Here is a 57,671-nt window from a genome sequence, read left to right as displayed (position 1 = left end):
GAACAGTGGATATTGACTTAAATAATGAACCACTTGGTAAGGACCAAGATGGTAATGATGTATTTATGAAAGATATTTGGCCTACTAAAGAAGAAATTGTAGAAGTTGTTTCTAAAACTGTTACACCTGAGTTGTTTAGAAAAGAATATGAGCATGTATTTGATGATAATAAACGTTGGAATGATATTAAAACGAGTAATGAACCATTATATACTTGGGATAATGATTCAACATATATTCAAAACCCGCCATTTTTCGAAAATTTATCAACGGAACTTGATACAGTTAAACCTTTATCAGGATTACGTATTGTTGGTAAGTTTGGCGATTCAGTTACAACAGACCATATTTCTCCAGCAGGTGCGATTGGTAAGGATACACCAGCCGGGAAATATTTACTAGAAAATGGCGTACAGCCACGTGACTTTAACTCATATGGTTCTCGTCGAGGAAATCATGAAGTAATGATGCGTGGAACATTCGCCAATATTCGAATTCGTAACCAGATTGCTCCTGGTACTGAAGGTGGTTTTTCTACGTACTGGCCAACTGGAGAAGTAAGTTCAATTTATGATACTTGCATGCGCTATAAAGAAGATAATACGGATCTAGTAGTACTTGCAGGTAAAGATTATGGAATGGGCTCTTCACGTGACTGGGCAGCAAAAGGTACAACTTTGTTAGGCATTAAAACGGTTATTGCAGAAAGCTTTGAGCGGATTCACCGTTCGAATCTTGCATTGATGGGTGTTCTTCCATTACAATTCAAAAAAGGCGAAAATGCCGATGTGCTTGGATTGACTGGCAAAGAAGTATTAAATGTACACATTGATGAAACGATCAAACCTCGTGATATCGTAAAAGTTACTGCAACTGACGAAGATGGTAATAAAAAAGAGTTCGAAGTACTAGTTCGTTTCGACTCAGATGTAGAAATCGACTATTATCGTAATGGCGGAATTTTGCCAATGGTTTTACGTGGAAAGCTTGTCGATTAATTAAAAGGGACACTTTGCTGCATATTGCAGTAAAGTGTTTTTTTATAGAAAAGCAAAAGTATCCGTTTAGCAACATACAAACTGAGCCCGCTAGTTGCGAGTGCCTCGCAGTTGCCACAGAACATATCATATTTAGTCGAGAAAAGAGATAAAGGGAAAACTGTGAAGCCTAAGAGAAAAGCCGAGGATGACTTATCGAAGGAAGAATGAAACATGAAGTAAGCCGGTAGTTGCCTGCTGAATTAGGCAATATTCCACATGCAATTGGATTCACATATTAAACATTAAAAAGTTAGAAAATTTGGTTTAATTGTATAAGTTTATGCCAATACTATAAGTAGGACAATAATAAGGAGGAATACTGATGAGAAGACCTGGAAAAAAATCATTTACTGATTTAGTTCAAGAAAATAGACAAGCACTTTTAAATGATGCAGAAGCACTGGAAAAAATTGAAGACAAACTTGAAGAAAAGCGCACACGTAATGCCTAATATTTTTTCATAAATCCCTCTTTCCGGGTAATAATGTTATAGAAGGAGGGATGAAAAGTGAGTAATCCGAAAAAAAGCCAACAAAACTTTACTCCAGACCATCTTGGGGAGAAGGAATATGCCTCAAAAAGCAATAAAGGGAAACAAATGGCCAATAAAACAGACAATGAACCGATCGTGATCCAGACAAAAGGTGAATAACTACAACATAGACTACCATCAGAGAGGATGACGAAAATGGAACATAATAAACCAAAACCAGATGATCGTAGCGATAATGTAGAAAAGCTACAGGAAATGGTGCAAAATACAATAGAAAATATGGAAGAGGCTGAAGAGACGATTCAATTCTCAGATGGCGAAGATATACAGCAAGTCAAGGCTAAGAATAAAAGACGTCAAGCTAGTATTGAGAGTATGCAAGCAGAAATGAAAGATGAAGCAGAAGCGGAAAATAATAAATATCAATAATAAAGAGTCGGCTGAAGCCGACTTTTTGTTTTTTACTAAGCAATAAAGGGTAAATTGTAGTTCAAGGTCTTTTCCTTTCTGAAGACAACCAATAAATGTTAAGATGAAGATAATTTAGAGAGATAAGGCGGCAGAACAATGTTAATTACTGAAGCTAAAATAGAAGTACGGTATGCGGAAACAGATCAAATGGGAATTGTCTACCATGCAAATTATTTAGTGTGGATGGAAATTGGCCGAACGAAGCTAATTGAAGAACTGGGTTTTAATTATGCTGAAATGGAAAAGGATGGCATACTAGCCCCAGTGATTGATGTGCATGTTACATATAATTATCCAGCAAAATACGGTGATACTATAACGATAAAAACTTGGATAGAAAATTACGATGGATTAAGGGTTACATATGGCTATGAAGTCTTTACTGGCGAAGGCAAGTTGGCTGTCAATGGCTATACAAAACATGTCTGCGTGAAAAAAGACAGTTTCCGTCCTGTATCACTTAGAAAAACACATCCTAGATGGCATGAAGCGTATGAAAAAGCTAAAAAAATAATAACACAATCAAACGAAAAGGATTAGTCAGATGGCTTTTGGAATATCACGAAAAGAATTAACAGAATGGAAGAATGCGATTGATCAAGGGGGAATTTCCTTTTTAACCCATTACTGGATTGATGAACGTTTTCCAGGTGTAAACACAGTAACAAAAGTAGGCTGCAAAGATCAGCAAAAGCTTATAGCATGGGGACAAAAACATGGATTAAAACGTGAATGGATTCATGATCGTCAAGATGGTTACTCCCATTTCGATTTACTTGGAGAAAAACAAGTAGAAATCCTAACTAAAGAAGGTCTGATTAAGCAATTGGAGTCTTTATCTTCTCTAAAAACACAACCTAGATAGAAAAACAAAGGAGCTGTGAGAAAATGAATATCACATTAACAGATAAAGCTTTAGAATGGTTTAAGGATGAAATGTTGTTGAAAAAAGGTGATTTTGTTCGTTTTTATGTACGGTATGGAGGCTCTAGTCCAATCCAAGAAGGGTTTTCCTTAGGAGTCAATAAGGAAGAGCCAATGGAGGTGGGTGTAAGTCACGAGCAGGATGGAGTCATTTATTTTGTTGAGGAAAGAGATACATGGTATTTCGATAAATATGATCTGTTCGTAGATTATGATGAAAAGACAGATGGCCCATCATATGAATATAAATAATATAAACAAAAACGAGTAAATCCTTTTTTAAAGTTATCCATAAACCTAGTGTTCCATCGTTTTTCTAACAAATATAAAGGCTGGGCCGTAATTATTCGGCCCAGCCTAATTGATTATTTTGGTACATGAAAGAATTCATTTATTTCTTGATAACTATGAGTAGTCAATCCTTTATTATTTGCTTCATCCAATGGATACACACGGTAATTTTTATTATTAGTACTTGATGTAAAAGTTGGGTGAAGCTTTGCTTCCTGAATGGTAGTTGTTGTGTCGCCACCATTCAGTTCCTTCTTTATCTTGATCTCTATCATCCCGCCAATATCTTTATAGTCCCTTATTTGCCCAGATAAAAAATTACCTAGGGAGTAAATGACTAATCCCTGTTTTCCGTCAGGCTTTTCAATCCATTCCATCGGTTGCAACACATGAGGATGATGTCCCAATATGATATCGGCTCCTCCCTGTATAAACTCTGATGCTAGCTCTTTTTGGATATCATTTGGTTGTCGTATATATTCATCTCCCCAGTGTAATGCCAATACAATTAGGTCGGATTTTGATTTCGCTTTTTCCATATCAGCGTGGACTTGCTTTGGATCGAGTACACTAACAAGATAGTCCTTTCCTTCGGGAATGTTTATCCCGTTAAAATGAGTCGCGTACGCAAGAACGGCTATTCGGATACCGTTTACAGTAACGATACGTATATTGGCTTTATCATCTGGGCTTTTAAATGTTCCAGTGTAAGGTAGATTTTTCTTTTCATAATAATCAATCGCACTTAGAATGGCACGCTCTCCTCTATCAAGAGAATGATTGTTGGCGGTCGTCACCATATCGACGCCAGCTTTCATTAAAGCATCAATGATTTCCTGTGGGCTATTAAATGAGGGATACGTGGATATCCCGATTTCAGTTCCTCCAGGGATAGATTCTTGATTTGCAATAAGAAAATCAGGTTTTTGAAGTAATGACTGAACGGGCAAAAGAGCTGGAGTAAAATCATAACCAGTATCTGTCTTTGCATCTTCATACACAGTATCATGAATTAAAATATCGCCAATTCCAGCAATGGTTGCTTCCGAATAAAAACTTTTCGTCACAACATTCAGTAATTTGTTTTGGTGTATAGAAATTGAACTTTGTGATTGGGGAATTTGTTTCTTTTGAAAAAATAATATAGCTGCAATGGAAGCCAACAGAATAACGGTAACAACTATTCCATAATGTAATTTAGACAATTTCATAAGTACTCATTCTTTTCTGTTAAATATTTTTAAACTTTGTATTTATAAATTGGAATGCGACGGACTAACACCCCCCATCTAGTTCTCCGCCTAAGGAAATAAGGTGGGGGGTTAGTCAACTTGATGTGCCGTTTATATGATTAAATCCAATGCACTTTGGGTTCAGTTTTATTTCTAATTCGCTGTATATTAGCTCGGTGTCGGTAGATAACGAAAAAGGCTAAAGCCGATACAACAGCTATTAACGGCCAATCACCAAATATGAGACTATAAATAAAAGCAGAAATTCCTGCGATGATCGACGATAATGATACATATTTAGATAATTTTAGACTAATAAAGAATACACCGATAACTACTAAAAACAAAACAGGTGCAAAGCCAAGCAAAATGCCAGCAGACGTTGCTACTGCTTTTCCACCCCTAAAGCCAGCGAAAATAGGGAACATATGACCTATCACTGCAAATATACCGACTAGTAGAGGGTGAAGCTCATGTATATCAAAGCCGAATAGGAATGGTAGACATGTGGCTAAAGTTCCTTTCAGTATGTCCGCGAGAGTAACAGCTATTCCAGCTTTCATACCTAATGTTCTAAAAGTATTCGTAGCGCCAAGATTGCCACTTCCATGTTCTCTAATATCTTTTCCGTAAAATAACTTGCCAACAATTAACCCAGATGGTATTGACCCCAATAAATAAGCTAATATAAATATAAGTGCATATAACATATCTTTAACTCCTTTGCGTGAATCCTGTTCATTGATTGTACCATGAAGATTCTGTAAAAGAAAAAATATTTTTATCTAAGTTTCAAAATAATAATTACCATTAGTTGCAACAAACTTCATCCTGTTTTACGATAGGGAGACAAAGGAAGTCTATAGGAGGTAGTTTTTTTATGTCGATTGTCAATCCGGACCGTAAAGAAATTGGTCAAATATTAAAAAAAGCAAAGAGAATTGCTGTTGTCGGTTTAAGTAATAACCCGGATCGTACTTCTTATTCCGTTTCAGAAGCGATGAAAAATGTCGGTTACGAGATCATACCTGTTAATCCACAAGTATCTGAAGTATTTGGAGTAAAGGCTGTAGCATCATTGAAAGATATAGAAGGCCATATTGATATCGTGAATGTATTTAGACGTTCTGAATTTTTACCCGAAATTGCCAAGGAATTTGCAGAAATTAATGCCGATGTATTTTGGGCACAACTTGGAGTGGAAAATGAGGAAGCTTACGAATTTTTAAAAGAAAAAGGCTACACCGTCATTATGGATCGCTGTATCAAAGTGGAACATGCTTTAACAAAATAACAAAAAAGGCAAGCGCTACGCTGCGTTTGCTTTTTTTTGCCCATTATTTATTCTAGAGAGTAATAGAAAAATGTCGATTTGCCAAAACTAGCGTCTGAGATATAAAATAGATAATACATGTATAATATACTTATGATATAATCATACGAACGAACGTTTGTTTGCCGGGGCGCTATGCCTCTTGTTGAAAGGGGAATATGAGTGACAGAAAATAAAATAGAATTTGAGTATAATGATGAATCCATCCAAATTTTAGAAGGATTAGACGCGGTTAGAAAACGACCAGGGATGTATATTGGTTCAACAGATTCAAGAGGTCTACATCACCTTGTTTATGAAATTGTCGATAATTCCGTTGATGAAGCGCTAGCTGGACATGGCGATGAAATTATAATTAGCATTCACAAAGATAATAGTATAAGTGTAGAAGATAGTGGAAGAGGTATGCCTACAGGAATGCATGCATCTGGAAAACCAACTACTGAAGTTATTTTGACTGTTTTACATGCTGGTGGAAAGTTTGGCCAAGGTGGCTATAAAACGAGCGGTGGATTACATGGTGTTGGTGCTTCGGTTGTTAATGCATTATCGGAATGGTTAACAGTTACCGTTAAAAAAAATGGTTTTATTTATGAGCAAAAGTTTCATAACGGCGGGAAACCGAAAACAACACTTGAAAAGATCGGCAAGACAAAGCAAACAGGTACAAAAATTCATTTTAAACCAGACCCTACCATTTTTAGTGCATTAGTTTATAATTATGATTCCTTAAGTGAGCGTTTACGGGAATCTGCTTTTCTGTTAAAAGGATTAAAAATTGAATTGAATGATCTACGAAATGATGTGCAAGAAGTTTTTTGCTATGAAAATGGTATTGAAGCATTCGTAGAATATTTAAACGGGGAAAAAGATGTGTTACACCCTGTAGCCTCATTGGAAGGAAAAACGAATGAAATTGAGGTTGAATTTGCTTTCCAATTTAATGATGGTTATTCGGAAAATATGCTTTCTTTTGTTAATAATGTGCGCACGAAAGATGGCGGTACGCATGAGATAGGCGCCAGAACAGCGATGACTAGAATCTTTAATGAACATGCACGCAGAACTGGATTATTAAAAGAAAAGGATAAAAACCTTGAAGGTTCAGATATAAGAGAGGGACTTGCCGCAATTGTATCCGTAAGAATTCCTGAAAAAATGCTTCAATTTGAAGGGCAAACGAAAGGAAAGCTAGGGACAAGTGAAGCCCGTTCAGCTGTTGACACTGTAGTATCAGAGCATTTGGCATATTTTTTAGCTGAAAACCATGCTGTCAGCACATTGCTTGTAAAAAAAGCGGTTAAGGCATCGCAAGCTCGAGAAGCAGCCCGGAAAGCTCGAGAAGCAGCAAGAAGTGGGAAAAACCGAAGGAAGTCAGATGCACTTTTGTCTGGGAAACTGACACCTGCACAATCAAGAAATCCAGAAAAAAATGAATTGTATTTAGTGGAAGGTGATTCAGCGGGAGGATCAGCAAAACAAGGACGCGATCGCCGTTTTCAAGCTGTCCTGCCACTAAGAGGTAAGGTCATCAATACGGAAAAGGCAAAGCTTCAAGATATTTTCAAAAACGAAGAAATCAATACAATTATTCACACGATAGGTGCAGGAGTTGGAACTGATTTTTCCATTGAAGATATAAATTATGACAAGATTGTCATTATGACTGATGCGGATACGGATGGAGCTCACATTCAAGTTCTATTACTTACCTTCTTTTACCGCTATATGAAGCCATTACTTGAAGCAGGTAAAATATTCATTGCTTTGCCACCCCTGTATAAAGTGAGTAAGGGAAGTGGAAAAAAAGAAGTGATTGAATATGCTTGGACAGATGATGAATTAGATGGTGTGACAAAAAAAGTTGGTAAAGGCTACATGCTCCAACGTTATAAAGGTCTTGGTGAGATGAATGCAGATCAGCTATGGGAAACAACGATGAATCCTGAGACAAGAACGCTTATTCGAGTATTAATTGATGATTCTGCACGAGCGGAAAAAAGGGTAACTACATTAATGGGTGATAAAGTAGAACCACGAAGAAAATGGATTGAAGGCAATGTTCAATTTGGTATGGAAGAGGATCAAAGTATATTAGAGAATGAACATTTGATCACCGAGGGGAGGAAATAAGTTCTTATGAGCGAACAAGAAATTTTTCAAGATTTACCGCTTGAAGATGTCATTAGTGATCGCTTTGGTCGCTATAGTAAATATATTATTCAAGAACGTGCTTTACCAGATGCGAGAGACGGTTTAAAGCCTGTTCAACGTAGGATTTTATTTGCGATGCATACAGAAGGTAATACGGCTGAAAAAGGATTTAGAAAATCAGCAAAAACCGTCGGAAATGTAATCGGAAATTATCATCCTCATGGTGATACATCGGTCTATGATGCGATGGTAAGAATGAGTCAGTCGTGGAAAGGACGAAAAATGCTCGTTGAAATGCATGGTAATAACGGGAGTGTAGATGGAGATCCCCCAGCGGCGATGAGATATACAGAAGCGAGACTATCGCAAGTCGCTTCTGAATTATTACGTGATATTGAAAAAAATACTGTTGACTTCATTCCAAATTTTGATGACACCTCATCTGAACCTACAGTCCTACCTGCAAGATTTCCCAACTTACTTGTAAATGGATCGACAGGTATATCAGCCGGTTATGCTACCGATATACCTCCTCACCAAATTGGCGAAGTAATTGATGCAGTAATGATGCGAATTGACCATCCTAATTGTACGGTGGATAAAATTATGACTGTCATAAAAGGACCTGATTTTCCTACGGGCGGAATCATACAGGGAGTAGACGGTATTAAAAAAGCGTATGAAACAGGTAAAGGAAGAATGGTAGTCAGGGGTAAGACTGAAATAGAGACAATGCGCGGCGGTCGACAGCAAATTGTTATTACGGAAATACCATATGACGTAAATAAAGCAAATCTTGTAAAGCGAATAGATGAATTTAGATTAGACCGTAAGCTGGAAAGTATCGCTGAAGTAAGAGATGAAACAGATAGAACAGGAATGCGTATCGTTGTTGAATTAAAGAAAGAAGCCGATACAGAAAGCATTCTTAACTATTTATTTAAAAATAGTGATTTACAAGTAACCTATAATTTCAATATGGTGGCCATTGAAAATAAAAGACCGAAGCTAATGGGATTAATGGATCTTCTTGATGCATACATCGCTCATCAAAAAGAAATTGTTACGAATCGCTCACGCTATGATTTGGAAAAAGCGATAGAAAGACAGCATATCGTTGAAGGTTTAATGAAAGCTCTCTCTATCTTGGATGAAGTCATTGCGACTATACGTGCTTCGAAAGATAAACGTAATGCAAAAGATAATCTAATCCAAGCATTTCAATTTACAGAAGCGCAAGCAGAAGCAATTGTATCTTTACAGCTTTATCGATTAACGAATACAGATATTACTGCTTTGCAAGCAGAGGCAGATGAACTTGCTCAAACAATTGCTACTTTGACAGCTATTTTAGAAAGCGAAAGCAAATTATTCGGTCTCATCAAAAAAGAATTAAAGGTAGTAAAGAAAAAGTATAATGATGAACGTCGTACAATCATTGAAGATAAAATCTCAGAGATTAAGATCAATCTTGAAGTAATGATCCCAAGTGAAGATGTGATTGTAACAGTTACGAAAGAAGGCTATATTAAGCGGACAAGTATAAGATCGTTCTCAGCCTCAAATGGACAGGATTTAGCAATGAAAGAATCGGATCAATTGCTACTTCAAACAGAAATAAATACAACGAATACCCTCCTGTTATTCACGAATAAAGGGAACTTCTTGTATTTCCCTGTACATGAGCTCCCTGAAATTCGCTGGAAGGATTTAGGTCAGCATATTGCTAGTTTACTTCCTATTGCTAGTGATGAAGAAGTGATTAAAGCCCTCCCGATTACTGATTTCGAACAAAATGCTAATCTGTTATTTATTACGAAACAAGGTATGATCAAAAAAACCGAACTTTCATTATATAAAGTGCAACGCTACTCGCGTCCACTTGTCGCAGTTAATTTACGAAAAAATGATACATTAGTCGACGTACACTTGACAGATGGAAACCTAGATATATTTCTTGCAACACATACAGGATATGGTTTATGGTTTCCGGAAGAAGAAATTGGTCTTGTCGGCGTAAGAGCAGCAGGTGTAAAAGGAATCAATTTAAAAGATGATGACTATGTTGTGAACGGGGAAGTCTTTGCGTCTAGCGAAAATGCAGCTATTTTTATTGCCACGCAACGTGGAGCAGTCAAAAAAATGAAAATGTCCGAGTTCGAAAAAGGAACTCGCAATAAACGTGGTGTTGTCATGCTTAGAGAGTTAAAGAAAAATCCACATAGAGTGATCGGGATGAAAGTGATTGATAATGAAGTGAATTTTACAATAGTGACGACAAAAGGAAAGGAAGAACAAATTTCTCCTAGCTCCTTTAGATTTACTGATCGCTATTCAAATGGATCATTTGTTTTTGATGAAACGGTCAGTGGTGAAGCAGTACTGTTAAGAAGAAATGTAGAGTAGATTAAAATAGAGATATTCACAGCTTTTTATACGAAAGCCCTTGTTTTTAAAAAGGGCTTTCTTTTTTTTGAAAAAATTATAAATATACTGTTGAATTTATTTTTATTCAACGTATAATAGAAAACATCACATATTTCACCTTAATTATGCAACATTACGTATTTAAATGTATTTTTTCGAAAAACTGATTAATAAAAAACAGGAGTGAATGTAATGAAAGCAGGAGTTGTTGGTGCAACAGGTTATGGTGGAGCTGAACTGCTTCGGATTTTGCATACACATCCATATATTAAGGTTACGTCCATATATAGTTCTAGCAAAAATGGAGAAAACATCACGGAACATTATCCACATCTACAAACGAATTTTCCACTTAAGTTGGAAGAAATCAATCCTAGTAAAATGGCACAACAAACGGATATTGTATTTTTAGCAGTTCCAACTGGTATTGCATCTACCCTAGCTCCACAACTTTTGGAAGCTGGTTGTACTGTGGTCGATTTATCAGGAGATTTCCGCCTTGAGAAGTCTGATGAATATGAAAATTGGTACAAGAAAAAAGCAGCGCCAAAAGAGTGGGTGGATCAAGCGGTATATTGTATTCCCGAATTAAACCGCAAAGTCTTAAAGGATACTAAATTTATTTCTAATCCCGGCTGTTATCCCACTGCTTCATTACTCGGGCTTGCTCCCCTAGCAAAAGCACAGCTAATAAAAGAGGATTCTATCATTATTGATGCGAAATCTGGTGTTTCTGGTGCAGGGCAAGCTGCTAATTTTGATACCATCTATAATGAATTAAATGAAAATTTAAAGATTTATAAAGTGAATCAACATCAACATATACCTGAAATAGAGCAAATGCTACAACAATGGGGCTTTACTTCACCTATTACATTCCACACACATCTTGTTCCAATGACAAGGGGGATTATGGCAACAATTTATGTATCCTTAAACGAAACATTGTCAGAAGATCAATTATTCCAGTTATATCGCGAGTTTTATGAAAATGAAGCTTTTGTAAGATTGAGAGATCCAGGAAAATTTCCAGCAACAAAAGAAGTAGCCGGGTCTAACTATTGCGACATTGGATTAAGTATCGATAAACGAACGGGTAGGGTCACAATTGTTTCCGTGATCGATAATTTGATGAAGGGTGCAGCAGGCCAAGCGATTCAAAATGCTAATATATTGTTAGGGTTTGAAGAAACTACTGGATTATCATTTAGTCCTATATATCCTTAATTTTAAAGGAGTGAAAAATATGCAATTGGAATATAAACAAAAGTTAATAAAAAATAAAGAAGGTAGCATCATTTCACCAATTGGCTTTACTGCAGCAGGCATTCATACAAAGGTGAAGCGTAAACGTAAAGACTTAGGTGTCATACTTTGTGACGTACCTGCTGAAGCAGCAGCAGTATACACGCTAAATCAAATTATTGCAGCTCCCTTAACAGTCACGAAAGAGAGTATTTCCTCGGAAGGGAAAATCCAAGCAGTGGTGATTAATAGCGGTAATGCGAATGCTTGTACAGGTAGTCAAGGAATGCTTGATGCATACACAATGAGAGATACGGTCGCAAAGCATTTTTCGATTAAAAATAATTATGTTGCAGTGGCATCTACAGGTATTATTGGTGAAAATATGCCAATGGATAAAATTACTCCTGGCATATCCCAACTTGTCCCAGAAAAAAGTTCGGAAGCAGCATTGTCTTTTAACGAATCCATTTTGACGACTGACACAATGATGAAATCCACTTGTTATGAAGTAGAAATAGATGGTGTTACAGTGACGATGGCCGGTTCTGCTAAAGGATCAGGAATGATTGCACCAAATATGGCTACAATGCTAGGGTTTGTGACAACAGATGCCAATATTGCAAATGAATATTTGCGAACCGCATTAAAAGAAATCACAGATGAAACGTTCAATCGTATTACAGTCGACGGCGATACATCAACAAACGATATGGTACTAGTAATGGCTAGCGGGATGGCTGGAAATGATTCACTTACTCCAGAGCATCATGAATGGGAAAACTTTATCCACTTATTAAAGCAAGTGTGTGAAGATTTAGCTGTCATGATTGCGAGAGACGGAGAAGGTGCAACAAAGCTAATTGAAGTACAAGTAACTGGCGCTTATACAGATGAGGAAGCAGGGATGGTTGCTAAATCAGTTGTAGGTTCCGATCTTGTTAAAACGATGGTCTTCGGATCTGATCCTAACTGGGGCAGAGTGATGATGGCTGTTGGTAAAAGTGGAGTAAAGCTCGACCCAAATAAAATCGATATAGCTTTGGGAGCTCATACATTATTATTACACAGCGAGCCTACTAATTATGTAGAAACAGAACTAACTAAGTATTTAAATAATGATAAAGTTATTATTAATATACATTTAAACTGTGGTTCCGGTACAGGAAAAGCTTGGGGTTGCGATTTGACGTATGATTATGTGCGAATAAATGCTAGTTACAGAACATAACGGAATATATGGAGAAAGGGGGATAAAATAATGGGTAAAATCATCGTTATTAAATGTGGCGGGAGTATGATTGATTCCCTAACAGATGAGTTCTATGAAAGTATTAAAAACTTACAAGCACTTGGGTATCAACCTGTTATTGTTCATGGCGGTGGGCCAGCTATTAATTCCATGCTCGATAAAATGAATATAAAATCCGAATTTGTGAACGGTCTGCGAAAAACAACAGATGAAGTGATGAATGTAGTAGAAATGGTTCTTTCAGGATCTATCTCAAATAAGCTTGTCCGTCATTTACAAATGCAAGGGATCGCATCGATTGGAATTAATGGCGCGGACAGTGGTCTCCTGTATGCTGAGGCGAAAGACCTGAGTAATTTAGGTTTTGTAGGGGAGATAAAAACGATTAATAAAGATGTGATTCACAAATTAATAACAATTGGCTTAGTACCTGTCATATCGCCGATTGCTTCTGGAATAGATGGTGTGGATTGCTATAATATCAATGCAGATACAGCTGCTGGTGAAATTGCGGTCGCATTAGATGCACAAAAGCTATTGTTTGTAACAGATGTTCCAGGGGTATTAAAAAATGGAAATATGATTAAAGATGTAACAAATAAAGAAATCTTAGCTTTAATAGATGAAGGAACGATTTCAGGTGGAATGATACCGAAAGTCATGGCTGCTATCCATGGATTGGAAGGTGGAATGACTGAAGCGGTAATCGTGAGCGGAAAAAAGCCACTCATAGAAGGTACTGATATGGTAGGCACCATTATTCGAAAAGAAGTGGAGGTCAGCGAAACTCATGAGCAAATTATTTGAAAACTATGCAAGATGGGATATCGAAATAATCTCTGGAAATGGTACGAAAGTGTATGACTCGGAAGAGAAGGAATACCTAGATTTCACATCTGGAATAGGAGTATGTAATGTTGGCCATTGTAATCCGAGTGTTGTAGCAGCTACAGAAACACAATTAAAGCAACTTTGGCATACATCCAATTTATTTACACATTCTTTACAAGAAAAAGTAGCTGAAAAGCTTGTTCAATCTTCTATGGGAGCAGCTGTATTCTTTTGTAATAGTGGAGCAGAAGCGAATGAAGCAGCGATAAAACTTGCCCGTAAATATACAGGAAAGTCCAAAATAATTACGTTCAACAAATCCTTTCACGGAAGAACATTTGGAACGATGGCAGCCACTGGCCAGGATAAAATTAAAGCAGGTTTTGGTCCGATGCTTGAATCGTTTATCCATTTGCCATTTAATGATTTGCAAGCATTAGAAAAAGAACTCGATCATGAAACAGCTGCAGTCATGCTGGAAGTCATCCAGGGTGAAGGTGGAGTAAACCCTGCAAATGAAGACTTTTTACAAGGGATAGAAAAGCTTTGTAAGGAAAAAGGTGCTTTATTGATTATTGATGAGGTACAAACAGGAATAGGGCGTACAGGTAAAGCATTTGGATATCAGCATTATAATATTTCACCTGATATCATCACTTCAGCTAAAGGATTAGGGAATGGATTTCCGACAGCTGCTATGATTGGTACAGAAAAAGTTAAATCTGCTTTTAATCCTGGAAGTCACGGATCTACTTTTGGTGGAAACCCATTAGCCATGTCTGCGGCAAATGCAACATTGGATATTATAATGAATGCTGATTTTCTAGCTGAAGTAGAGGAAAAAGGGAATTATCTTTCTGAGAAGCTTGATGATATGTTTGCTAAGGTCCCGGAATTTAAAGGCACCCGACATAAAGGTTTAATGATTGGATGCGAATTCAGTAAAGAAGTAAGTGATATAGTAACTCAATTAAGACAAAATGGCCTATTAGTAATAACTGCTGGACCAAATGTCATTAGATTACTCCCTCCATTAACAGTAACGTACGAAGAAATAAATGAAGCACTAGAAATTTTGGCTAATACTTTAATAGAACAAAAACAATTAGTATAATATATTTTTTTGTATTCAGTGTATAAAAATGCACGAGTGAAAATAAAAATACGTAGATAGGAGATGAAAGATAATGCAAGGTTCCTTAAAACTCGCAACTGGAGAAATATTTAACGGCGATTGGTACGGAGAAATCAATAAGAGTTATGGAGAGGTTATTCACTATACTGGAATGGGTAATTTTCTTGAATTCTTAACAGACCCTGCTGTTAAGGGGAAAATTGTCCTCTCTACGTATCCAGGGATACTAAACAGTAGTACGGATACAAATAAATTTGAAAGTGATCACATTCAAGCGGTTGGAGTAATCACTCAACAAACATTACCGCTAAATAATATAGATAATCATACGATTGCGGGATTATGCATGCAACAGAACATACCAGTATTAACGAATACGGATACGCGAGCCATCATGAAACGATTGCGTGCGGGGGGCGAAATGCCAGCTAAGATGGTAGCAAACGAACAGCTAAAAGTTGTTGATCCCACTCCATCTACACCAATTGCTGTAAACACAAATAAAAAGATGAATCAGTCAGGTAGTAAGCATATGGTGATCATCGATTTTGGAGTGAAAAAGTCGTTAATAAACTGGTTAATAGCGGAGAATTACAAATTAACGATTGTTGCCCCAGAGATGCCTGCTAATGAGATAGTGGCATTGGACCCGGACGGCGTTATTTTTTCTGGAGGTCCTGGTAATCCGGAAGTATGGAAACAAAATCATTCAGAGTATCGAAAAATAGCGGAAAAATACCCAACGATCGGATTCGGATTAGGTCATCAAATACTTGCTAGTACGTTTGGTGCCACAGTTGAAAAGTTAGCTCGTGGTCATAGAAGTTTTAAACAACCAATTATTCATACAGCAACCAATCAAGTATTTTTATCCGTGCAAAATCATGGTTATGCAGTGGATGAACAAAGCCTAAAAGATACTGGTTTTTCTATATCATTCAAATCCATACAAGATGGGACCGTGGATGGCCTTGTTCATGACCAATACCAAATTGTCACTTATCAATTTCATCCCAATGGGAAAAATGTGAAACTTGAAACAATGATGCTCCATTCTTTCTTTCATCAACTGGATCAGCAAAAAGGAGTTAAGTTATATGCCTAAGCGAAAAGACATAAATAAAGTTTTAGTAATAGGTTCCGGCCCTATTGTAATCGGGCAAGCAGCGGAATTTGACTATGCAGGTACACAAGCTTGTATGGCACTTAAAGAAGAGGGCTGCAAAGTAATTTTATTAAATAATAATCCAGCAACCATTATGACAGATGAACAATTTGCTGATACTGTCTATTTTGAACCACTAACAACAGAAAGCGTAACGGAAATAATTAAAAAAGAGCGTCCAGATGGGATTCTTGGTACAGTTGGTGGTCAAACAGGGCTTAATTTAACGGTTGAATTATATCAGCTTGGCGTTCTAGATAAATATGATGTAACAGTGTTAGGGACGACACCTGAGTCGATTATTCAAGGGGAAGATAGGGAAGCGTTTAGGTCATTAATGCATGAACTTGGTGAACCTGTACCTGACAGTGAAATCATCCACACGGTTGAAGAAGCAGTTACATTTGCAAAAACAACAGGTTATCCGGTTATTGTTCGACCCGCATACACACTTGGAGGTGGAGGCGGAGGCATCGTATCCACAGAAGAAGCATTAATTTCAGTTGTAAAAAAGGGGCTTGATGCCAGCCCAATTACACAATGTTTAATTGAGAAGAGCATTGCTGGGTTTAAAGAATTAGAATTCGAAATGATGAGAGATGAGAATGATACATGTATTACTATTTGCAACATGGAAAATTTTGATCCTGTCGGTGTACATACAGGTGATTCAATCGTCATAGCACCTCAGCAAACATTAAATGATAAAGAATATGAAGCCTTATACACATCTGCGGTAAAAATTATTCGAGCTTTAAAAATAATCGGTGGCTGTAATATTCAATTTGCCCAAGACCCTCATAGCTCTCAATATTACTTAATTGAAGTGAATCCAAGATTAAGTCGTTCATCTGCACTTGCTTCGAAAGCAGCTGGTTATCCAATTGCAAAAATTGCTGCTAAACTGAGCATGGGATATTTACTGCATGAATTAATCAATCCAGTTACTGGTACAACGTTTGCAAGCTTTGAGCCTGTTATGGATTACACTGTAGTAAAAATGCCACGCTGGCCATTTGATAAGTTTCCACAAGCAGATCGCAAGCTGAGCACGCAAATGAAAGCGACAGGTGAGATAATGGCAATTGAAAGCCATCTACCTGCAGCATTTCAGAAAGCGATTAGATCATTGGAAATGCAAACGATTGGTTTGGAATGGAAAGGCATCTCCACCTATGATGAAGCGCAACTGTGGGAATCATTAAGCTTACCTGATGATATGCGTTTCTTTGCGATATTAGAGTTAATGAGAAGAGGTACATCCTCCGAAAAAATCCACGAAACAACAAAAATAAATATGTTTTTCCTAGCATGCTTAGCGGATTTAATTGAATGTGAGAATCTGGCAAAGCAGGAAAAGATCGAAACAGTGAGTCCGGAATTCCTTACTCAGCTTAAAATAAAAGGCTTTTCTGACGAATGGTTAGCAAAGATCTGGAATGCTGAATTAATCCAAGTTCGAAATAAACGGAAAGAGCATAATATTATACCTGTATACAATATGGTAGATTCATGTGCTGGAGAGTTTCCAGCTGAAACTCCGTATTTTTATTCCACTTGGAAAGGCGAAGGGGATACGGTTAAACAAAATAAAAAGAAAAGAATCGCGATCATTGGTTCGGGTCCAGTTCGAATTGGGCAAGGAATTGAGTTTGATTTTTGTACTGTTCAAGGGGTACTTGCTTTGAAAAAAGCGGGCTACGAAACGATTTTAATCAATAATAATCCTGGAACGGTAAGTACCGACTTTCAAATTGCTGATAAACTATACTTTGAACCATTGCGAGCGGAAGATGTGCTGAATGTGTTGGAACATGAAAACCCAGATGGTGTCATTGTTCAGTTTGGCGGACAAACGGCGATTAATCTAGCAAAAGATTTAGAAGATCATGGTGTGCCATTATTAGGGATTACCCAAGATCAAATTGATATAGTAGAAGATCGTGAGCGATTTTATGCACTTCTCCAAGAGCTTAACATCCCGCATATTCCTGGTGTGACAGCAGAAAACGAACAAGATTTATTTGAGAAAATGAATGATATTGGTTTTCCGCTTTTACTTAGACCTTCGTATGTAATCGGTGGGCAAGGCATGATCGTCATTCATGATGAAAATGAATTGCGAGCAAGCTTGCAGCAAATCGAATTTCCAGTATTAGTTGATGCCTATTACAGAGGTACAGAAATGGAGATTGATGTGCTTTCAGATGGAGAAGAAATAAGCATTCCGGGATATTTCGAACATATTGAAAAAGCTGGTGTTCATTCTGGAGATAGTATGGCTATTACTCCACCGATTTCGATTTCAGATAAGTTTATGAAAGACGCGCATGTATACTCAGAGAAAATTGCTAGAAAGCTAGCTTTTAAAGGAATCTTTAATGTGCAGTTTGTCATTTACAATGAACAGGTATATGTATTAGAGGTAAATCCTAGGGCATCTCGAACAGTACCTATTATCAGTAAGATTACTGGGAATAATTTAATTGATGAATGTGTCAAAATATTAACTGGTGCTATACTAACTACACAGCAACAAGCGAAACAAACATATTATGCAGTGAAAAATCCTGTTTTTTCAACCGGTAAATTAGACGGCGTGGATCCCGTGCTCACTCCTGAAATGAAATCGACTGGAGAATTAATCGCATTTGGTTCTAATGTGGTTGAGGCTTTAAGTAAAGCAGTTAAGTGGAATAGTCAATCTAATTTCAATGAAAAGCTTCATATTTATCTAGACGCTGAGGAAAAAGAATTATCACAATTAATCGGTCTTCTTGATTCATATGGTGCAACAGTTACAACGAATCTTGATGATCATTCATTTTCACAATGGATCAAGGAAAACAGAGGTTCCATCATTGTAAGCTTATCCCAATCAAAAGCAGCGGAAGAAAAGAGAATGGCAGCATCAGCCGGCCAATTCATTGTTATCACAGAAATAGAGACATTAGAAAAGTATTTAGCTGCATGTAGCCAACAGATAGTTGGTCCAAAATCACTTCAAGAGTGGCAAGAAGAATCAATAGGAAAGGAAAAGGTGATCTAATGACAACGATCAAAGAAAGTTTGAAAGGTAAACATTTATTAACTCTAATGGATCTTACAACTGATGAGGTAATGGATATTTTGGACCTAGCAATAGATTTGAAAGAAAAGCAAAAGAAAGGCGAATCCCACCATATATTAAAAGGTAAGACACTCGGGATGATCTTCGAAAAATCATCTACAAGAACGCGCGTTTCCTTCGAGGTTGGTATGTATCAATTGGGAGGTCATGCACTTTTTCTCAGTCGTGATGACATTCAAATCGGGAGAGGAGAAACTGTAGAAGACACGGCAAAGGTATTATCTCGCTATGTAGATGGTATTATGATTCGTGCCTATAGTCACGAATCTGTTGAGGAATTAGCAGCTAATTCCTCCGTTCCTGTTATTAACGGATTAACGGATGATTATCATCCTTGTCAGGCTCTTGCTGATTTAATGACCTTGTATGAAGAAAAAGGCACACTTTCCGGGAAAAAACTTGCTTATGTTGGTGATGGCAATAATGTTGCCCATTCACTTATTCTTGCTTGTGCTAAAACAGGAGTAAACTGTTCAGTCGCTACACCAAAAGGTTATGAACCTAAGGCAGTTATTGTTGAAAAAGCGAAGGAGATCGCCAAAGAAACGGGGGCGACCATTGAAGTTACGCATCATGCACAAGAGGCAGTTGCTAATGCTGATGCAGTCTATACAGATGTTTGGACGAGTATGGGCTGGGAAGAGGAAGAAGCGGTAAGATTGGAAGCATTTCAACCATATCAGGTGAACAGTGAGCTTTTGAGCCATGCAGATCAAGAAGCAATATTTCTTCATTGTCTCCCTGCAAAACGTGGCGAAGAGGTAACTGCCGAGGTCATAGATGGTCCACAATCATTCGTATTCGAGGAAGCAGAAAATCGTCTTCATGTGCAAAAAGCAATCATGGTCGCATTAATGCAAGAATAACAAGCAGTAAGGTTCACCATATGTAGGCATTTTCCATATAGTACAGTAAACAACATAAAGGAGGACCTGCAAAATGGAAAAGCTGCGATCCTACTTAATTACTGTGAAATTAATGCCACCTGTAACGGAATATGGACCTGTTGATGGAAGAAAATATACATTGTCAAACATGGAAACAGATGAGTCTCGTATATTGATAATCGATACAAAATATGCCATGAACGTAGGAAATGTACGAAGCGAAGATATTCTTACTGCTGAATGGAGACCAAAACTCGGAGAATATATGCTAACTGGAAAAGTATATATAAGCGGTAGTGAGCATGATGAAATGGTCGCATTAAATCGCTATAATGTTTTGAATGATAATCTTCCTGAAATGATTCAAAACATTATTAAAGGTGATTTAGCGCTCTACAAGCATGTTCCTTGGTTACTAGATGCACCAATCTATATACAGTATGATTCTCATATTCCGCGTTATAATGTTTTGAAACATTGTGGTACACCGAGGCGTTATTTAATTTAAATCATATCGAAAAAGCCCAGCATGCTTTATCAAGGTGCTGGGTTATTTGGTGTGTATAGTGAAGTAAGCTTAGTGACAAGCTTACTGCTTTAGGCCGCCAAGAAGACTTTGACTTGGAAGACAAAAAACATTTGAATTTATGCAATAGATAAAGATGAAAATAAAATCCCATTAAAGAAAATTACACTTGAATTAACAACAAACACGGTATACTCCTTTGAAATTACTGGTGATTCGATAAGGGAAGCTGATCTTAAAAGAATTGATTAATACAACCCAACAAACGGGTGCAAAGTAAAAAAGATTCTCACCTTCGAACGAAAGTGGGAATCTTTTTTACTTTAATTATTATTATTTCGAATTTCTTGTTGGATTTTACGAAGTGCTTTTTTCGATCCTCGCTCTATATCATGATTTAGTTTTCTAGTATTATAATCAATGAATAAAGTGTCTAAGTCATAGCCCTTTGGATATAACTCTTCAGCTTTTAACTCTAGTACCAAGCGTTTTTCGTTTACTTCAATAAATTGATTTTGATAATACACAGTAACGTTATAATAGTTGTCCTTTTCTTTATACACTATTCCAAAGTCATCGTGGTCAAGCAGTTTTACGCGGTCTCCTTTTTGATAGTCGATATTATTTTTAACTTTATCAACCGCTGTTTTTGGTCTTAGGATTTTGCTTTCATTTAACCGTTCTAAGCGATATTCTTTATTTTCCATATAATCTTCTGCTCTTTTTAAAACATTTTCCGGTACATTCATTTTTCTAGAGATCCATAAAGCATTACTGTCCCCAGACTGCCCGATGAGAAGTTTAAATAATGGTTCTAATGTTTCTTGATTAAATTGCATAGCAGCGTTCATAAAGTCACTATGCATTTCGGAAAAACGTTTTATTTCTCCATAATGCGTTGTTGCAACGGTAATACATCCTTTAAGATAAAACTCTTCTAAGAGGGAGATTGCTAATGCTGCTCCTTCATTTGGTTCTGTCCCACTGCCAATCTCGTCAAATAGTAACAGGGTATTGTTGTTTACCGATCGAAGTATCTCTGATAAGTTCTTCATGTGAGAAGAGAACGTGCTTAGTGCATTTTCTAAACTCTGATTGTCACCAATATCAACAAACATGCGCTCAAATACTGCAATTTCGGTTCCTTTCGAAGCGGTAATATGGAACCCAGACATCGTTGCCAAAGTAACAAGGCCAATTGTCTTCAACACTATTGTTTTTCCCCCAGCATTTGGTCCGGTTATGATTAAGCTACGATAACTGCTCCCTATCTGAAACTGCAGTGGTATAACATGACCTGATAGTAATGGATGCTTGCAATTTATTAATTTTATATTCCCATTATCATTTATGTTTGGCTCCATTCCATCCACATTTTTGCTATATTTAGCTTTAGCAAAAATAAGATCGTACTGGGAAATAAGCTCAATATTAATATTAATATCTTGAAGATTTTCAGTCACTAGCCCTGTTAAAGTAGCTAGAATTTGATATTCCAACATTGCCTCTTCGGATTTTAATGTTGCTAATTCATCACTTAATTTTCCCGCTATACTTGGTTCCATAAAGACTGTCGAACCTTTAGATGATATTTCAATTATAGTTCCCTGTACTTGATTTTTGTATGAGGATTTTATTGGTATTGTATAGCGATCATTTTTGATACTAATGATGAATTCCTGAATATAATTTTTATTTGTGCTACTGTTTAGAAATTTATTTAATCGTTCCTTTACTTTTTGTTCAGTTGTTTGGATATGATGACGAACACGTTTGAGTTCTTTACTGGCGTCCGAGTCAACCTGATTATTTTTTATAGAGAAGTTAATTTCCTCTTCTACCGCTATGAATTCTGTCATGGAATTGGCATAGGACGATAAAGTCGGTGCAAAAAATTCTTTACCGGACATGAAAACTTTAATTCTTCGGCAACCTCTTAAAAAATCGGAAATACTTAAAAGCTCTGATGGGGCTAAAATTATGCCCTTTTCCAATTTGTCAATAGTATGTTCAATGTTGGACATACCCATAAAAGGTACGTTTCCTCCTGCATCCAGAATGGCACGTGCTTCAGATGTTTCGGTTAATCGATGTTTGACTACTTTTAAGTCAGAACTTGGAATTAATTTATCAAATAGTTGTTTGCCAAGTCCGCTAGCGCAATAAGATTTTATGATCTCTTTTAGTTCGTTGTACTGTAATTTTTCAAAAGTACTTTCATTCATGTTTTCATTCTCCTCCATGTGATTATTAGATCAGCAATGAAGAAACCTAACGACAAAATTTCAATGAGTTGGATATAGATGTAAAAAAGCTGCGGAATCCACCGCAGCTTACGTTTACAATGCAAAAGTAAAATACATAAATAAAACCATCAATAACGATAGTTCTAATCATGAAGTGATGCACTTGTTTGTAAAGTATGGTAGGTATCTTCATAAGTGGAAATAAGTCCATAACAAAATAAGGGGGTGAAAATAACTGAAATCCCCTGTTGTTAAAACTTTCTTATTTCCTATAATGTTTTCTTATTTAGAAACTACCGCACTCACAAAATTCACCTCTTATAATTAAATTGATATGCTCATTGAAATCGACTTTACAGGTCTATTATACTTAGTGATTAGGGATATGTAAAGAATGTCAAATATCCCGTAAACGTTCTTACGCAAACGGGCGCTTTTAACGAATTAGGATAGGCACCTTACTTGTATTTTCGCTATTATAAATGGATGTACTTTATTATAGCTTACGATTTATTAGGTTGCTGTTTAAATGGAGATATGAAGAAGGTTTTATTAAAAAATCCAGCTGCAAATGTAAAAGAACCAAGGTTAGGTATGCGAATTCCAATGAATGTTCCTTACTAAGCATGAAACAGAGCACCTTCAAGGAATTTTATTCCAGAAGCCGTCGCGTCGGTGATAGTAAACTCATAGAAAACCTCGTAATTGTGCAGGGAAAAGGTGACAAGGAAAGAGAAGTTTACTTAAATATACGTTGTGCAATTTGGTTAAAAAGATATGAAGAAGTGCATGATACGATCTCCTTTAATTAGGAATCTGATGATTCGGAATAGAAATGGAAGCATATTCAGCATTAAGGAAATTACGGCATGAATAAAGAGGTAAACCGTAAGTTTTTGGTTCATTTTACAGAGGAGTTTAATAATGTTTGTGGGATATTTGAACAAATCTTATTCCGAACCAACATTGACAGTATGGTTTGGATATTGTATTATCATTTTATAGAATGATAATACACTGGAGAGGAATTCAATGAAAGGAAAAGCCGATTTACTTCTTCATCCCGTGCGGATGCGAATTGTACAGCAATTGTTGCTAAACAAACCACTGACGATAGCTCAACTTGGAGAGATACTTGGAGATGTTCCTCAAGCTACGTTATATCGTCATATAAATATTTTACTCGAAGCAAACCTTATTGAAGTCATTGAAACGCAAAAGGTGAAAGGGACAGAAGAACGAAAATTCTCAGTCAAAATAGATAACTTGCAAATTCCTGAAAGCGAAATTGAAACGATCTCACAGGAAGACCATATCCGTCATTTTTCCGTATTTCACGGTAATTTACTTCAATTAGCGACATCTTATTTGGCTAATACGCCCCCTGAAAAGTACGAGCAAGAAGGATTTAGCTATGCGTATGTACCTTTGCATCTGTCAGATGAAGAATTTCAGGAGCTTACCCAGTCCATTCAACAGGCGATTGAGAAGGCGTTTAATAACCAGTTAACTCCTGAACGAACCACTCGAATTTTTGGGAGTATGTTTATTCCGCAAAAATCACCAAAAGGGTAAGGGGGCAACACATGCATTATGGTTATCACATTGGAATTGATGAAATGGAAGCTTGGTTACCGTTACTTTGCCTATCTTAATTTTACATCTGCGCTTATTTTTCTGTGGCATTATGGGATTTATTGCTGATTATAAATGGTTTTGGGTGCGATTATTATATTGATTAACATAATCGGCCCCATTTTGTATTTTGTCTTAGGAAGGAGGCAACGCTCAGATACACCTACTTCAAAAAAGCTACGGAGATCATGAAGTCGTTCAAAATATCGATTTTCATATTAATCAAGGAGAATGTGTGGTTCTTCTCGGTCCCAACGGAACAGGCAAAATAACGATTATTAAAATGATTTTACTTACAGATGGGAAAATCTTGCTTAAAGGTAAACGCCATGAACAAATGCGTAAATTTATTGGGTATTTACCGCAACAACCTACTTTTTATCCATGGATGACGGAGGAATTGCCTTCCATGTGATTTCTTTAATCGGATTATTGGTTAAATAATCCATGGAAGATTGGCTGTGTAAATTGGAGGGGATTCAAGATGAGTTTTCAAGTTGTGGCAGGTGATCGTGAGTTACTACTGAATATTTCGGGATGGACAGCAGCTTTAACTTTGAGGAGAGAGATCAAAATACCTTACACCTCAATTGAAGAAATTCGGGTGGGAAAATTTCATTTTTCATGGACAGCGGCTATTAAGAGAACAGGCATCACGACATTTGGCTATAAAGCTGGAATATTTATGATTGAAGATGAGAAATACTTTTTGGCCTATCATAATGAAAATGAAGTCGTCATGCTTAAATTGAAGGGATGTGAATTTGATCACATTGTATTTGAGAGTAGAAATTACGAACAATTGGTTCATGAAATAATGAGGGATTGTCCTTCAATCAACCTTAACGAAAACGAGGAAGAGGGGGATAAAATATGAGTGAGAAACGCACTCTCTTTCTAATTTTTGGCGCATCACTAGGATCTGGGTAATTGCGGGATTGTTTTTTGTATTTGTGATATTTGTCATGAATGCTCTTTTGGGAGCAGCAATTGGGTTGGCCCAAAAGAATAATGTTAAAATGAGTTTTTTTAGTGTAGATGGAAGACCTAATAAGGGAGGAATTAATTTGGGGCAAGCAAAGCAAATGATGAATGAATGGTTACAACATCGAAATGTACTGGAAGAATTACTGGAACTCATTGATGACAAACATATTGATTTCAAACCGTGGGAAGGAGCTATGACACTTGGCGAACTCGCATTGCATGTTGCTGGATGGAATGATGTGTTCGTTACAATGGTTAAGACTGAAGAATTTGCTTCACCAGACGTCACCGAATGTAAGACGATGAGGGATGTGCGCAAAGTTGTAAAGGACTTTACGGAAAAAACGAAGGCTACATATGAATCATTGACTGATGCAGACTTAGAAACTGAAAATAATTCATCGCACCCGAAACTGCAGGGGCCGAAAAAAAGATATCTAACTGCAATGTATGATCACGAAATCCACCATAAAGGACAACTTTTTATGTACGCACGTATGGTAGGTGTGAAAGAAGTTCCATTTTTTCGCTAATTGCCGTTCTACGCCCTGTATTGCGGAATTGGATCATATTGCTGAAGTTCGAACGGTTTGAAAGCGATTTAATTTAGTGTGGGGTGGATGTAAAGTGAAGGTCAAGCGAATTGTTATATAGGTTAGCGTCGATCTACCCATTTTTTTAAAAAGTCAAATGACTATTGACCAGCTTGGCGAATATACAAATGAATTTTATTCCGAAAATACAAGTCAAGAGAAGAGTTATTTGATCACTTATGAGGATGGCGTTTTTCGCTGTTTATTAGGAACTCCAACGGATAACTTTCACTTATCTTTTGAAGAGTTTAAAGAAAAAATGATAAAAAAATATGGAGAAGATGAGTTTGGTTTAGTACCGATTGAGGTCTAATACCCGAACGGAAGATTTTCAATAAAAGTAAAAGGTTTCTATCGTTTTGATTTATGCGATTAAACGTGAAGTGGTGATGACATTCATATATGGACATCACTTTGATTCTATCATAATAAAAAGCACATCAATGTATAAAGTTGATGTGCTTTTTATATAGCGGATCTTGACCTTTCATTTTTCTAGCGGATAATTACCTTTTTTCATAATGAAATTAAGGTGTCTACCACTTTTTTTATCTTGACGATAGGAGAATCCATCGGGACTAAAATACGTACATGTTTGATCTATTTTAATTTGATTCCTCGGAATACCTGCTAACTCACATTGTTTTTTGACTGTCTGCTGATTATCAATGTGATATTTATGGGTTTGTTCATTGAAGTAGATAAAATCATCTGCATAACCGAGTTGTTTGAACTTCACATATACGTCTTCATCTACTTCAAATTTTTCTTGGCTAAGAGCAGCGCCAATTTGTATATATATATCACTCGGGCTACATTTTTCAACTTGTATTAAATGTTCAAAAACTTTCAAAGAAATTTCCTTAACTGTACCTTGCCATCCGGAATGAATCACACCAATGAGGCCAGTCACTTCGTTATGAAAAATAACTGGGACACAGTCCGCAGAAAAACTGCATAGCAACAGGTTGGGCTCATACGTATACAGTGCGTCTGTATCGGCAATAGCGTCGTCCATTCGTTTAGAGCCTCGTCCTTTATCACCAAGCGTCACATGATGAAAATTAGAGCTATGTGTTTGGTTGGAACAAACGAAGTTATCCAGTTCACATTTCAAGGAAGTAGCTAATTTCTTCCGATTGTCAATGACATGACTAGGTACTTCACAAGCATGAAGAGCCATATTATTATATTCAGGTTCGCCTGCGTCTTTCATAGTAATTCCCGCTAATAACTTCTCATTGTTAATATACATTTTTGTTTTCATATCCTCATCACCTTAATTTAATATATGTTATTATCTTGTCGGTGTATAGGGTAGTGTAACATTGTTTTCTATTGTGTATGAAATTAGCGTAGGTGTGCTTTATTGCAAAAAACAGTGCCTATTATTCTTTTTAATGTGTACCCCCTGTTAATTTGGTAAAATAGAAATATCCAATATGATAGTAGGGGAAACGATATGATAGAACAATTAATATGCCTTTCCACAACTTGAAATAATCCACCAATTAATGAAGGATGAGGAGAGAATAAAACAATTTCAAACAGTAGAGGATAGTTTAGTATTAACGGATTTAATGCAAAAAGGTGCGAATCTAAGTCTTGGAATGATTAACAAGTACGTTATGTTTACGAATATGCAAAAGACACCATTAACCAAAAATAATGCAAGAATTGCGACCAATATATATTCAATTAATGACCATAAATCGTTAATATGACCTTGATCTCGTGAAAATAAACCTTTCCGATTTCTGGGTCTTTTCTATTTCATATGTTAGCTATTCCTGTTATCTACAAATGATTGGTAACTCTTTTATATTCAAGTGAGAATAGCGGATGTATTGTAAGAGAAGGAGCAGTCACAGATAAGCAGATTATAAAGTAATACGGATAATAACAAATGTGCATAATAATTAAACTATATGCATCTTTATGTATTTTATGTGCTAATATATATGTAAGCAGATGAAGAAAGACACAAAATTTGAAAGCGGGGAATATTTTTGGGATTATTTTTTACATATGTTTTAGCGGGTCTGGCCATTGCTATGCCTGTTGGAGCGATTACAGTTGAAATGACGAAGCAAGGTTTAAAAAAGGGATTTATGCATGGATGGTCTGTTGGTTTAGGTGGAATGACAGTAGACCTCCTATTAATTATTGCCTTATATATGGGACTGGCTTCTGTACTTGCAATCCCATTTATTCAAATACCGATGTGGCTTATTGGTGCTGGGTTTTTAGCTTTCTTGGGTTATGATTCTATCAAAAACTCAGAACAAGACATTACAATGGATGGTGAAAAATCAAATAAATCATTTTTGACCTCATATCGTAACGGTTTACTTGTAGCTGTTTCACCAGGAAATCTTGTATTTTGGGTTTCCGTTTTTGGAGCTGTACTCTCTGATTCGTATGACGCAGCTCAACCATCAAATTTTCTTATAGTTGGGACAGGTATTTTAGTTGGTATTCTTATTCACGATATTGGCCTTTTAACAATTATTTCAGTAACAAGAAAAGTCATGAATCGCGCAATGATAAAATGGGTATCTATCATTGCTGGAATTATTTTAATAGGCTTTGCGGGCTATTTTCTATATGAGTTTGGAATGGCAGTAAAAGGTATACTATAGGAATGCCTACTTATAAGCCATTTGCTCCTAGTATATTGACAAATAATTAAATATATGGTATTTAATTATTGATTAGCACTCAGGAAGATAGAGTGCTAGAATAAAGTTATATACATAAAAAATGGTTTGAAAGGGGAAGTAAAAATGGAGAAAAAGTTATTTAAGGCAGAATCGAAAAGATTGTTGGAAATGATGATTAACTCTATCTATTCACAACGAGAAATATTCCTCAGGGAGTTAATTTCCAACGCGAGTGATGCGATTGACAAAATTTATTACAAAGCGTTAACAGATGATTCGTTAAGCTTCGACCAAGGCAATTACTTCATCAAAATTGAAGCCGATAAGGAAAATAGAACGATTCATATGCTGGATACTGGTATTGGAATGACCAAAGAAGAGCTAGAAACCAATCTTGGAATTATTGCTAAGAGTGGATCTTTGGCGTTTAAAAATGAAAATGAACTGAAAGACGAGCATGAAATTATTGGTCAATTTGGTGTTGGTTTTTATTCGGCATTTATGGTAGCTGACGAGGTTACAGTTATAAGTAAAGCGTTGGGAAGTGATGTAGCTTATAAATGGAAATCCTCTGGAGCAGATGGATATACCATAGAGCCATATGAGAAGGAAAATGTCGGTACGGAAATTATCTTGAAAATAAAAGAAAATACCGAAGAAGATCAGTACGACGAGTATTTAGAAGAATATCGTCTACAATCGATTATCAAAAAGTATTCCGATTTCATTCGCTATCCGATTAAAATGGATGTAACAGAAAGAAAACTAAAAGAAGGCAGCGAAGATGAGTATGAGGAGTATACAGAAGAAAAAATAATTAATAGCATGATCCCAATTTGGAAAAAGAATAAAAGTGAGCTAACAGATAAAGATTATGAAAATTTTTATACAGAGAAGCATTATGGCTTTGATAAGCCGCTAGCACATATACATACTAGCGTTGATGGAGCAATCAGCTACCATGCTATTTTATATATTCCTGAAAAAACGCCATTTGATTACTATTCAAAGGAATATGAAAAGGGATTGGAATTGTATTCCAACGGCGTGTTGATAATGAGTAAATGCTCTGATCTTCTTCCAGATTATTTTAGCTTTGTAAAAGGAATGGTCGATTCACAAGATTTATCGTTAAACATATCAAGGGAAATTTTACAGCATGATCGACAATTAAAGCGAATCGCCAATAATATTAATAAAAAAATCAAAAGTGAATTGCAGAATATGCTGAAAAATGATCGGGAAAAGTATATCACTTTTTATGAATCCTTTGGCAGACAGCTAAAATATGGCGTTTATAGTGATTATGGGGCTAATAAGGAGACTTTACAGGATTTATTAATGTTTTACTCTTCTAAAGAAAAGAAGCTTGTTACATTGGAGGAGTATATCTCAAGAATGCCTGAAGAGCAAAAATATATTTATTATGCTTCTGGTGAATCGAATGAAAGAATAGAGAAACTACCACAAACAGAGCTTGTTTCTGAAAAAGGCTATGAATTACTATACTTTACAGACGAGATTGATGAATTTGCAATCAAAATGCTAATGACTTATAAAGAGAAAGAATTTAAATCAGTTTCAAGTAGCGACTTGGGCATTGATACGAAGGAAGATGAGCAAGAAGCAGAAGTCGTCGAAAAGGAAAACAAAGAACTTTTTGAATTTATGACGAACACTTTATCGGATAAAGTAAAGGTTGTTAGACCATCCAAAAGATTAAGATCCCATCCAGTATGTTTCTCTTCAGATGGAGAAGTAACGATTGAGATGGAAAAAGTACTTAACTCAATGCCTGATAACCAGAATATTCAAGCTGAGAAGGTATTAGAGATTAATACAGATCATGAAGTATTCCAATCATTAAAAGATGCTTTCGAAAAAGATAAAGAAAAATTAACATTATATACACATTTATTGTTCAATCAGGCGTTATTAATTGAAGGTTTGCCGATCAACGATCCAGTTGAGTTTACAAATGATATTTGTAAAGTAATGGTATAATCACCTTAAGAGCATGGGAACTTCCCGTGCTCTTGTTTTTTGTCTCAATAACAAGGTTGTAGTTACATATAGTGGAAAATTCTTAAGAAGGGGAGAATGATTATTCATAAACTAATACATAAACATTAGAATGCGTGTTGAAATGACGGATATTTCGCAGTCAATGTGAAGAAATAATAATAAATAAAAAGCACATGTTCAAAATATGGATAAAAATGATTAATTGAAGTTTATATTATCAGGTTAAATGAAAACAGTTTTAAGTAGCAGCTGATTGAGATAAAGAAACTAATCAAGAAATTCATTGTAGAAATTTGATGCATTAAAAGTTATAAGATAAAAAACAAGTACGAATAAAAAGGTTAAAATTTGTTTTACCGCTAAAAAACAAATTCTGTCTCAATGTTAATAGTATACTTGGATAATGAGACTGTATTTTGTCATTTGTTATAACTTCCGATAATTTATATTATGTAGGGGGCGTTGTACGAGGTAGAGTAATATAACATTTATATTACTCTACCCTGTGCTTGTAGCTACTATTTTTACTATTTTCTATATCGATAAATTGTACGCTATATTCAATAACGTCATTAATAAATAAATGGTTGTTTTTTGCAAAATCCTTTACATTCTCTAGTAATTCCTTGTCATAAGTTGTTTTGTATTGAATGCGATCTTTAGGCCTTAACTTTTTATTAAATGAGATAACATTTTGCGCTAAAACAGTTTTCAATCCACTTTCAATTAAATAATTAATGTGAGTATCATTTTCTTCAGCTGTTATTTTTAATGATTCTAAAATAGATGAACTAATATTTGTTCTAAATTTAACCCTTGAAACGTCTGTAGTTTGGATTAACTTTCCATTCACCAATTTCCACATAGATAAAATGCTCCTTCTAATAACGCGTTATTAATAATCTATTCGTTGTGACATACGTTGCTTCTTATGAAAAATAAAATTATCATTTTCTGCATCATTATATATAATCTTTGCAAGTTTTGGAAGATCATATTTACCTTTTACCCATACACGATAGATTGGATTTGCTGCCTGATTGATAGTTGTTGAGATTTCAGAACGTAATTCCCATGATTGGAATACCGATAAAAGGCCTTCTGCGAAGTTTTGACTACCGGAAGTAACATTCATAACATACCCTGTTTTTTGTACCCAGCCATCCCCATCAATAACTCCCCTAACAAAAGATGATAAAAACTCTTGTGGAACGTTGGGAAAAGGAACTGTTAAAGATTTATTTGGATATATTCCTAGGTTTTCAAGGTCCTTTTTCAATTTCTTTGAATTAATGATTAATGTTGGTGTTGATCTAGTTGGGCCAATAGGAGCCAATATATAATCCGCTTCCATATATTTCGCGATTAACTTAAGGATCCTTTCATCTTTTTGGGAAAATGAGATGCTATGAAATTTTTTATTTACATGTCCATCTGTTATAAATAGACCTAACACCCAAGCCATATCATGGGTCCATATTTTAAAGTAACGCTCATTCACTTTATTTTTTCTAGGTTGCCCAGAGTATTGTTCTCGGTTCATCGGTACGCCGTGCTTATACAAAACATTTCGAATCGCACGGTCAGATAACCCCACGATTACTTCCATTTCTTTAAAAGGCATACCACTTTTGTACATTGTTATAATCGCTTCATCCGTCATACCTGGTTTTCTGGCCAATAACATTCACCTCCATTCTTATTTTCATAATTTACGTATTTTCTTCTTTTGATTCTATATAATTCTCTTATTATTTAATTATACGAACAAGAGTTCCTTCGGGCAAGTATTTAACATTAATATTAATATTAATAGGGAAATTACGATATAAAATAGCCAAGTTTTCAAGGGTTAAATCGAGAAAGTTGGCTTTGTTTATTACTCTATCTTTGAATTATTTCGAACAATGCTTGCTAATGTATTCAGCGCTTGTTCGCAGTTAGTTTACATCGTTAACGTGTCTATACAGCGCATTACTTTACTTTCAAATAAGTTTATCTCTCGAACTGGTAGTTTCTAAATTTTGGTTTTTAGCTATCAAAATTAAAGTAGTTATAATTATTTATAATTATCTGTGAGTGCTTTTTTAATTAGCTGATGGCCGCGATCAAGGTCATGTTTTATTAGTTTTTTGTAAGCGCTCGCTTTTTCGGTATCTCTAATAAAATAAACGGCAATCTCTTGATACTTACTTCCTTCTTTTTTGATTTTACCTCTTTTTAATATGCCTTGCTCAAGTAGTTCATGTAATGCTCGATAAATCTCTGGGTGCTGTGGTTCATAACCGTAGGGTTTAAATTCCTTTCTTAATTCGTCAAGCAATTTCATTCCGTACCATCTACCATTTTCAATATTTGTGATGAGGTATAGCTTTATAAATGCTCGCTGCTTAATTAGAAAACCTGTACTTTCCCTTTGCTTCTCTGTTATGATAATCCCCTCCCCTTAATGATCTACTTACATATTGTGCTAATAACACTATAGCATAAATGTTAGTCCTCGCCTGTTTTATTCCTTCTTTTTCCTTATTACCTCCCGTGATGTGTTAAAGTTTTCTCTGTTATGATGAGCGAGAGTATATTTATTATTGTGCATTTAGCACATAGTGTTTTCTGTATTTAAACGACGTAAAATAACTGTATTCCAGCTTGTGATTTTTTGATAACACAGTAACTTTTCTATTTATTGAATGGATATTTTCATGAAACTTAGAATATCAAAACCAGTATAATATTCTTTTTGATTTATTCCTAAGGTCTTAAATACAATACAAATGGCATGCGGTATTGCATTGGCAATAAGATGAATAAGTTCCCTCCAGCATTAATCGCGTTTCATCTATTTTGTTATATTAGAAAAATACTTTAAGTACCTCTATTTATCTATCCTTGACTTGGTAATAAATCTCTTTACAATGAGTTAAAAGATAATCTCTTACTATTGTATAAGACATACTATCATTCTTTGATCTTCTATTACCTCCTTACTACTATTCACTTTTATGAAAATGTTCCATTTAGGGATTATGTAGTATCATACTTTATTAATATGTATAGTGGAATTTCACCATATAGCGTAATTTGTGACATGAAAGGATTGATTATTTTTATGTATGAACTAATAAAGATAAATAACTGGTTCGCCGGCTTGCAATGGCTATTTTTTATTTTCACAAATACCGTTGTTATTCCTATTACGGTTGGAGCAGCTTTCCAATTATCCGAAGGTCAAATTATTATACTTGTTCAATTGTCGTTTATTGTAACAGGTTTGGCGTGTATTGTTCAAACATTGTTTGGTCATAAGCGATCTATCATGGAGGGACAATCAGGGCTTTGGTGGGGAGTTATTTTAAGCCTTAGCTATTCTGCTTCTGCACAAGGCATCTCACTAGGTACCCTTGGAGGCAGTCTTGCTGTTGGCATTATTATGTCCGGGATCCTCACTGTTATTATTGGTTTAAGTGGCCTAGGAAAATATGTATCTAAGCTTTTTAGTGAGGGTGTCATGGGGGTGTTTATGTTTTTATTCGGCTGTCAGATAATCTCCATCTTTTTAAAAGGAATGCTTGGTATTCCTTTTGGAACGCAATCAGAAACAGCACAAATTGATATACCTATTTTTTTACTATCAGCAACTATTGCTGCCATCGTTATTATAATAAGCATAAAAGCATCACCGAAAATTAGAAGGTATGCTCTTTTACTAGGAATTATAATCGGGTGGATTTTATATGTTCTCATTTTTGAGCAAAAAACCACGACCGGAGAAATGACAAGTATCAGTGTGAGCCTCTTCCCGCTCGGTGCACCTGCATGGAATATAGGTATCATTATTACCGCTATACTAACCGGACTATTGAATTTGGCTAATACCTTTGGGGCGCTAAAAGGAACAGACGGTATGTACCATTCGAAAACTACCAACGGCCAATATAAACGTACCATTACAATAAGTGGTTTTTTCGTAATGATTGCCGGGCTATTTGGAATGGTTCCCTATGCGCCATATGTCGCCTCCATTGGCTTTTTAAGTCAAACACGGATTGTTGAAAGGCTACCGCTTATTTTAGGTGGGTGTATGTTTGTAATTATGGGAATGGTTCCAGCGATCGGGCAATTCTTTTCTAAATTGCCGTTAAGCGTTGGTAGTGCTGTTTTGTTTGTTGCTTACCTACAATTATTACATTCATCTTTACAATTTTTTCGTCAGATTGAATTGAATACGACTAATATCTATCGTTCAGCTATTCCTTTATTTGTTGGGATTATTATTATGACTCTCCCTCCCACTTACTTTGAATCAATCCCAGGCTTTATTCGTCCACTGATTAGCAATGGATTATTAATGGGAATCATTTTATCATTAATTCTGGAAAATTGTTTTTCAAGGGAACGAGGTCATGTCTACATAAGTGAAAAGGAAAATCAAAAGATGAAAATGTAGTACTGTTTTTCGCTTTGGAAATAGAAGTTAATGGTATAATAATACCGAAAAATGCAAATGACATTCAAATAATGCTAGTGGAGGAAAATCATGGCTAAGGATATTCGTATTAATAATGTGGAACGCTTTGCTGGTTTTAGTATGCTCTATGACGAAAATCGTCCTACTCCACCAAATGAGGTCATTCGGATTTTGACCAGATATTTATCGGATAAGCCGCAAAAACTTGTGGATGTAGGATGTGGAACAGGTCTCTCTTCTTTCATATGGTTAGGTCATGCTGATGAAATAATTGGTATCGAACCAAACGATGATATGCGTCAAGTCGCCATTGCCAATTGGCAGGCACAGCAGAAACCAACTACACTTCGATTTGAGAATGGTTTGTCCCATCAGCTGCCGTTCGAATCTGCTACCGCCGATATTATTACTTGTTCTCAATCTTTTCACTGGATGGATCCGCAGTTGACTCTAAAAGAATTTGCCCGAGTACTGCAGCCAGGTGGGGTTTTCGCCGCTTACGATTGTGACTGGCCGCCGACATTTAACAAAGATGTGGAAGAAAGTTATAGACAACTAATTGCACTTGCTGATGCTCGTGTAAATCAATTATCGTCAGAAGAAAAACAGGCATACAAATGGAACAAGGAACAACACCTACAACAAATTAGACAATCAGGTTTGTTTTCTTTTTCTAAGGAAATCGTCTTTCATCATTGGGAATTATGTGATGCGAACAGATATTCAAACATTGCTCTAAGTCAGGGTGGTCTTCAAACCGCATTAAAATTAGGCGCAGATGAACTTCTTTCATTGGTTACTAAATTTAGTAATCAAGTAGAGGAAGCTTTCGATGGCAAACCTCAAGAAGTCCTTTTTAGCTATCGTATGCGTCTAGGTATTAAATAACAAAGGATACAAAAAAACATCGTTTGGAAATCAAGCGGTGTTTTTTTTGACAAATCAAGCAGTTCAATAATTTAAAGTTATAAGTATCAATCCTCTCCCACCTTCCCCAAAAAGTTTTTACATAATGAATATGGCGAACTATCAATGAAGTAATAGAATCATATTATTTACTTCCTAAGGAAAACGTTTACAATGAAGTTATCACAAAACAAGGAGGCAATTTGCATGAAAAACATGAAAACTCAAACTGCACAAACATATAAGGGGGAAATTCATTTATAATTTATAAAAGATCTATCCCTTATATGTGTATATTTAAATAACACTACAAAGGGGTAACATATGCATTTTCCAGTAAAAAGATTTTTCTCCTATTATAGACCATATTTATCATTGTTTCTTTCGGTATTGGCATGCGCTTTAATTGTATCTACTGTGACTTTAATATTTCCTTTGCTCGTTCGGTATATTACGAAAGAAGTCTTGGCAGGAGATTTATCCTCTGCGCTAAGTGAAGTATACTGGATTGGTGGATTTATGCTGTTTTTAGTTGTAGTTCAGAATACCGGAAACTACTTTGTTGACTACAAAGGCCACGAAATCGGTGTCCGTATGGAGAGTGATATGCGTAGCGAGTTGTTTGCGCATATGCAAAAGCTTTCTTTTAGCTTTTATGATAAGGAAAAAACCGGTAAGCTAATGTCGAGAATAACAAATGATTTGCTATTGCTTTCAGAGCTATACCACCATGGTCCAGAGGATTACGTCAAATATTTCGTCCGTTTTATTGGAGCGTTTATTATTTTGTTATTGATTAATGCGCCGTTGACTATCGCAGTATTCTGTTTTTTACCTATCTTAGGTGTGTTTGCGTTGTATTTTAACAAAATATTGAACAAGACGTTAAGAAGGAACAAAGAACGAATCGGGGACATAAATGCACAGGTTGAGGATAGTCTATCGGGAATCCGTGTAGTAAAATCTTTTGCCAACGAGCAAATAGAGATGGATAAGTTTAACCGAGAAAATGATCGTTTTCTTGATAGTCGAAAGAAAACCTATAAGGCAGAAGCATATTTTTATAATGGCGCTGAAACGTTTATTCAATTAATTACGATTACTGTGGTAATTTTCGGTAGCGCTAGTATCGTTAATAAAACGCTAGATTTAGCAGATTTAATTACTTTTTTACTGTATATCAATTTTATGATTGAACCAATACAGAAATTGACTCATATGAGTACGCAATTTCAAGAAGGAATCACTGGCTTTCAGCGATTTATGGAAATCATGAATCTAAAGCCGGCGATCGAAAATAAACCAGATGCCCTCGACTTATCCGAGGTACGTGGTGAAATTGAGTTTAAAGACGTTACCTTCCGTTACGAAGAGCATTTAGATAATGTCTTCGTAGACATGTCTCTTCACATACAACAGGGAGAGTACATTGCTTTAGTTGGTCCGTCCGGTGCGGGAAAAACTACCTTGTGCTCGCTCATCCCCCGCTTTTATGATGTGACGAAAGGGAATGTATTACTAGACGGGATCAATGTTCGCGATATTGAGCTTCAGTCATTAAGAAAAACAATAGGTATTGTACAGCAAGATGTTTACCTTTTTGTTGGAACGGTGATGGAAAATATCTGTTATGGAAATCCAATTGCTAGCGAAAAGGAAGTCATCGCTGCCGCCCAACATGCCAACGCCCATAACTTTATCATGAAGCTGCCAAATGGCTATCAGTCTGAGATTGGGCAACGAGGTGTCACACTTTCTGGTGGTCAAAAACAACGTCTAAGTATCGCTCGTGTATTCTTAAAGAATCCAGCCATACTCATCTTAGATGAAGCAACGAGTGCGCTAGATAACGAAAGTGAAAGCATTGTTAAAGAATCGCTAGAATTATTAGCGAAAGGGCGTACAACGATTGTGATTGCTCATCGCCTTTCCACTATCCGCAATGCGGAGCGGATTATTGTGTTAACGGAGGATGGCATAATAGAACAAGGTACACACGATGCTTTACTTGCCCGAAATGGTGCGTTTGCACAGCTTTATTCCAAACAATTCGAATTCCAAGTATAGGATTGTACAAAATAAATATGACAATTTACGTAATGAACGAAGAGTTGCTGTTTTTTTCGGCAACTCTTTTACTCATTTAGGGTTGTTTGTTTAGCCCCTAATAAGGCATGGATTATAATTAGCTTTATAGAATAGATTACTTGACAATAAAAATAAACTTAATTATCATATGTAGAAAATGATAGATTTTTTTCGTATAACCCCAATAATACGGTTTGGGGGTCTCTACCAGGAACCATAAAATCCTGATTACGAAGAAGGTACATGTATATGTATTTTCTTCGTAATCAGGATTTTTTATCTTTTTACTTATGAGTTAATACAGACCAGGAGGTTATGATGAATTTTACAACATTACCAAAAATAGAACTTCATTGCCATTTAGATGGCAGCCTTAAACCGGAAACTATAGTGGACATCGCTAGGAAGGAAAACATCAACATCCCCTCTTTTGAGATAGATGGAATCCGTGATGAACTTATCGCTCCTTTAGAATGTGAATCACTGGATCAATATTTGGAGAAATTTTCTATCCCTAATTTGGTGATGCAGTCAAAGGAAAATCTAAGAAGAATTGCTTTCGAACTTCTTCAGGATGCGGCAGAGGAAAATGTGAAATATATGGAGATTAGGTTTGCTCCTCTCCTTCATACTAAACAAGGATTAGATGTAGAAGAAATCATTCAAAGTGTCTTAGATGGCATGAAGGATGCCGAAGATCGATTTGATATAAAAGGAAATTTAATACTGTCATGTATGAGAACGATGTCAGTTGCTAGTGCTTTTGAAGTCGTAGAAAAAGGGAAAAAGTTTCTTGGTCAGGGAGTTGTCGCAATAGACTTATGTGCATCTGAAGAGGAAGGATTTTCTAGAAACTTCATAGAACCTATTAAATTAGCTAAACAGTATGGTTATCGGGTAACCATTCATGCTGGTGAAACCGGAATTGGCCAAAATGTACTAGAAGCCGTTACCCTTTTAGGTGCCGAACGAATTGGACATGGAGTATTTATTAAAAACTGTGAGGAAGCTTATAGAATCGTAAAAGAGCAACAAATTGTCCTAGAAATGTGTCCGACAAGCAATGTTCAAACGAAAGCGGTGAATAATTTTCGAGAACATCCTATCTATCAATTTCACAAGAAAGGTATAAAAGTAACAATTAATACGGATAACAGAACAGTCTCAGATACAAATATGGTGAATGAATGCAAGATCCTATATAAGGAATTTGATATCAGTTTTGAAGATTATAAACAAATATACTTTAATAGTGTGGAAGCAAGTTTTGCAGATTCAAAGACGAAGGAAATGTTGAAAAAGTATATATAGTAAATGGGTAAGCTGCCTGTGCGAATAGGCAGCTTATTTATTTACCCTAATTATAAATTTCAGCCACCCCTTCTCTTCTTTTTAATCATTTTCTATCCAGTTGATAAAAGTAATATCTATCCTCCCTTTAATACCTTTACTAGCACTACTAATCTGAATTGCCTAGGTATCATTCTTTTAAGTAGATGTTATATAGTTCCTTATTGCTTTGATCGCTTTGAGATACCCTGCTAAGCCCTTCAACGTCCCTCTAACTGGGCAATCACATTTAAAGACCAATACTAACTTTAATAATGTTCAGATAAATCAAATCAAATCCATGCAATGATTATGATAGATGTGATACGCTTAAATTATTATTGAAAGGAGTGGCTAATAATGGGGAAATCAATTCCAAAGATCACACTTAATGATGGTTTAACTTTGCCAGTTATAGGATTAGGTACATATGGCCTGAATGGAAATAATGGTGCCAATGCTATTCATCATGCAATTGACATCGGCTATCGACTAATCGATACTGCATATAATTATGAAAATGAAGGAACGGTAGGTGAAGCCGTTCGACGCAGTTCTATCCCAAGGGAAAAATTAAGAATTACATCTAAATTACCAGGTCGCTATCAAACTTATGATAAAGCTGTTACAACCATTCAAGAATCCTTATATCGCGCAAATCTAGACTATTATGATTTATATCTTATTCATTGGCCTAACCCTAAACAAGATCACTATGTGGAAGCTTGGCAAGCGTTAATTGATGCTAAAAAATGGGGGCTCATTCGTTCCATTGGTGTTTGTAATTTCTTACCTGAACATATAGAGCGTTTAGAAAAGGTAACTGGTGCTATTCCAAGCATAAACCAAATAGAATTACACCCATTTTTCAATCAAGCTCAACAGAGAAAGTGGCATGAAGAGAATAACATTATGACAGAATCTTGGAGTCCATTAGCTCGAGCAAATGAAGTTTTACAAAATGAAACGATTAAAAAAATTGCCGACCAGCACAACAAAACGATTTCACAAATTATTCTACGTTGGCATTATCAACTCGGAGCCATTTCCATACCTAAATCCTCCTCTTCCGCACGACAACTTGAAAATATATCTATTTTCGACTTTGCATTAGATGAAACAGAAATGAGTTTGATGGCAGAATTAACTCGTTCTGATGGAAGAATGAAAGGTCAAGACCCCGCTATATATGAAGAATTTTAGTTAGTTATGGTATTAAACAGGGGCTTTCCAAGAAGATGTTGTAGTTAATCTATTGGACAGCCCCTCTTCTATTTTTTGAGCATAGCGTTATTTCGCGTTATAAGCTCTCTCTTACCGCGGGCGGTTGGTGATAACTGTGGTCGGTATCACACTGTTCCGTTATCATGTATAGTCTCACGCCTTTCACTATTATCAATCTAGTTCCCACAATATAGTATTTAAGAGTCTATGACAGCCTCGTTTAATTTCTTTTGCTAAAAAAATGATTTTGTTCTAATACTTAATATTAAGCAAATAGTACAACGCTGCGATATCAAAAACATGAAGATCGGAAGACTTTTGTTGAATTGCAATTAATTGTGGTGGGATCGGATTATCATAACTAATTTCTGCTATAACCCTGTCAGATTCATTTACGATAAAAACACTTTTAACAGCAAAATCTTTTTTGATACTAAATTTATCCCCTTGATCAGTGTGTAATTCCATCCTTGGATGGGTGGTGATTTTAGTCTTGTCAAATAACATAAAGTTTCCTAAGTTATTTGAATTGCCTTTCCATATGGATTTGAATAAAGATCGCTTATCCACCTGCTCACTAATTTCACAATATAAATCGTTCTTGAACCCATATGTATAAACATCAATGATAAATGAAGAATTCATTACAAAATCTATCGTTTTTTGGAAAAAACCACGATGTTTTCTTTGTAAGTATCCAACCCTATTTTGCTCCTCATCCAAGATTTCTATAGATTTTGTACTTCCCCTATAGTAAGGATTTTTATATGTAAATAATCGCAATTGTATCCCTCTTCCAATTCTCTATAGTAATATGCTTCTAATCACGAATATTCTAAACTAAAGGGATTACTGGATTTATTTTTCCTTTTGTAAAAACATTTTGGAAACTACAATAAAACTAATAATCGTATATACAAATGCAAAGGAAGCAATTAGCCAAAAATCTAACTTAATAGTTACTGCATCATTACCACTTAAATATTTTATCACATGCACTACTGGTGGAAATAAGAGTAGTATCCATTTAAATAGCGCTACTTTTTCCACTATACCTTCGTATGAAATAGATATCGTTACCACCAACATTGCTAATAGCCAAGTATACTTTGTAGAAGCAAAGGAAGTAATAGAGAAAAAAGAACCTACTATAATACCGAATATAGCTAGGAAGAAATGGCTATAGATGGACAAGCCAAAGTGTATCGGTTGGATCGTTTCTTTAAAATTATTCATCAATACAGGATAAACAATGGCAAACAACATGAAGAAGGATGAAATAATTAAACAAATAGCCCACTTCCCCCATAAATAATGATGTTTGCTACCCAATTGGACAAATAGTAAATGTTTCTCCGTTTCTCCCTCAATGGAAAAAATCCCTATTGTAACCCAAGTCATTACTAAATAAATGGCAAGGCTTGTAACAGCATAACTACTTAAAATCGGAACTCCCTTGTAGGTATAAAAGATAATGACCCAAGCGCCAAACACTGTTAACGGAGGGACTATCTTCAAAGACCGAATATAACTGATGAATTGGTAACGTGTGAACCCGCTCATACTTCCCTCATTTCTCTGACTTCTAATACAGTACATTTTTTATTTAATAATTCTATTAATAATTGATCACTTAAAGAAGCATCCACCGTTAGGTAAGCAGTACTTCCCTTATAACGAGCGTTAAGCAAATCCATTTCTTTAAATATCTCCTTATCATTAAATAATATTTTTATGAATCTTTTTCTTTGTTTAGTATTTAAAGAGATTTCTCCAGTTTCCACATCTAAAATTTGATTCGCAAGTTTTTCGATCATCAGCTCTTCGTGTGTGGTGAAAATGATGGTTACTTTTTTAAAAAGCTTTTCTATAATTTGAATGAGTGTATGCTGGGAAGCGGTATCTAACCCAGTAAGTGGCTCGTCCAAAAGAAGAATATCTGGCTTCATGACAAGGGCCTGGATGAGATTAACCTTTTGCTTTGTACCTTTTGAACATTGTTTGAGTGGTGTATTCAGAAAGGGCTCCAATTCAAACATTTGAATATATTCCGTTAGCATAGATTTACTCTGCGACTTAGAAAAGCCATAAACGGATGCGATTAAAAATAAGTATTCCTTTAATTTAAATCGCAAATTTACTGGGAAATGCTCTGGCACATAGGCAATTTTTTTATTGTGTCTGATGATCTTTCCGCTCGTTGGTTCATAAATTCCAGCTAGTATTTTCAATAAAGTGCTTTTCCCTGACCCATTTTTACCACGAATAGCTAAAGCACTAAACTCTTCAATCTGAAAAGTGATATTTTCTAAAATCAGATATCCATCGATTTTCTTACTTATATTCACTGCTTCAAATATAACGTCATTCATATAACCACAACCTGTTTTTTATTAATCTTACCATTATTCTTATTATTTGAGCGTTTTTATGTATACATTGATCAACGGGTAAATTTACACGATCTACATTTTGTAAGGAAAAGGAGAAATTATACAAATTACTCAAGGTCCTTGCATACATATTTATTAAGACAAGTTAAAGGATGGAAAATATGACAAAACAGAGCCTTATTAAAGGTACGATTATTTTAACTGTAGCGGCTTTTATTACAAAATTATTAGGGTTTGGCAACGGGATCATGTTGGCCAATATTCTTGGCCCTGAAGGCGTCGGTTTAATGATGATGGCTATGCCAATTATCGGTCTATTATTTACATTAACTACCTTGGGTCTTCCTTTGGCAATAGCTAAACTCGTGGCAGAAGCTGAAATAAGGGGAGATAAACTGCGTGTCAAAAAAATCCTTATCATTTCATTAACGACAATTATTTTGTTAAGTATCGTCATCATGATTGGGGCATTTTTTTGTGCCAACTTTTTGTCTGGCATTTTATTAACGGACAAGCGAGCCTATTATTCTTTTCTTGCAGTTATCCCTATGGTGCCTATTATCGCCATTTCTGCTGTCATCAAAGGATACTTTCGTGGAAAACAGAACATGACACCGATAGCTTCCTCTCAAGTTTTTGAACAGGTAATTACAATTGGATTTATTTTCATATTAGTTAAATGGCTTATTCCTTATGGTATTGAATTTGCCGCAGCGGGGGCAGTGTTAGGTAGTGTGATTGGAGAGATCTTTTCATTACTTTATATTTTACTGTTGTTCAAATGGGAAAAAGATAAACGTTTCACATTACGACATTCGTTCATAAAGCATGCCAGAAATGGAAAAGGAATATTTAGAGATTTACTGAAAACAGGGCTTCCTACAACTGGTGATGGAATAATACTATCAATCATTGGAATGGCCATGCCAGTTCTTATTACGCAAAGTTTAGCCCTTGCTGGTGTGGAAACCGCCATCGCTACTAAACAATTTGGGATCTTGCTTGGCTATGCAGCCCCTTTAATTTTGCTTCCGGGATTTATCACTCATTCACTATCTGTTCCTTTAGTGCCGGCTATAAGTGAAGCGCATGAGAAAAATGATCATATGCTCATTCATAAAAGTATCCAGCAGGCAATTTGGGTTGGTTTAATCGTCGGTGTACCTTGGACCATTATTATTTATCTTTTTGCTGAACCATTAACTACGTTGATATATAAATCACCTGAAGCAGCTATTTTTGTGAAAATCATGGCTCCTTTTTTCCTTTTACATTATTTCCATGCTCCCTTACAGGCAGCACTTATTGGATTAGGAAAAGCAAAGGCAGTTATGCTAAATAACTTAGTTTCTTCTGTTATTACCCTTCCGATTATATTTTTCTTAACTTCAAACCCTACATTTGGGATTAAAGGAGTTGCTATTGCAATGAATGTAGGTGTCGTATTAGGGACATTACTACATTTTTCTACTATTTCTAGATTAATTGGATTTCATCTAAATCTAATGGAATTTGTAAAAGTAATTTTATCGGGAATAATTATGGGGTGTGGAGGGCTAATTATGTACAGATTTGTCGGTAATACAAATACGCTTATTCAGTTAGGATTCACGCTAACATGCTCCTTGCTTATTTATCTAATATTCCTTACATCATTTAAAAGTACGGCCCTAAAAGGTTAAAATAATAACTTGGAAATGTCGTTTAATGATGCTACCACTTTACCAAGGAAAGCAACAGAAAGAAAGCCCTGTAAGTGTTGATAAGTTTTTAATACCAATTGTTTACCAAGATAAAAAGGCATCACATAAGATTAAATTACTTATGTGATGCCTTTTTATTAGAAGTTTGGAAATCGAATACAGGTCTCATCGTCGGAACTGTTATATATCCATCAGTTTATACGTGACTGTGGATGTTGTAATAAATGTATAAGTAGCTTATTTTCAATTTTTATTTCACATTGTTTCAGGGCCATTACTATTGCCCCTGCTACAGGAGATAATGATGGTTCTACCACTTGATATTTTTTATTAGCGTTCTTTTGCAGTTTTTCCGTTAAATGTTGCCGAATGTATGTGCTGCGGATAACGCTACCAATATAGCAAACCTTTACTATTTCTGCCTCAAAGGAACCCCCTAACAATCTGATTCCAATTTCTAACGAGTGAACTGCCTCATCACAAACTTTTTTTGCTAAAGGCACATTTTCAAGTGCCGCTTCCGTTAATAGCGGAGCCATTAAGCCAAATTGGCGATCACGCTCCATTCGATTTTCAATAAATTGTTGGGAAGCACGTCCACGAAATTCATGGCTAGTTTTCACATTCCAAAATTGCATGACTTTCTTTTTTAGTGGCTGGTCTTCATGCTTTATCTGACCGGCCAATATTTGATAGACAGCATCGTAAGACAAAAAGCGGGCCGCTGTGCGAGCATAGTGACCAAAAGAACCGTTAAATAGGATTCTTTCATCCTCCGTGCGGCCCATCACATTAGAGCCCGTCCCAGATATGGCCATAATACCTGGTTCAAATAAGAAGGCGCCAGCATGCCCAACTTCAGAATCATTAACTATTAATCTAGGACATGATAGTCCAGGAATTTCAGTTAATGGGTTTGCCCATTCTAGATCTTGCCTTTGTTCATAACCAGGAAGCCCTGCAACAAAATACTGCGCTTGATCCCTTTCCACATTAGCTTCTTTTATCGCTCCCAAAACGACTTCTTGAATATGTTGCTTTGCATGTGGGTCTTTATTAGGATGTGCACTACCAGCCTCCTGATAACTTAATACTCTTCCCTGTAAATCAGTAAGCATTACACGAGTTTTCGTGCCCCCGCCTTCTAAACCAATGACATAAGATCTTTGCATAGGTATCCCCTCCTTATATGTGCTAGCCTCCATTCGCTACTATGACTAGCTATTATCCACTAGTGTCACTTTTCCTTATCGTTTTTTCATGGTGCACAAGCTTATAGAAAAATTTCAAATAATATTAATGGATGATTTCTGTCTCATAACGATAGGAATACATTAATAATGTTAACGCAGTACTAATGAATACAAATAAAGACAAAATGCTTTCTTGAAAAATAATTTGGCAAATGTATATGAAATAACAATAGATAAAAATGCACGGTAAGGCAACTTAAATTGTAACCACCTCTATTGCAATTTGTGTTACATAATTATCATAACCGTTAACGGAAATCTCATCTAACACATACTCCTCATATGAATCGCCTTTGATCTTTAGTTGATTAGCTTCAATAAAGTTTAAGATTTTTTCGTACGTTTTAAATATTTTTTTATAACTTCCTTTATGGTAAGCAATAACATATAATCCTTTTGGTTTTATATATACGGGAATATTCCCAGGATCATCAACAATTTTTGTATATAAAAAGGAATAGTTTTCGTAGTCTCCTTGAAGCAGTTTTTCTTTACTCAAAATGCCACCAATTGGATAACCGACATATAATTGATTGGCGTCACAGAATGCAATGAACTCAGAAACCAATTTTAAAAATTCTCGATCGGAGCAATTTAAAATCGAATCACTTATTACTAATTGTTCTGCTTCCTGTATCTCTATGTTAATTTGTGTGTCGTCAATTGCTAAAGCCCTCTCAGTTAAAGAAATTTTCGTATCAATGATCTTTTGTATTCTCGCTAGATTATCCATTTTTCGTTCAATTTCTATTGATTTTTCTTTGAATAGCTCAATCAATTCTTTGGGAGATCTATTGTTCAGAAAGGATTTTATTTCTTTCAAAGGCATATCAACTTCCTTTAACAGTTCAATAACTGTAAAGACGTCAAACTGTTGATAAGAATAATATCGATAACCGTTTTCACTCTTATATTCAGGTGATAGTAGTCCGATCTCATCATAATGAAAAAGTGTTTGCTTCTTTACATTGCATAATTTCGCAAATTCACCTGTCGTAAAGTATTTTCGTAAATGACTACCCATTTGCTATTTCCTCCTTGACTATCTGGTTACCGTATACCTTAGGATATAAATATACCATTATGAGACGTCTAATGGCAGGCAAAAATGATCATAGCTCGAGTTTTTGTTAAATTGAAAGGAAAAGTGTAATGAATATAGAAATTTTAGATGTAACGAATGAAGATGTGCAAGATATTTTACATTTAACTGTGGAAGAAACACAAACATCATTTGTAGAAACAACGGAGCAATGTTTAAAAGAGGCAAAAGAGTGTGCAAATTATAAACCTGTTGGTCTTTATGCCAATAAGACTTTAGTTGGATTTGCAATGTATGGATCTTTCCCACAAGAAAATGGCAGGGTGTGGCTGGACAGATTTCTAATTGATACAAAGCATCAAGGCCGTGGTTTTGGTAAGCTTATGCTTGATGCGATGATAAAAAAATTAACGAAAGAATTTTCATGTAAGCAGATATATTTAAGTATCGTTGAGAATAATCAAGCCGCCCTTCATTTGTATGAGAAATTTGGCTTTCAGTTAACTGGAGAGTCAGATATTAACAATGAAAAGATAATGGTTAAAAAAATAGATAAAAATTAAATTAGGTGAATCATATGAACGAAGCAACAATGAAATTAAGAAATATGCCAACTAAAAAATTGTTTATATCCTATTTGATCCCATCTGTATTAGGTATGCTGCTTATGGCAATCAATATATTGGTCGATGGGATTTTTGTTAGCAATGGAATCGGTCCGGATGCACTTGCTGGAATTAATATTGCCGTGCCCATTTTTTCGATCCTCCTTTCGATTTCTTTATGGATCGGTATGGGTGGCGCAACATTATACTCCATTTCTATAGGTGAAAATAATATTCAAAAAGCAAGATCGATCTTTACTCAATCATTCATACTTGTTGTATGCATTGTCGGAGTTTTAATCATTTTAGGATTATGGAAACAAACGGAGCTGGCATATTTATTTGGTGCAAATGAACAAATATTACCATATGTATCGGATTATCTGCATATTATATTATTATTTGGTATTTTATATGTAGTTGAAAATGTACTAAGTATTTTTATCAGAAATGATGGCAATCCCAATTTAGCAATGCTTGGTTTGATCGTCACTTCTATATTAAATATCATATTTAATTATTTGTTTATTTTTGTATATAAACTAGGTGTTACTGGTGTCGCATATGCTACTGCACTTTCAACTGCTATTGGATTACTTGTGCTTTTATCTCATTTTCTACGTAAAGAAAGTGTATTAAAGTTTATACGGGTGAAGTTTGATTATTCAATTGTGAGTGATATTTTAAAAATAGGTAGCCCTAGCTTTATTGTGGAAAGTTCAGCTGCAATTATAGTGATCGCTTATAATATTACCTTTATGCATTTTGTAGGTGAAAATGGTGTAACTGCCTATGCGGTCGTCAATTACCTCCATGTCGTATTTTTAATGTTATTTATTAGTATTGGAGCTGCATTGCAACCAATTGTCAGTTTTCATTACGGTGCAAATTTAATGGATAGGTTAAAAGCCTTTTTAAAGTTAGCAATTAATACGGGAATCGTTTTAGGGCTATTGATCTTAATTGTAGGTTGGCTGTATGGAGATTTTATCGTGTCATTATTCGGCGTGCAATCAGAAGATGTCTCTTCCTACCTATTAAAGGGTATATCATTGTATTTTATCGGTTATTTGTTTTTAGCTTATAACTTAATTTATGCCGAATATTATCAAGCGATTCGAAAGATCAAATTATCGACGATTATAATCATCGCGCGAAGTATCGTAATATTTTTACCTTTGCTATGGTTATTACCAACCGCTTTTGGCACAGATTTTATTTGGTTAGCTTTCCCGATAGCAGAGGCGATCACAGCATTCGCACTATACATTTGTAATCGTAGATTAAAATCGTTGGAACCACAAGATATGGTTGCCATAAGGGAAGTAAGCACAATAGAGTCATAATGAAACACCGCCTTGCCAAAGGTGGTGTTTTTTTTAAAAGAATAGGAGACTGGCAATGGACCAATCTCCGCTCGGTAAATAGTTTAGCTATCATTTCTTCGCTATGTGCACCTTTAATAACTTACCCTTCACCGTTTTTGTTTTCATTTTATTCATAACAAGTCCACCCTTGCCATTGAGGATATCAACATAAGTCATGGCGTCTTGAATTTTAATGATTCCAATATCTTCTGCAGTTATACCAGGAATGCTAGTGATCGTGCCTACAAAATCGACAGCGCGCAGTTTTTTCTTTTTACCACCGTTAAAATATAGTTTCAGTATATCTTTATTCACCATTACATTTTTATTTTGTTTCAACTCAGGACGTCTTTCTAACTTTTCAACAAATGCATCCATCGCAGCGTCAACCGATTTCTGCGTAGGTGTGTTCCGACGTTGGATCTCAAAACCGATGTATGATTCGATTTCCGCAAGGAACTTATCCTCGTAAGGTGTAACGAACAAAATCGCTTTTCCTCTATTACCTGCTCGTCCTGTTCTCCCTACCCTGTGTACATAACTTTCATTCTCTAGCGGTATATCATAATTGATAACATGAGTAATACTATCAATATCAATTCCTCTAGCTGCGACATCCGTAGCAACTAAATAGCGAAACTCGCCTCGCTTAAATTCATTCATAACGGCGAATCGGTCTTCTTGCAACATACCACCATGTAATTTATCGCATGTGTAATTAAGTTTTTCAAGTTGATCCGTTACTTGATCCACCTGATCTTTCGTGCGACAAAATATGATACAGCTATCCGGATTTTCAACAATGGTCATATCGCGCAACAAAGCAAATTTTCGCTGTTCCTCTACCACTATAAGAGAATGATCAATTTTATCAGTTAATGTGATTGTTGATGCAATCTCAATATTTTTCGGATTTTGCATGTATTTTAAACATAGTTTCTTGATGTTTTCTGGTATGGTTGCAGAAAAAAGCATCGTCGTTCTCTGTTTCGGTAATTGATTGATAATCGCTTCCACTTGATCGATAAATCCCATTCTTAGCATTTCATCTGCTTCATCAAGCACTAAGTATTCGATTTGTTCAATGGCAAGCGTTCCGCGCTTTATATGATCAAATACACGCCCAGGTGTTCCTACAACTACGTGACATTTTTGCTTCAATTCTTCCTTTTGATAAGCAAATGGATGCTTGCCATAAACAGCAGCAGCTTTAATTCGCTTAAAACGACCAATGTTCGTAATATCTTCTTTCACCTGATCAGCAAGTTCACGTGTCGGTGTTAAAATAAGCGCCTGAGGCTTATTCTCATCCCAACGCACCATTTCACAAATAGGAATGCCAAACGCTGCTGTTTTCCCACTTCCTGTCTGTGATTTCACAATTAAATCTCTTTTATTCAGCGCATCAGCCATCACTTTTTCTTGAACCTCTGTTGCTGAAGCATAGCCAAGCCCATCTAGCGCCCGAGTAATCTCCTTACTTAAATGAAAATCTTGAAATTTCATCCTAACCAACCTCACATTCTTAGAGCATTATCTCACGAACAAGATAACTGCGATAGTTAAGAGTTAATTATGACTTTTCTAAATCCAAGTCTTTACATTATGTGTAAATCGTAATTGGTAAGCTATTCATTAGAGTAATCCTTCAGATTCGTGTAACTTGTGAAAAAACTTCGGCAAACTGTCAACACTGATACACATATTTACCATCTTAACGATTTTTAATGAGAATCATAAAAAAGTAAGTGATAAAACGAATGTTTTTCCACTTACTTCGGTTTTTGGGAAAGCCCCACTTTATTGTTCCCTTTCCTTTAACGGAATATTCTCATTTGATTCACTCATCAATGTTTTTAAATCATGTCCAGTCGGATTTTGAAATAATCTAAGTCCAAACTGTGGTGCTACGGCAAATAGATGGTCAAAGATATCCCCTTGGATTGATTCATACACTGCCCACCTTATATCATTTGAAAATGCATATATCTCTATAGGCAATCCGTTTTCACTTGGCGCCAATTGTCTTACCATTAAGCTCATGTCTTGATTAATCCCTGAATGATTTTTTAAATAATTACGGATATATTCTCTAAATACCCCAATGTTTGTTAGCGCCCTTCCATTGACAGTAATGCTACGATTTATTTCATGCTGTATATTGTACTCTTCAATTTCACGCTCTTTTTTTGTTATATAGTCTGTTAGATAATCAATACTATTGAATCTTTCTATCATCTCTTCGGTACAAAATGAAATACTGTTTGTATCAATAAATAAGGACCGCTTTATCCGACGCCCTCCAGAAGTTTGCATTCCTCGCCAATTTTTAAAGGAATCGGATATAAGGGCATAGCTTGGAACCATCGTAATAGTTTTATCAAAGTTTTGCACTTTTACAGTATTAAGAGAGATATCTATGACGTCTCCATCCGCTCCATATTTAGGGATTTCAATCCAGTCACCAACCCGAACCATATCGTTATTGGATAATTGAACACCAGCAACAAGTCCCAATAACGAATCTTTAAAGATCAACATGAAAACGGCCGAGAGAGCACCAATTCCACTTAAAAGAATAAGTGGGCTCTCATCCATTAATATCGCGATGACAAATATAATTCCAAAAGTAATTACAATAATTTTAACGACTTGGAGATATCCTTTAATAGGCTTAATTTTAGATATGTCGTGGGTTTGATAAATATCATTAATCGCATCCAATAAGCTATTAAAAACCATTAAACCCGTTAAAATAATATAGATGGTTGCACCTTTTTGTATCAAATATTCAAAGGTTGTAAAGGTAGAAGCAAATTGAAAAATAATGATTGCGGGAACAACATGGGATAGTTTACGAAAAACTTTCCTTTCTACAATAATATTCCCCCACTGGAAATTATTCTTTCTCACAATATGAGTGATAATTCTTATGACTACCTTTTTGGTAATAAAATTCGCTACAATACAGACGAATGCTATAAAAAGGATCATAATAAAAATGGAAAGATATTTAACTAAGTTAGCATTTAATTCAAATTTTAAAAGCCATTTACTAATCAAATCCATATTCTCGCCCCAAATTCTATGTATTATTCTGATCGGAGTATAATCTGCCCCCACATGCATAGTGGGTTATTCATTATAACAGAAATGACAACTACGTGAGAACTACACCTATTGCTAAGGCTAGCGGTACACTTTATTTACCTTACACAATCCATGAATGAGTAATACATGGGGTAGTAACAAATATCGAAATATAACAAGCATCCTACGTGTACCCAACTAGATTAATAGAATAGATTTACATCTAGTAGCGCACCTTTTTAATTTTCCCTGCAAGCAGTAAAAGAAGGCTTCGCGACTATGTCTTGCCATTTCTTGCACACCGATTTTACTCCTTAAAGAGATTTTCATTTTTAAAATATCTCTTATTTATTTCATTTTAACATAAATAACTAAATTCAATTTCTTAGGTTGATTAACATACACCAAATATAAAAAGTAACAAAGCAAAAAAACTGCCTTGTTACTTTTAAACAAATTTATTGTCACTCAAGTTAGGAAAGGACCATAAAATTGCATAATCCTAATTATTTAACTCCTAGTACCTCGAGCATTTGATTTACCCTTTTTTTGTTTTTGTTCATCTGGTCGTTTACCAGCACCATTTCTTTTCTCTTTGTGTACTTCCGAGTCTTTTACCATCTTATTCCCTCCGTTGTCATCTAAATATCGTTATTGTGGCATATTGAAACATAACTGTTAAAGAGACTTAAGGAGTTGGTACAAAGATAATATAATTACTGAAACTTGTATCCTCGACTCCCTAATATCAATATAACAGCAAGTATTATAATGACCGGATAAAGTTATATTATTCATTTATAAGCAGTTTATCACGAATATCTAGTGGGTGAGGGTACCTCGTGCTTGTTAATTGATTTACTCATGCCTTAGATTAACAATTTAAACCCTTTGAAGGCATTATTAGATGGAGAGTTACTTTTTATGACATCTAAGTGCTACATTTCCATTAAAGGTATTGTCGCTATCATTTACTTGATGACTCAGGCAGATTCCAATATTAATCAGATGGGAACAACGTAAACTTCCGCTAGCTTTCTATCATCTACTGTGGATTGGAAATGGAGCCCATAAACAAAATTGCCCCTGTTTCATCATCGGTGATAGCTAGGAAAAATGGTCGGTTAACTTCCATAAAAAACGGCTCATCAATGGATGCTGAAGTTGTCTTTACATCTATAGACGTTACTGCAGCCGCTTCTGTACCTGCCTCATTCACCTCAATAAATGTTTTTTGCTTCACATCATTAATCCATAATGGATCCTCTTCTTTAATCATTTTCGTGAAATCTGCATCTTTTTCAAACGCCTTCTTCATGCCTAGGCTTTTCAAGGATTCATTTAGAAGAACTTCGTATTCTAATTGAAATTTAGGGAGGGTGACTGTCCCTTCTTTTTTCTGGAATTCCATATGCCAATCTTTCCAATTTTTATTCGAAAGTGTTTTCTCAAGTGCTTCTAAACCAACGTTTTCTTTTGGAAGAAACACACTCATACTCATCTCTCCGTCACTGTATGGAAGAATAACTGCTTGAAATTTTTCATTTTCCAAATAAGATAGTTTTTTACTCAGCGTCATAAATGATACATCCTTTTTTGTTTCATCTGCTAGCGTAAACGTACCTTTCTCTGTCTTAGCTCTATCAAATTCATATTTCCAAGTACCTTTAAAGTAAATGGCGTTAATGAGCATTGCCACTAAATTAGGATCTAAAGGGGCCTCAACAATTTCTTCAATCTTTTCGTTCGTCGCCTTTTTAACCCAGTCATTTATCAATTTAGAGGAGTTACTATTCGTAATATCAATTTCCTGTATTTCTGCATCGAAATAATCCTTTGTATGTTGAGCGAACTTATCTTTGAAATGATAATTCTTATTTAACCAAATCGAGTTGGCAATATCCAAACTAATTTTGTCTGAATCGCTATGGAGCCTACTCATTAATGATGCGTTCGCTTTATTTAGTTCATTTACATTGATATCTTTCGTCTGCATAGCCTCTGCGATCTCTTCCTTCGTTAGGCCCTCAGCCCCGTTATAGATCATAGATAATGCCATCAACAAACTTGTCGGCGAAATAAATATATTATTATTTTCATCTGCTGGCACTCCCTCCAATAATTTAAAGCCTAATTCGTTATTAGAGGAAATAATCTCTTTATAATCATCTTTACCAAAAGCTACCTTGTCTGAAATATCCAAACTATCACTATCCTTTTTTGTTCCACAACCTCCAATAACTACGAGAATACTAGTTATCAGAAGTGGAATGATTAATTTCTTCAAAACCTTCACCGTCCTTTTAATGATTAGACTGTTTATTTTTAAAAAAGTTACAGCGTATTTTTATAAACTTAGATAATATAATATATAGGTGTAAAAGTTGACCTGTAATTATCATCTTCTATACCATTTTGGGACAAGCCTATTAAATTGTTCAAGTCTAAATAAGGGGTAATTCATACACTATTTCTCACCATTAGAAAATTCCTCATTTATTAATATGGATGAACTGCATTTTCCATAAAAGGTATTTGGAAATTTGCATATGACTTCGCCCCCATCCTCTCCAGAATATAAGGAAAATTTCAATGGAAAATGTAAAAACTCCCAGTTTTATCATAGGAACTGGGAGTTTTCTAGACTGTCATTTAACTGTTTAACTTTAGTTTTTTACTTCAATTTCATGTTCTTCATGTTCATGTAAACCATCGTCATTCGTGACATGAATTTGTACTGAGTAAGTACCAGGCTCTTTAAAAATATGCTTAGTTGTATATTCACCAGGGCTAACTTCTTCTGCATCTACCCAGTCGTGTTTTTCAGAAATATCATCATTCCAAATTTCAAAGCGAACACGAGCTTTCTCTAAAGGTGTCTCTTCATTTTGTAAATGGACAGTAAATGCTACTTCTTTTTCAGCTTTTACATTCTCCGGTTCCATAAAGTGCATCCCGAATCCATCTGCATGTTGGCCGTGATCATGATCATCATGTCCTTCTTCATGATCTTCCTCGTGGGCTGCGCCTGTCCCTACAGTTACTTCTTTTTTCGGCATTGTGTGAAGCCCTCTTGCTGTTACATGGACTTGAACTGTGAAAACACCATCATGTTCAAATGTCGTTTCCGCCTCGTATGTACCATCATCGTTATTTTTAGCTTCAATCATACTAGATTCTTCTTTTTTACCGTCTTCCCAAATCTCGAACTCTACTTCATTTGCATCCGCAACTTTTTCTTCCCCTTGAGTTACTATTGCTTTCATAGCAATCTTTTCATTTACGTCTACAGTTTCAGGTACTTCTAGCTGTACATCTAACATCTCAGGTAGCTCTAGTTCCTCTACCTTGTTACCATTACATGCGGAAAGCACAACCAATCCGAACGCTAGCATGAATATCCAAATACTTTTTTTCATAAGTTTCCTTCCCCACTTCTATAAGATATTTTTATTAAAAACAGGTCATATAATTCACCCTGTTATTAGAGGAGTATTTTCCATATTGATTGCTATTACATTTTTGAATGACAATGGGTTTGGCCATTCATTTCCTTATGTATTGCACTCATTGCTTCTTCAAAGCTATATATATTCCCACCGAATCCTTTTTGGAATTTTTCCGCTTGCTGCAAAGAATCAAAAGGTATAACCTGTGGTTGACAGCAATTAAGCGAGAGATCTGCATTCAAAAGAAACGTTGCCATTTTGGCACTAATGGTAGTGTCTTTTAAAAAATCTTGACAGATGATTTGCGCAACTTCCTCTGCGATATCTTGATAACGTAATAAACCACAATGAGCACAACATGTATTCTCTACTTGTTGGTTGTTCTTAATAAGTTGAACAGATAACCGAGAATTTGTAGGCTTATAACAATAAGAGCAAGTGTTGGTAGAAGCATAACTTTCTACTGAAAGAGTAATTCCATTAGATGTCTTTAATATCTTCTTCTCATCAATTAATGGTTTTAAATCACGATAGACGGTCATTTCTGATACATTTAATCTATTGCTAATTTCAGCAATACGCAACGATTCTTCTTGTTGTAACCATGTTAGTATTTGTTGTCGGCGTTCAATTGGTAACATGATACATCCTCCTTTTCTATCCGAATCAATTCATCGCTCATTAACAAGGTTATTTCTTTTGGGAAACAAATTCAAGGTGATTTAGAACGAAGATGTGAATATTTGTTGAATTATAACATTTTCTATAATTGAATGAAAAGGCTTAGAACATTAATAATATTCAAAGTTATTCCCCTTTTATGTATTGCTGTATTTCAGGGGACACAATAGAAATTTCAACAGACATGATATAATGGATGTCATCGCATAATGTTACAATAACTTCTCTCCTTGTCCAGCTTAGTGCCCCTACACCACCTCTCTTTTTGAACGATAACACGATATTTTAAAAAGCGATTTTTTTCAGAGTATGCTAAATGGAATAAATATTCTCCTCTTTTGTAACGACAAAAAATAGCCATGAACTAAACTGCGTTCATGGCATATCATTTAAAATCTGAAATATATAGCGAAGAATTCACCAAATTTATGAATATCAATTATTCTATACAAATTTAATCTCAATCTTTTTCTATTTACTAACTGAATTACAATATTTTTACGGATCTTAATGTAACAGTTCTATAATATGACGTTCTGTCACATAAGTCTTTCATTACTTTCCTATTAAAACACCTTTGTCGTCCAACTCTCGCCGTTCCAAACGTCTGTTACAACACTTTCATAAAAATCAGGTTCATGAGAAATCAGCAGAACGCTACCATTGTATTCTATTAAGGCGCGTTTTAACTCATCCTTCGCTTCTTTATCAAGGTGATTCGTCGGTTCGTCAAGAACGAGCAGATTTGTTTCGCGATTGATTAATTTACATAAACGAACTTTTGCCCGTTCACCACCACTTAATACTTTTACTTTGCTTTCAATGTGCTTAGTCGTCAATCCACATCGAGCTAACGCAGCACGCACTTCATATTGTGTAAAGTGGGGGAAGGCTTCCCAAATTTCCTCCAAGCATGTACGATTGTTGTCTTCTTTCGCTTCCTGTTCGAAATATCCGATTTCTAGATGTTCTCCATGTTCAACAGAACCGGAAAGTGCGGGGATTTCCCCAAGTATACTTTTCAAAAGTGTTGTTTTTCCGATTCCGTTTGCACCTGATAAGGCGATTTTCTGTCCGCGTTCCATTGTTAAGTCTAGCTCTTTAGACAAAGCTTCATCATAACCGATGACGAGCCCTTTCGTTTGGAACAGAAATCTTCCTGGTGTTCGTGCTTGTTTGAAATTGAATTGTGGCTTCGGTTTTTCTGCATCTAATTCAATAACTTCCATCTTATCTAGCTTCTTCTGGCGGGACATGGCCATTTTACTCGTAGCCGCATTCGCTTTATTGCGGGCCACAAAGTCTTTAAGATGGGCAATTTCCTTTTGCTGTTTCTTGAAGGCAGCCTCCAACTGTTGCTTTTTCATCTCATGCACACGCAAAAATTC

51 protein-coding genes and 1 riboswitch (2 of these 52 running past the window's edge) are annotated in these 57,671 nt (G+C 35.6%); of the genes, 33 read left to right on the top strand and 18 right to left on the bottom strand.

The features are described 5' to 3' along the window. The 7 genes from acnA to BLE01S_RS07030 all read left to right on the top strand — a co-directional run. Window positions 1-998: the end of an aconitate hydratase AcnA gene (gene acnA, locus BLE01S_RS07060; protein WP_066138965.1), read on the top strand. The gene continues 1,720 nt to the left of window position 1, outside the view; 998 of the gene's 2,718 nt are visible here — the last part of the coding sequence; its start codon lies off the left edge, out of view; its stop codon occupies window positions 996-998. Between the two features lie 364 nt (window positions 999-1,362). Continuing rightward, window positions 1,363-1,491: an FbpB family small basic protein gene (locus BLE01S_RS07055; protein WP_066138962.1), complete on the top strand. Its 129-nt coding sequence runs from the start codon at window positions 1,363-1,365 to the stop codon at window positions 1,489-1,491. A gap of 57 nt (window positions 1,492-1,548) precedes the next feature. Then, window positions 1,549-1,692 (top strand): acid-soluble spore protein N, encoded by a 144-nt coding sequence (locus BLE01S_RS07050; protein WP_066138959.1) that lies wholly within the window; start codon window positions 1,549-1,551, stop codon window positions 1,690-1,692. Window positions 1,693-1,728: 36 nt separating this feature from the next. Continuing rightward, window positions 1,729-1,962, top strand: coding sequence for a small acid-soluble spore protein Tlp (gene tlp, locus BLE01S_RS07045; RefSeq protein ID WP_082788608.1), 234 nt, complete (start codon window positions 1,729-1,731; stop codon window positions 1,960-1,962). A gap of 138 nt (window positions 1,963-2,100) precedes the next feature. After that, window positions 2,101-2,544 carry an acyl-CoA thioesterase gene (locus BLE01S_RS07040; RefSeq protein ID WP_066138953.1) on the top strand — a complete coding sequence of 148 codons (444 nt, stop codon included), beginning with the start codon at window positions 2,101-2,103 and terminating at the stop codon, window positions 2,542-2,544. A 4-nt stretch (window positions 2,545-2,548) separates the two neighbouring features. After that, the gene (locus tag BLE01S_RS07035; RefSeq protein WP_066138950.1) at window positions 2,549-2,869 is read left to right on the top strand and encodes a hypothetical protein; all 321 of its coding nucleotides are present in this window, start codon (window positions 2,549-2,551) and stop codon (window positions 2,867-2,869) included. A 23-nt stretch (window positions 2,870-2,892) separates the two neighbouring features. Continuing rightward, a complete protein-coding gene (locus BLE01S_RS07030; protein ID WP_066138947.1) occupies window positions 2,893-3,180 on the top strand; it encodes a HesB/YadR/YfhF family protein in 288 nt (95 codons plus the stop codon). A gap of 113 nt (window positions 3,181-3,293) precedes the next feature. On the opposite strand, the gene BLE01S_RS07025 is transcribed toward BLE01S_RS07030, so the two are convergent. Both BLE01S_RS07025 and plsY read right to left on the bottom strand, forming a co-directional pair. Further along, complete coding sequence (locus BLE01S_RS07025; protein ID WP_066138944.1) at window positions 3,294-4,430, bottom strand: CapA family protein; 1,137 nt, start codon at window positions 4,428-4,430, stop codon at window positions 3,294-3,296. Window positions 4,431-4,570: 140 nt separating this feature from the next. Beyond that, window positions 4,571-5,161: a glycerol-3-phosphate 1-O-acyltransferase PlsY gene (gene plsY, locus BLE01S_RS07020; RefSeq protein ID WP_066138941.1), complete on the bottom strand. Its 591-nt coding sequence runs from the start codon at window positions 5,159-5,161 to the stop codon at window positions 4,571-4,573. Window positions 5,162-5,331: 170 nt separating this feature from the next. On the opposite strand from plsY, the gene BLE01S_RS07015 reads away from it, so the two are divergent. The 11 genes from BLE01S_RS07015 (at window position 5,332) to BLE01S_RS06965 (ending at window position 20,518) form a co-directional block, all read left to right on the top strand. Then, a complete protein-coding gene (locus tag BLE01S_RS07015; RefSeq protein ID WP_066138938.1) occupies window positions 5,332-5,745 on the top strand; it encodes a CoA-binding protein in 414 nt (137 codons plus the stop codon). A 201-nt stretch (window positions 5,746-5,946) separates the two neighbouring features. After that, window positions 5,947-7,917 carry a DNA topoisomerase IV subunit B gene (gene parE / locus BLE01S_RS07010; protein ID WP_066138935.1) on the top strand — a complete coding sequence of 657 codons (1,971 nt, stop codon included), beginning with the start codon at window positions 5,947-5,949 and terminating at the stop codon, window positions 7,915-7,917. A 6-nt stretch (window positions 7,918-7,923) separates the two neighbouring features. Continuing rightward, window positions 7,924-10,344, top strand: coding sequence for a DNA topoisomerase IV subunit A (parC, locus tag BLE01S_RS07005; protein WP_066138932.1), 2,421 nt, complete (start codon window positions 7,924-7,926; stop codon window positions 10,342-10,344). A gap of 213 nt (window positions 10,345-10,557) precedes the next feature. Continuing rightward, on the top strand, window positions 10,558-11,592 hold the full coding sequence (gene argC, locus BLE01S_RS07000; RefSeq protein ID WP_066138929.1) for an N-acetyl-gamma-glutamyl-phosphate reductase: 1,035 nt from the start codon (window positions 10,558-10,560) through the stop codon (window positions 11,590-11,592). Window positions 11,593-11,611: 19 nt separating this feature from the next. Further along, the gene (gene argJ / locus BLE01S_RS06995) at window positions 11,612-12,841 is read left to right on the top strand and encodes a bifunctional glutamate N-acetyltransferase/amino-acid acetyltransferase ArgJ (protein ID WP_066138927.1); all 1,230 of its coding nucleotides are present in this window, start codon (window positions 11,612-11,614) and stop codon (window positions 12,839-12,841) included. 30 nt (window positions 12,842-12,871) lie between these two features. Then, window positions 12,872-13,669, top strand: coding sequence for an acetylglutamate kinase (gene argB / locus BLE01S_RS06990; RefSeq protein WP_174521707.1), 798 nt, complete (start codon window positions 12,872-12,874; stop codon window positions 13,667-13,669). Continuing rightward, complete coding sequence (gene argD / locus BLE01S_RS06985) at window positions 13,653-14,807, top strand: acetylornithine transaminase (RefSeq protein WP_066138924.1); 1,155 nt, start codon at window positions 13,653-13,655, stop codon at window positions 14,805-14,807. The genes argB and argD overlap by 17 nt, the downstream gene beginning before the upstream one ends. A 73-nt stretch (window positions 14,808-14,880) precedes the next feature. Continuing rightward, a complete protein-coding gene (locus BLE01S_RS06980) occupies window positions 14,881-15,933 on the top strand; it encodes a carbamoyl phosphate synthase small subunit (protein ID WP_066138921.1) in 1,053 nt (350 codons plus the stop codon). Beyond that, on the top strand, window positions 15,926-19,042 hold the full coding sequence (carB, locus tag BLE01S_RS06975; RefSeq protein WP_066138918.1) for a carbamoyl-phosphate synthase (glutamine-hydrolyzing) large subunit: 3,117 nt from the start codon (window positions 15,926-15,928) through the stop codon (window positions 19,040-19,042). Before BLE01S_RS06980 ends, carB begins: the two co-directional genes overlap by 8 nt. Further along, complete coding sequence (argF, locus tag BLE01S_RS06970; protein WP_066138915.1) at window positions 19,042-19,989, top strand: ornithine carbamoyltransferase; 948 nt, start codon at window positions 19,042-19,044, stop codon at window positions 19,987-19,989. Before carB ends, argF begins: the two co-directional genes overlap by 1 nt. Before the next feature lie 73 nt (window positions 19,990-20,062). After that, window positions 20,063-20,518: a staygreen family protein gene (locus BLE01S_RS06965; protein ID WP_066138912.1), complete on the top strand. Its 456-nt coding sequence runs from the start codon at window positions 20,063-20,065 to the stop codon at window positions 20,516-20,518. Window positions 20,519-20,859: 341 nt separating this feature from the next. Here the strand turns inward: BLE01S_RS06965 and BLE01S_RS06960 are convergent, their stop codons facing one another. Continuing rightward, window positions 20,860-22,761, bottom strand: a complete 1,902-nt coding sequence (locus tag BLE01S_RS06960) for an endonuclease MutS2 (protein ID WP_066138909.1) — start codon at window positions 22,759-22,761, stop codon at window positions 20,860-20,862. Window positions 22,762-23,814: 1,053 nt separating this feature from the next. Here BLE01S_RS06960 and BLE01S_RS06955 point away from each other — a divergent pair. The 5 genes from BLE01S_RS06955 to BLE01S_RS06935 all read left to right on the top strand — a co-directional run bounded on the left by BLE01S_RS06955 (window position 23,815) and on the right by BLE01S_RS06935 (window position 26,310). Continuing rightward, window positions 23,815-24,357: a helix-turn-helix domain-containing protein gene (locus BLE01S_RS06955; protein ID WP_066138906.1), complete on the top strand. Its 543-nt coding sequence runs from the start codon at window positions 23,815-23,817 to the stop codon at window positions 24,355-24,357. A 217-nt stretch (window positions 24,358-24,574) separates the two neighbouring features. Continuing rightward, entirely contained in the window at window positions 24,575-24,832 is a 258-nt protein-coding gene (locus BLE01S_RS06950) for an ATP-binding cassette domain-containing protein (RefSeq protein WP_082788607.1), read from the top strand. A gap of 69 nt (window positions 24,833-24,901) precedes the next feature. Next, the gene (locus BLE01S_RS06945; protein ID WP_066138900.1) at window positions 24,902-25,294 is read left to right on the top strand and encodes a hypothetical protein; all 393 of its coding nucleotides are present in this window, start codon (window positions 24,902-24,904) and stop codon (window positions 25,292-25,294) included. 190 nt (window positions 25,295-25,484) lie between these two features. Then, window positions 25,485-25,937, top strand: coding sequence for a DinB family protein (locus BLE01S_RS06940; RefSeq protein ID WP_066140988.1), 453 nt, complete (start codon window positions 25,485-25,487; stop codon window positions 25,935-25,937). 157 nt (window positions 25,938-26,094) lie between these two features. Further along, on the top strand, window positions 26,095-26,310 hold the full coding sequence (locus tag BLE01S_RS06935; protein WP_066138897.1) for a hypothetical protein: 216 nt from the start codon (window positions 26,095-26,097) through the stop codon (window positions 26,308-26,310). A 174-nt stretch (window positions 26,311-26,484) separates the two neighbouring features. Here the strand turns inward: BLE01S_RS06935 and pgeF are convergent, their stop codons facing one another. Then, a complete protein-coding gene (gene pgeF / locus BLE01S_RS06930; RefSeq protein ID WP_066138894.1) occupies window positions 26,485-27,264 on the bottom strand; it encodes a peptidoglycan editing factor PgeF in 780 nt (259 codons plus the stop codon). A gap of 742 nt (window positions 27,265-28,006) precedes the next feature. Between pgeF and BLE01S_RS06925 the strand changes: the two genes are divergently transcribed. Next, on the top strand, window positions 28,007-28,639 hold the full coding sequence (locus BLE01S_RS06925) for a LysE family translocator (protein WP_066138892.1): 633 nt from the start codon (window positions 28,007-28,009) through the stop codon (window positions 28,637-28,639). A gap of 144 nt (window positions 28,640-28,783) precedes the next feature. After that, a complete protein-coding gene (gene htpG, locus BLE01S_RS06920; RefSeq protein ID WP_066138889.1) occupies window positions 28,784-30,664 on the top strand; it encodes a molecular chaperone HtpG in 1,881 nt (626 codons plus the stop codon). Window positions 30,665-31,178: 514 nt separating this feature from the next. Here the strand turns inward: htpG and BLE01S_RS06915 are convergent. The 3 genes from BLE01S_RS06915 to BLE01S_RS06905 form a co-directional block, all read right to left on the bottom strand. After that, entirely contained in the window at window positions 31,179-31,550 is a 372-nt protein-coding gene (locus BLE01S_RS06915; protein ID WP_066138886.1) for an rRNA methyltransferase, read from the bottom strand. A 30-nt stretch (window positions 31,551-31,580) separates the two neighbouring features. After that, window positions 31,581-32,366, bottom strand: a complete 786-nt coding sequence (locus BLE01S_RS06910; protein ID WP_066138883.1) for an LAGLIDADG family homing endonuclease — start codon at window positions 32,364-32,366, stop codon at window positions 31,581-31,583. Window positions 32,367-32,744: 378 nt separating this feature from the next. Beyond that, window positions 32,745-33,119, bottom strand: coding sequence for a replication termination protein (locus BLE01S_RS06905; RefSeq protein WP_111703473.1), 375 nt, complete (start codon window positions 33,117-33,119; stop codon window positions 32,745-32,747). A 675-nt stretch (window positions 33,120-33,794) separates the two neighbouring features. Between BLE01S_RS06905 and BLE01S_RS06900 the strand changes: the two genes are divergently transcribed. The 5 genes from BLE01S_RS06900 to BLE01S_RS06880 all read left to right on the top strand — a co-directional run bounded on the left by BLE01S_RS06900 (window position 33,795) and on the right by BLE01S_RS06880 (window position 40,679). Further along, window positions 33,795-35,132: a uracil/xanthine transporter gene (locus BLE01S_RS06900; protein ID WP_066138877.1), complete on the top strand. Its 1,338-nt coding sequence runs from the start codon at window positions 33,795-33,797 to the stop codon at window positions 35,130-35,132. Window positions 35,133-35,222: 90 nt separating this feature from the next. Continuing rightward, the gene (locus BLE01S_RS06895; protein ID WP_066138875.1) at window positions 35,223-36,041 is read left to right on the top strand and encodes a class I SAM-dependent methyltransferase; all 819 of its coding nucleotides are present in this window, start codon (window positions 35,223-35,225) and stop codon (window positions 36,039-36,041) included. Between the two features lie 342 nt (window positions 36,042-36,383). Continuing rightward, on the top strand, window positions 36,384-38,126 hold the full coding sequence (locus tag BLE01S_RS06890; protein ID WP_066138872.1) for an ABC transporter ATP-binding protein: 1,743 nt from the start codon (window positions 36,384-36,386) through the stop codon (window positions 38,124-38,126). A 172-nt stretch (window positions 38,127-38,298) separates the two neighbouring features. Then, window positions 38,299-38,398: riboswitch (purine riboswitch) on the top strand. A gap of 67 nt (window positions 38,399-38,465) precedes the next feature. After that, the gene (gene add / locus BLE01S_RS06885) at window positions 38,466-39,458 is read left to right on the top strand and encodes an adenosine deaminase (protein ID WP_066138869.1); all 993 of its coding nucleotides are present in this window, start codon (window positions 38,466-38,468) and stop codon (window positions 39,456-39,458) included. Window positions 39,459-39,836: 378 nt separating this feature from the next. After that, the gene (locus BLE01S_RS06880; protein WP_066138866.1) at window positions 39,837-40,679 is read left to right on the top strand and encodes an aldo/keto reductase; all 843 of its coding nucleotides are present in this window, start codon (window positions 39,837-39,839) and stop codon (window positions 40,677-40,679) included. A gap of 273 nt (window positions 40,680-40,952) precedes the next feature. Here the strand turns inward: BLE01S_RS06880 and BLE01S_RS06875 are convergent, their stop codons facing one another. The 3 genes from BLE01S_RS06875 to BLE01S_RS06865 all read right to left on the bottom strand — a co-directional run bounded on the left by BLE01S_RS06875 (window position 40,953) and on the right by BLE01S_RS06865 (window position 43,072). Further along, the gene (locus BLE01S_RS06875; protein ID WP_066138863.1) at window positions 40,953-41,483 is read right to left on the bottom strand and encodes a tubby C-terminal domain-like protein; all 531 of its coding nucleotides are present in this window, start codon (window positions 41,481-41,483) and stop codon (window positions 40,953-40,955) included. 75 nt (window positions 41,484-41,558) lie between these two features. After that, on the bottom strand, window positions 41,559-42,263 hold the full coding sequence (locus BLE01S_RS06870) for a hypothetical protein (protein ID WP_066138860.1): 705 nt from the start codon (window positions 42,261-42,263) through the stop codon (window positions 41,559-41,561). Next, the gene (locus BLE01S_RS06865; protein WP_066138855.1) at window positions 42,260-43,072 is read right to left on the bottom strand and encodes an ATP-binding cassette domain-containing protein; all 813 of its coding nucleotides are present in this window, start codon (window positions 43,070-43,072) and stop codon (window positions 42,260-42,262) included. The genes BLE01S_RS06870 and BLE01S_RS06865 overlap by 4 nt, the downstream gene beginning before the upstream one ends. Before the next feature lie 182 nt (window positions 43,073-43,254). On the opposite strand from BLE01S_RS06865, the gene spoVB reads away from it, so the two are divergent. Further along, the gene (spoVB, locus tag BLE01S_RS06860; RefSeq protein WP_066138852.1) at window positions 43,255-44,775 is read left to right on the top strand and encodes a stage V sporulation protein B; all 1,521 of its coding nucleotides are present in this window, start codon (window positions 43,255-43,257) and stop codon (window positions 44,773-44,775) included. Between the two features lie 212 nt (window positions 44,776-44,987). Here the strand turns inward: spoVB and BLE01S_RS06855 are convergent, their stop codons facing one another. Both BLE01S_RS06855 and BLE01S_RS06850 read right to left on the bottom strand, forming a co-directional pair. Then, a complete protein-coding gene (locus tag BLE01S_RS06855) occupies window positions 44,988-45,968 on the bottom strand; it encodes a BadF/BadG/BcrA/BcrD ATPase family protein (protein ID WP_066138849.1) in 981 nt (326 codons plus the stop codon). 277 nt (window positions 45,969-46,245) lie between these two features. Then, the gene (locus BLE01S_RS06850; protein ID WP_066138846.1) at window positions 46,246-47,073 is read right to left on the bottom strand and encodes a MerR family transcriptional regulator; all 828 of its coding nucleotides are present in this window, start codon (window positions 47,071-47,073) and stop codon (window positions 46,246-46,248) included. A gap of 128 nt (window positions 47,074-47,201) precedes the next feature. On the opposite strand from BLE01S_RS06850, the gene BLE01S_RS06845 reads away from it, so the two are divergent. After that, window positions 47,202-47,654: a GNAT family N-acetyltransferase gene (locus BLE01S_RS06845; RefSeq protein ID WP_066138843.1), complete on the top strand. Its 453-nt coding sequence runs from the start codon at window positions 47,202-47,204 to the stop codon at window positions 47,652-47,654. Between the two features lie 14 nt (window positions 47,655-47,668). Beyond that, window positions 47,669-49,042, top strand: coding sequence for an MATE family efflux transporter (locus BLE01S_RS06840; RefSeq protein ID WP_066138841.1), 1,374 nt, complete (start codon window positions 47,669-47,671; stop codon window positions 49,040-49,042). A 90-nt stretch (window positions 49,043-49,132) separates the two neighbouring features. Here the strand turns inward: BLE01S_RS06840 and BLE01S_RS06835 are convergent, their stop codons facing one another. The 6 genes from BLE01S_RS06835 to BLE01S_RS06810 all read right to left on the bottom strand — a co-directional run. Continuing rightward, a complete protein-coding gene (locus BLE01S_RS06835; RefSeq protein ID WP_066138838.1) occupies window positions 49,133-50,578 on the bottom strand; it encodes a DEAD/DEAH box helicase in 1,446 nt (481 codons plus the stop codon). Window positions 50,579-50,863: 285 nt separating this feature from the next. Further along, window positions 50,864-52,132: a mechanosensitive ion channel family protein gene (locus tag BLE01S_RS06830; protein WP_066138836.1), complete on the bottom strand. Its 1,269-nt coding sequence runs from the start codon at window positions 52,130-52,132 to the stop codon at window positions 50,864-50,866. Window positions 52,133-53,198: 1,066 nt separating this feature from the next. Continuing rightward, a complete protein-coding gene (locus BLE01S_RS06825) occupies window positions 53,199-54,440 on the bottom strand; it encodes a serpin family protein (protein WP_066138833.1) in 1,242 nt (413 codons plus the stop codon). 379 nt (window positions 54,441-54,819) lie between these two features. Next, a complete protein-coding gene (locus tag BLE01S_RS06820; RefSeq protein WP_066138830.1) occupies window positions 54,820-55,572 on the bottom strand; it encodes a FixH family protein in 753 nt (250 codons plus the stop codon). Window positions 55,573-55,667: 95 nt separating this feature from the next. Further along, window positions 55,668-56,243: a DeoR family transcriptional regulator gene (locus tag BLE01S_RS06815; protein WP_066138828.1), complete on the bottom strand. Its 576-nt coding sequence runs from the start codon at window positions 56,241-56,243 to the stop codon at window positions 55,668-55,670. Window positions 56,244-56,849: 606 nt separating this feature from the next. After that, window positions 56,850-57,671 carry the 3' portion of an ABC-F family ATP-binding cassette domain-containing protein gene (locus BLE01S_RS06810; RefSeq protein WP_066138825.1) on the bottom strand. It continues 735 nt past the right edge of the window, so only the last 822 of its 1,557 coding nucleotides appear in the window; its start codon lies off the right edge, out of view; it ends in the stop codon at window positions 56,850-56,852.

This window comes from Lederbergia lenta NBRC 16444 (assembly GCF_001591545.1).
In the GTDB taxonomy this organism is placed as follows: Bacteria; Bacillota; Bacilli; order Bacillales; family Bacillaceae_C; genus Lederbergia; species Lederbergia lenta.
This window is presented reverse-complemented; position numbering and strand designations above follow the sequence as displayed.

Excerpts from the sequence above, each read along its gene's own strand:
- htpG (WP_066138889.1), top strand. The coding sequence starts at position 28,784 with ATGGAGAAAAAGTTATTTAAGGCAGAATCGAAAAGATTGTTGGAAATG.
- BLE01S_RS07035 (WP_066138950.1), top strand. The coding sequence starts at position 2,549 with ATGGCTTTTGGAATATCACGAAAAGAATTAACAGAATGGAAGAATGCG.
- parC (WP_066138932.1), top strand. The coding sequence starts at position 7,924 with ATGAGCGAACAAGAAATTTTTCAAGATTTACCGCTTGAAGATGTCATT.
- BLE01S_RS06820 (WP_066138830.1), bottom strand. The coding sequence starts at position 55,572 with ATGAAAAAAAGTATTTGGATATTCATGCTAGCGTTCGGATTGGTTGTG.
- BLE01S_RS06870 (WP_066138860.1), bottom strand. The coding sequence starts at position 42,263 with ATGAGCGGGTTCACACGTTACCAATTCATCAGTTATATTCGGTCTTTG.
- BLE01S_RS06815 (WP_066138828.1), bottom strand. The coding sequence starts at position 56,243 with ATGTTACCAATTGAACGCCGACAACAAATACTAACATGGTTACAACAA.
- BLE01S_RS06830 (WP_066138836.1), bottom strand. The coding sequence starts at position 52,132 with ATGGATTTGATTAGTAAATGGCTTTTAAAATTTGAATTAAATGCTAAC.
- pgeF (WP_066138894.1), bottom strand. The coding sequence starts at position 27,264 with ATGAAAACAAAAATGTATATTAACAATGAGAAGTTATTAGCGGGAATT.
- spoVB (WP_066138852.1), top strand. The coding sequence starts at position 43,255 with ATGACAAAACAGAGCCTTATTAAAGGTACGATTATTTTAACTGTAGCG.
- BLE01S_RS06915 (WP_066138886.1), bottom strand. The coding sequence starts at position 31,550 with ATGTGGAAATTGGTGAATGGAAAGTTAATCCAAACTACAGACGTTTCA.
- BLE01S_RS06965 (WP_066138912.1), top strand. The coding sequence starts at position 20,063 with ATGGAAAAGCTGCGATCCTACTTAATTACTGTGAAATTAATGCCACCT.
- tlp (WP_082788608.1), top strand. The coding sequence starts at position 1,729 with ATGGAACATAATAAACCAAAACCAGATGATCGTAGCGATAATGTAGAA.
- BLE01S_RS06865 (WP_066138855.1), bottom strand. The coding sequence starts at position 43,072 with ATGAATGACGTTATATTTGAAGCAGTGAATATAAGTAAGAAAATCGAT.
- BLE01S_RS06980 (WP_066138921.1), top strand. The coding sequence starts at position 14,881 with ATGCAAGGTTCCTTAAAACTCGCAACTGGAGAAATATTTAACGGCGAT.
- BLE01S_RS06945 (WP_066138900.1), top strand. The coding sequence starts at position 24,902 with ATGAGTTTTCAAGTTGTGGCAGGTGATCGTGAGTTACTACTGAATATT.
- BLE01S_RS06845 (WP_066138843.1), top strand. The coding sequence starts at position 47,202 with ATGAATATAGAAATTTTAGATGTAACGAATGAAGATGTGCAAGATATT.
- BLE01S_RS06840 (WP_066138841.1), top strand. The coding sequence starts at position 47,669 with ATGAACGAAGCAACAATGAAATTAAGAAATATGCCAACTAAAAAATTG.
- BLE01S_RS06880 (WP_066138866.1), top strand. The coding sequence starts at position 39,837 with ATGGGGAAATCAATTCCAAAGATCACACTTAATGATGGTTTAACTTTG.
- argB (WP_174521707.1), top strand. The coding sequence starts at position 12,872 with ATGGGTAAAATCATCGTTATTAAATGTGGCGGGAGTATGATTGATTCC.
- BLE01S_RS06895 (WP_066138875.1), top strand. The coding sequence starts at position 35,223 with ATGGCTAAGGATATTCGTATTAATAATGTGGAACGCTTTGCTGGTTTT.
- BLE01S_RS06960 (WP_066138909.1), bottom strand. The coding sequence starts at position 22,761 with ATGAATGAAAGTACTTTTGAAAAATTACAGTACAACGAACTAAAAGAG.
- BLE01S_RS06955 (WP_066138906.1), top strand. The coding sequence starts at position 23,815 with ATGAAAGGAAAAGCCGATTTACTTCTTCATCCCGTGCGGATGCGAATT.
- plsY (WP_066138941.1), bottom strand. The coding sequence starts at position 5,161 with ATGTTATATGCACTTATATTTATATTAGCTTATTTATTGGGGTCAATA.
- BLE01S_RS06890 (WP_066138872.1), top strand. The coding sequence starts at position 36,384 with ATGCATTTTCCAGTAAAAAGATTTTTCTCCTATTATAGACCATATTTA.
- BLE01S_RS06855 (WP_066138849.1), bottom strand. The coding sequence starts at position 45,968 with ATGCAAAGATCTTATGTCATTGGTTTAGAAGGCGGGGGCACGAAAACT.
- BLE01S_RS07055 (WP_066138962.1), top strand. The coding sequence starts at position 1,363 with ATGAGAAGACCTGGAAAAAAATCATTTACTGATTTAGTTCAAGAAAAT.
- argF (WP_066138915.1), top strand. The coding sequence starts at position 19,042 with ATGACAACGATCAAAGAAAGTTTGAAAGGTAAACATTTATTAACTCTA.
- BLE01S_RS06900 (WP_066138877.1), top strand. The coding sequence starts at position 33,795 with ATGTATGAACTAATAAAGATAAATAACTGGTTCGCCGGCTTGCAATGG.
- BLE01S_RS07030 (WP_066138947.1), top strand. The coding sequence starts at position 2,893 with ATGAATATCACATTAACAGATAAAGCTTTAGAATGGTTTAAGGATGAA.
- argC (WP_066138929.1), top strand. The coding sequence starts at position 10,558 with ATGAAAGCAGGAGTTGTTGGTGCAACAGGTTATGGTGGAGCTGAACTG.
- argJ (WP_066138927.1), top strand. The coding sequence starts at position 11,612 with ATGCAATTGGAATATAAACAAAAGTTAATAAAAAATAAAGAAGGTAGC.
- carB (WP_066138918.1), top strand. The coding sequence starts at position 15,926 with ATGCCTAAGCGAAAAGACATAAATAAAGTTTTAGTAATAGGTTCCGGC.
- BLE01S_RS07015 (WP_066138938.1), top strand. The coding sequence starts at position 5,332 with ATGTCGATTGTCAATCCGGACCGTAAAGAAATTGGTCAAATATTAAAA.
- BLE01S_RS06935 (WP_066138897.1), top strand. The coding sequence starts at position 26,095 with ATGACTATTGACCAGCTTGGCGAATATACAAATGAATTTTATTCCGAA.
- argD (WP_066138924.1), top strand. The coding sequence starts at position 13,653 with ATGAGCAAATTATTTGAAAACTATGCAAGATGGGATATCGAAATAATC.
- BLE01S_RS07025 (WP_066138944.1), bottom strand. The coding sequence starts at position 4,430 with ATGAAATTGTCTAAATTACATTATGGAATAGTTGTTACCGTTATTCTG.
- add (WP_066138869.1), top strand. The coding sequence starts at position 38,466 with ATGAATTTTACAACATTACCAAAAATAGAACTTCATTGCCATTTAGAT.
- BLE01S_RS06850 (WP_066138846.1), bottom strand. The coding sequence starts at position 47,073 with ATGGGTAGTCATTTACGAAAATACTTTACGACAGGTGAATTTGCGAAA.
- BLE01S_RS07040 (WP_066138953.1), top strand. The coding sequence starts at position 2,101 with ATGTTAATTACTGAAGCTAAAATAGAAGTACGGTATGCGGAAACAGAT.